Annotated in this window: 58 protein-coding genes and 2 tRNA genes; 34 read left to right on the top strand and 26 right to left on the bottom strand. The window is 61.4% G+C overall.

What is annotated here, in order from left to right; translation table 11 throughout:
- Position 1: 1 nt before the first annotated feature.
- On the bottom strand, positions 2 to 721 hold the full coding sequence (gene lipB / locus IB265_RS26075) for a lipoyl(octanoyl) transferase LipB (protein WP_112947128.1): 720 nt from the start codon (positions 719 to 721) through the stop codon (positions 2 to 4).
- A gap of 194 nt (positions 722 to 915) precedes the next feature.
- On the opposite strand from lipB, the gene IB265_RS26070 reads away from it, so the two are divergent.
- From IB265_RS26070 to IB265_RS26060, 3 genes are all read left to right on the top strand, one after another.
- Positions 916 to 1,000, top strand: a tRNA-Leu gene (locus tag IB265_RS26070).
- 391 nt (positions 1,001 to 1,391) lie between these two features.
- Positions 1,392 to 1,476 (top strand) — tRNA-Leu (locus IB265_RS26065).
- Positions 1,477 to 1,801: 325 nt separating this feature from the next.
- On the top strand, positions 1,802 to 2,986 hold the full coding sequence (locus IB265_RS26060) for a serine hydrolase (RefSeq protein ID WP_113736695.1): 1,185 nt from the start codon (positions 1,802 to 1,804) through the stop codon (positions 2,984 to 2,986).
- Between the two features lie 85 nt (positions 2,987 to 3,071).
- Here the strand turns inward: IB265_RS26060 and IB265_RS26055 are convergent, their stop codons facing one another.
- On the bottom strand, positions 3,072 to 3,341 hold the full coding sequence (locus tag IB265_RS26055) for a hypothetical protein (protein ID WP_057255602.1): 270 nt from the start codon (positions 3,339 to 3,341) through the stop codon (positions 3,072 to 3,074).
- Between the two features lie 51 nt (positions 3,342 to 3,392).
- Positions 3,393 to 3,902: a peptide deformylase gene (locus IB265_RS26050; protein WP_113736696.1), complete on the bottom strand. Its 510-nt coding sequence runs from the start codon at positions 3,900 to 3,902 to the stop codon at positions 3,393 to 3,395.
- Positions 3,903 to 4,291: 389 nt separating this feature from the next.
- On the opposite strand from IB265_RS26050, the gene mgtE reads away from it, so the two are divergent.
- Entirely contained in the window at positions 4,292 to 5,713 is a 1,422-nt protein-coding gene (mgtE, locus tag IB265_RS26045; RefSeq protein WP_057255604.1) for a magnesium transporter, read from the top strand.
- A 175-nt stretch (positions 5,714 to 5,888) separates the two neighbouring features.
- Entirely contained in the window at positions 5,889 to 6,275 is a 387-nt protein-coding gene (locus tag IB265_RS26040; RefSeq protein ID WP_057255605.1) for a MerR family DNA-binding transcriptional regulator, read from the top strand.
- 86 nt (positions 6,276 to 6,361) lie between these two features.
- Here IB265_RS26040 and IB265_RS26035 read toward each other — a convergent pair whose 3' ends face one another.
- The 3 genes from IB265_RS26035 to IB265_RS26025 form a co-directional block, all read right to left on the bottom strand.
- A complete protein-coding gene (locus IB265_RS26035) occupies positions 6,362 to 6,835 on the bottom strand; it encodes an isoprenylcysteine carboxylmethyltransferase family protein (RefSeq protein ID WP_057255606.1) in 474 nt (157 codons plus the stop codon).
- Between the two features lie 3 nt (positions 6,836 to 6,838).
- Entirely contained in the window at positions 6,839 to 7,849 is a 1,011-nt protein-coding gene (locus IB265_RS26030; RefSeq protein ID WP_113736697.1) for a DUF1624 domain-containing protein, read from the bottom strand.
- Positions 7,850 to 7,979: 130 nt separating this feature from the next.
- Positions 7,980 to 8,672 (bottom strand): DUF599 domain-containing protein, encoded by a 693-nt coding sequence (locus tag IB265_RS26025; RefSeq protein WP_058328549.1) that lies wholly within the window; start codon positions 8,670 to 8,672, stop codon positions 7,980 to 7,982.
- Positions 8,673 to 9,420: 748 nt separating this feature from the next.
- Between IB265_RS26025 and IB265_RS26020 the strand changes: the two genes are divergently transcribed.
- Together IB265_RS26020 and IB265_RS26015 are read left to right on the top strand one after the other, a co-directional pair.
- A complete protein-coding gene (locus tag IB265_RS26020) occupies positions 9,421 to 10,821 on the top strand; it encodes an L-serine ammonia-lyase (RefSeq protein WP_057255609.1) in 1,401 nt (466 codons plus the stop codon).
- 74 nt (positions 10,822 to 10,895) lie between these two features.
- A complete protein-coding gene (locus IB265_RS26015; RefSeq protein WP_057255610.1) occupies positions 10,896 to 11,333 on the top strand; it encodes a DUF1489 family protein in 438 nt (145 codons plus the stop codon).
- A gap of 126 nt (positions 11,334 to 11,459) precedes the next feature.
- Here the strand turns inward: IB265_RS26015 and IB265_RS26010 are convergent, their stop codons facing one another.
- The 6 genes from IB265_RS26010 to IB265_RS25985 form a co-directional block, all read right to left on the bottom strand.
- Complete coding sequence (locus IB265_RS26010) at positions 11,460 to 11,729, bottom strand: hypothetical protein (protein WP_057255611.1); 270 nt, start codon at positions 11,727 to 11,729, stop codon at positions 11,460 to 11,462.
- A 78-nt stretch (positions 11,730 to 11,807) separates the two neighbouring features.
- The gene (locus IB265_RS26005) at positions 11,808 to 13,340 is read right to left on the bottom strand and encodes an SPOR domain-containing protein (RefSeq protein ID WP_058320549.1); all 1,533 of its coding nucleotides are present in this window, start codon (positions 13,338 to 13,340) and stop codon (positions 11,808 to 11,810) included.
- 182 nt (positions 13,341 to 13,522) lie between these two features.
- A complete protein-coding gene (locus IB265_RS26000; protein WP_058320550.1) occupies positions 13,523 to 14,251 on the bottom strand; it encodes a hypothetical protein in 729 nt (242 codons plus the stop codon).
- A 331-nt stretch (positions 14,252 to 14,582) separates the two neighbouring features.
- A complete protein-coding gene (locus tag IB265_RS25995; protein WP_058328550.1) occupies positions 14,583 to 15,191 on the bottom strand; it encodes a transglutaminase-like cysteine peptidase in 609 nt (202 codons plus the stop codon).
- Positions 15,192 to 15,871: 680 nt separating this feature from the next.
- Positions 15,872 to 16,480 carry a PilZ domain-containing protein gene (locus tag IB265_RS25990; RefSeq protein WP_057255615.1) on the bottom strand — a complete coding sequence of 203 codons (609 nt, stop codon included), beginning with the start codon at positions 16,478 to 16,480 and terminating at the stop codon, positions 15,872 to 15,874.
- A 108-nt stretch (positions 16,481 to 16,588) separates the two neighbouring features.
- Positions 16,589 to 17,215 (bottom strand): PAS domain-containing protein, encoded by a 627-nt coding sequence (locus tag IB265_RS25985; RefSeq protein WP_063891421.1) that lies wholly within the window; start codon positions 17,213 to 17,215, stop codon positions 16,589 to 16,591.
- A gap of 361 nt (positions 17,216 to 17,576) precedes the next feature.
- Between IB265_RS25985 and IB265_RS25980 the strand changes: the two genes are divergently transcribed.
- Complete coding sequence (locus IB265_RS25980; protein ID WP_058328551.1) at positions 17,577 to 18,308, top strand: rhomboid family intramembrane serine protease; 732 nt, start codon at positions 17,577 to 17,579, stop codon at positions 18,306 to 18,308.
- A gap of 263 nt (positions 18,309 to 18,571) precedes the next feature.
- On the top strand, positions 18,572 to 19,000 hold the full coding sequence (locus IB265_RS25975) for a CBS domain-containing protein (RefSeq protein WP_057255618.1): 429 nt from the start codon (positions 18,572 to 18,574) through the stop codon (positions 18,998 to 19,000).
- A gap of 299 nt (positions 19,001 to 19,299) precedes the next feature.
- Here IB265_RS25975 and IB265_RS25970 read toward each other — a convergent pair whose 3' ends face one another.
- The 3 genes from IB265_RS25970 to folE form a co-directional block, all read right to left on the bottom strand.
- A complete protein-coding gene (locus IB265_RS25970) occupies positions 19,300 to 20,265 on the bottom strand; it encodes a patatin-like phospholipase family protein (protein ID WP_057255619.1) in 966 nt (321 codons plus the stop codon).
- 398 nt (positions 20,266 to 20,663) lie between these two features.
- On the bottom strand, positions 20,664 to 21,116 hold the full coding sequence (hisI, locus tag IB265_RS25965; RefSeq protein ID WP_058320553.1) for a phosphoribosyl-AMP cyclohydrolase: 453 nt from the start codon (positions 21,114 to 21,116) through the stop codon (positions 20,664 to 20,666).
- 24 nt (positions 21,117 to 21,140) lie between these two features.
- Positions 21,141 to 21,758, bottom strand: coding sequence for a GTP cyclohydrolase I FolE (gene folE / locus IB265_RS25960; protein WP_057255621.1), 618 nt, complete (start codon positions 21,756 to 21,758; stop codon positions 21,141 to 21,143).
- Between the two features lie 340 nt (positions 21,759 to 22,098).
- Between folE and IB265_RS25955 the strand changes: the two genes are divergently transcribed.
- From IB265_RS25955 to IB265_RS25930, 6 genes are all read left to right on the top strand, one after another.
- Positions 22,099 to 22,545, top strand: a complete 447-nt coding sequence (locus IB265_RS25955; protein ID WP_057255622.1) for an iron-sulfur cluster assembly scaffold protein — start codon at positions 22,099 to 22,101, stop codon at positions 22,543 to 22,545.
- Between the two features lies 1 nt (position 22,546).
- Complete coding sequence (gene yidD / locus IB265_RS25950; RefSeq protein ID WP_058320554.1) at positions 22,547 to 22,921, top strand: membrane protein insertion efficiency factor YidD; 375 nt, start codon at positions 22,547 to 22,549, stop codon at positions 22,919 to 22,921.
- Positions 22,918 to 23,346 (top strand): DUF2267 domain-containing protein, encoded by a 429-nt coding sequence (locus IB265_RS25945; RefSeq protein ID WP_058320555.1) that lies wholly within the window; start codon positions 22,918 to 22,920, stop codon positions 23,344 to 23,346. Before yidD ends, IB265_RS25945 begins: the two co-directional genes overlap by 4 nt.
- An 11-nt stretch (positions 23,347 to 23,357) precedes the next feature.
- Positions 23,358 to 23,897 carry a DUF1697 domain-containing protein gene (locus IB265_RS25940; protein WP_192495291.1) on the top strand — a complete coding sequence of 180 codons (540 nt, stop codon included), beginning with the start codon at positions 23,358 to 23,360 and terminating at the stop codon, positions 23,895 to 23,897.
- A gap of 223 nt (positions 23,898 to 24,120) precedes the next feature.
- Positions 24,121 to 26,103 (top strand): threonine--tRNA ligase, encoded by a 1,983-nt coding sequence (gene thrS / locus IB265_RS25935; RefSeq protein ID WP_192495290.1) that lies wholly within the window; start codon positions 24,121 to 24,123, stop codon positions 26,101 to 26,103.
- Positions 26,104 to 26,182: 79 nt separating this feature from the next.
- Complete coding sequence (locus IB265_RS25930) at positions 26,183 to 27,022, top strand: lysophospholipid acyltransferase family protein (protein ID WP_113736701.1); 840 nt, start codon at positions 26,183 to 26,185, stop codon at positions 27,020 to 27,022.
- Between the two features lie 34 nt (positions 27,023 to 27,056).
- On the opposite strand, the gene IB265_RS25925 is transcribed toward IB265_RS25930, so the two are convergent.
- Positions 27,057 to 28,067, bottom strand: a complete 1,011-nt coding sequence (locus IB265_RS25925; RefSeq protein ID WP_113736702.1) for a hypothetical protein — start codon at positions 28,065 to 28,067, stop codon at positions 27,057 to 27,059.
- A gap of 100 nt (positions 28,068 to 28,167) precedes the next feature.
- Here IB265_RS25925 and IB265_RS25920 point away from each other — a divergent pair, with 100 nt between their 5' ends.
- Both IB265_RS25920 and IB265_RS25915 read left to right on the top strand, forming a co-directional pair.
- Complete coding sequence (locus IB265_RS25920; protein WP_057255628.1) at positions 28,168 to 28,752, top strand: nitroreductase; 585 nt, start codon at positions 28,168 to 28,170, stop codon at positions 28,750 to 28,752.
- Positions 28,752 to 29,354: a flavin reductase family protein gene (locus IB265_RS25915; protein ID WP_113736703.1), complete on the top strand. Its 603-nt coding sequence runs from the start codon at positions 28,752 to 28,754 to the stop codon at positions 29,352 to 29,354. The genes IB265_RS25920 and IB265_RS25915 overlap by 1 nt, the downstream gene beginning before the upstream one ends.
- 27 nt (positions 29,355 to 29,381) lie before the next feature.
- On the opposite strand, the gene IB265_RS25910 is transcribed toward IB265_RS25915, so the two are convergent.
- Positions 29,382 to 30,008, bottom strand: coding sequence for an aldolase (locus tag IB265_RS25910; RefSeq protein ID WP_156414763.1), 627 nt, complete (start codon positions 30,006 to 30,008; stop codon positions 29,382 to 29,384).
- Positions 30,009 to 30,157: 149 nt separating this feature from the next.
- Between IB265_RS25910 and IB265_RS25905 the strand changes: the two genes are divergently transcribed.
- Complete coding sequence (locus IB265_RS25905) at positions 30,158 to 31,291, top strand: DUF2336 domain-containing protein (protein WP_113736704.1); 1,134 nt, start codon at positions 30,158 to 30,160, stop codon at positions 31,289 to 31,291.
- An 85-nt stretch (positions 31,292 to 31,376) separates the two neighbouring features.
- Complete coding sequence (locus IB265_RS37815) at positions 31,377 to 31,751, top strand: GDP-mannose 4,6-dehydratase (RefSeq protein ID WP_113736705.1); 375 nt, start codon at positions 31,377 to 31,379, stop codon at positions 31,749 to 31,751.
- Here IB265_RS37815 and IB265_RS25895 read toward each other — a convergent pair.
- On the bottom strand, positions 31,741 to 32,154 hold the full coding sequence (locus tag IB265_RS25895; RefSeq protein ID WP_057255632.1) for a hypothetical protein: 414 nt from the start codon (positions 32,152 to 32,154) through the stop codon (positions 31,741 to 31,743). The genes IB265_RS37815 and IB265_RS25895 overlap by 11 nt on opposite strands.
- Before the next feature lie 227 nt (positions 32,155 to 32,381).
- On the opposite strand from IB265_RS25895, the gene IB265_RS25890 reads away from it, so the two are divergent.
- A complete protein-coding gene (locus IB265_RS25890; RefSeq protein WP_057255633.1) occupies positions 32,382 to 32,852 on the top strand; it encodes a GNAT family N-acetyltransferase in 471 nt (156 codons plus the stop codon).
- A 129-nt stretch (positions 32,853 to 32,981) separates the two neighbouring features.
- Here the strand turns inward: IB265_RS25890 and parE are convergent, their stop codons facing one another.
- Positions 32,982 to 35,051, bottom strand: coding sequence for a DNA topoisomerase IV subunit B (parE, locus tag IB265_RS25885; RefSeq protein ID WP_057255634.1), 2,070 nt, complete (start codon positions 35,049 to 35,051; stop codon positions 32,982 to 32,984).
- Between the two features lie 242 nt (positions 35,052 to 35,293).
- Here parE and IB265_RS25880 point away from each other — a divergent pair, with 242 nt between their 5' ends.
- The 6 genes from IB265_RS25880 (at position 35,294) to IB265_RS25855 (ending at position 42,071) form a co-directional block, all read left to right on the top strand.
- Positions 35,294 to 36,178, top strand: a complete 885-nt coding sequence (locus IB265_RS25880) for an alpha/beta hydrolase (RefSeq protein ID WP_112947123.1) — start codon at positions 35,294 to 35,296, stop codon at positions 36,176 to 36,178.
- 127 nt (positions 36,179 to 36,305) lie between these two features.
- Positions 36,306 to 37,748: a UbiA family prenyltransferase gene (locus IB265_RS25875; RefSeq protein WP_113736735.1), complete on the top strand. Its 1,443-nt coding sequence runs from the start codon at positions 36,306 to 36,308 to the stop codon at positions 37,746 to 37,748.
- Complete coding sequence (locus tag IB265_RS25870) at positions 37,745 to 39,067, top strand: FAD-binding oxidoreductase (protein ID WP_162770908.1); 1,323 nt, start codon at positions 37,745 to 37,747, stop codon at positions 39,065 to 39,067. The genes IB265_RS25875 and IB265_RS25870 overlap by 4 nt, the downstream gene beginning before the upstream one ends.
- Before the next feature lie 93 nt (positions 39,068 to 39,160).
- On the top strand, positions 39,161 to 39,601 hold the full coding sequence (locus IB265_RS25865) for an EamA family transporter (protein ID WP_192495289.1): 441 nt from the start codon (positions 39,161 to 39,163) through the stop codon (positions 39,599 to 39,601).
- Positions 39,598 to 40,608 carry an NAD(P)-dependent oxidoreductase gene (locus IB265_RS25860; RefSeq protein ID WP_058320564.1) on the top strand — a complete coding sequence of 337 codons (1,011 nt, stop codon included), beginning with the start codon at positions 39,598 to 39,600 and terminating at the stop codon, positions 40,606 to 40,608. Before IB265_RS25865 ends, IB265_RS25860 begins: the two co-directional genes overlap by 4 nt.
- A gap of 11 nt (positions 40,609 to 40,619) precedes the next feature.
- Positions 40,620 to 42,071 (top strand): aspartate aminotransferase family protein, encoded by a 1,452-nt coding sequence (locus IB265_RS25855; RefSeq protein ID WP_058320565.1) that lies wholly within the window; start codon positions 40,620 to 40,622, stop codon positions 42,069 to 42,071.
- A gap of 35 nt (positions 42,072 to 42,106) precedes the next feature.
- Here the strand turns inward: IB265_RS25855 and IB265_RS25850 are convergent, their stop codons facing one another.
- Positions 42,107 to 42,706 (bottom strand): YceI family protein, encoded by a 600-nt coding sequence (locus tag IB265_RS25850; RefSeq protein ID WP_058320566.1) that lies wholly within the window; start codon positions 42,704 to 42,706, stop codon positions 42,107 to 42,109.
- The gene (locus IB265_RS25845) at positions 42,703 to 43,323 is read right to left on the bottom strand and encodes a cytochrome b (RefSeq protein ID WP_112947120.1); all 621 of its coding nucleotides are present in this window, start codon (positions 43,321 to 43,323) and stop codon (positions 42,703 to 42,705) included. The genes IB265_RS25850 and IB265_RS25845 overlap by 4 nt, the downstream gene beginning before the upstream one ends.
- 192 nt (positions 43,324 to 43,515) lie before the next feature.
- Between IB265_RS25845 and IB265_RS25840 the strand changes: the two genes are divergently transcribed.
- From IB265_RS25840 to IB265_RS25810, 7 genes are all read left to right on the top strand, one after another.
- Positions 43,516 to 44,013 carry a hypothetical protein gene (locus IB265_RS25840; RefSeq protein ID WP_113398879.1) on the top strand — a complete coding sequence of 166 codons (498 nt, stop codon included), beginning with the start codon at positions 43,516 to 43,518 and terminating at the stop codon, positions 44,011 to 44,013.
- Between the two features lie 192 nt (positions 44,014 to 44,205).
- Positions 44,206 to 44,487, top strand: a complete 282-nt coding sequence (locus IB265_RS36920) for a hypothetical protein (protein ID WP_246806037.1) — start codon at positions 44,206 to 44,208, stop codon at positions 44,485 to 44,487.
- The gene (locus IB265_RS36915) at positions 44,418 to 44,690 is read left to right on the top strand and encodes an N-acetyltransferase (RefSeq protein WP_255571416.1); all 273 of its coding nucleotides are present in this window, start codon (positions 44,418 to 44,420) and stop codon (positions 44,688 to 44,690) included. The genes IB265_RS36920 and IB265_RS36915 overlap by 70 nt, the downstream gene beginning before the upstream one ends.
- 59 nt (positions 44,691 to 44,749) lie before the next feature.
- Positions 44,750 to 46,084, top strand: a complete 1,335-nt coding sequence (locus tag IB265_RS37615) for a bifunctional class I SAM-dependent methyltransferase/GNAT family N-acetyltransferase (protein ID WP_210334583.1) — start codon at positions 44,750 to 44,752, stop codon at positions 46,082 to 46,084.
- A gap of 121 nt (positions 46,085 to 46,205) precedes the next feature.
- On the top strand, positions 46,206 to 46,976 hold the full coding sequence (tpiA, locus tag IB265_RS25820; RefSeq protein ID WP_113736709.1) for a triose-phosphate isomerase: 771 nt from the start codon (positions 46,206 to 46,208) through the stop codon (positions 46,974 to 46,976).
- A 130-nt stretch (positions 46,977 to 47,106) separates the two neighbouring features.
- Positions 47,107 to 47,601 (top strand): preprotein translocase subunit SecG, encoded by a 495-nt coding sequence (secG, locus tag IB265_RS25815; RefSeq protein ID WP_057255646.1) that lies wholly within the window; start codon positions 47,107 to 47,109, stop codon positions 47,599 to 47,601.
- 138 nt (positions 47,602 to 47,739) lie between these two features.
- Positions 47,740 to 49,377, top strand: coding sequence for a CTP synthase (locus IB265_RS25810; protein ID WP_082616291.1), 1,638 nt, complete (start codon positions 47,740 to 47,742; stop codon positions 49,375 to 49,377).
- Positions 49,378 to 49,475: 98 nt separating this feature from the next.
- Here the strand turns inward: IB265_RS25810 and IB265_RS25805 are convergent, their stop codons facing one another.
- The 5 genes from IB265_RS25805 to IB265_RS25785 form a co-directional block, all read right to left on the bottom strand.
- Complete coding sequence (locus IB265_RS25805) at positions 49,476 to 50,663, bottom strand: DUF418 domain-containing protein (protein WP_113736710.1); 1,188 nt, start codon at positions 50,661 to 50,663, stop codon at positions 49,476 to 49,478.
- Positions 50,664 to 50,899: 236 nt separating this feature from the next.
- The gene (locus IB265_RS25800; RefSeq protein ID WP_113736711.1) at positions 50,900 to 51,550 is read right to left on the bottom strand and encodes a CDP-alcohol phosphatidyltransferase family protein; all 651 of its coding nucleotides are present in this window, start codon (positions 51,548 to 51,550) and stop codon (positions 50,900 to 50,902) included.
- Complete coding sequence (locus IB265_RS25795) at positions 51,540 to 51,938, bottom strand: hypothetical protein (RefSeq protein WP_057255650.1); 399 nt, start codon at positions 51,936 to 51,938, stop codon at positions 51,540 to 51,542. Before IB265_RS25795 ends, IB265_RS25800 begins: the two co-directional genes overlap by 11 nt.
- Entirely contained in the window at positions 51,935 to 52,885 is a 951-nt protein-coding gene (locus IB265_RS25790; RefSeq protein WP_057255651.1) for a phosphatidate cytidylyltransferase, read from the bottom strand. Before IB265_RS25790 ends, IB265_RS25795 begins: the two co-directional genes overlap by 4 nt.
- Positions 52,882 to 53,529 carry a lysophospholipid acyltransferase family protein gene (locus IB265_RS25785; protein ID WP_192495288.1) on the bottom strand — a complete coding sequence of 216 codons (648 nt, stop codon included), beginning with the start codon at positions 53,527 to 53,529 and terminating at the stop codon, positions 52,882 to 52,884. The genes IB265_RS25790 and IB265_RS25785 overlap by 4 nt, the downstream gene beginning before the upstream one ends.
- Positions 53,530 to 54,072: 543 nt before the next feature.
- Between IB265_RS25785 and IB265_RS25780 the strand changes: the two genes are divergently transcribed.
- Complete coding sequence (locus IB265_RS25780; RefSeq protein WP_113736712.1) at positions 54,073 to 54,879, top strand: class I SAM-dependent methyltransferase; 807 nt, start codon at positions 54,073 to 54,075, stop codon at positions 54,877 to 54,879.
- The last annotated feature ends 530 nt before the right edge of the window (positions 54,880 to 55,409 follow it).

The following is a 55,409-nucleotide window of genomic DNA, read 5'->3' as shown; positions in this document are numbered from 1 at the left end:
ATCACGCCCCGTCGTTCTTCGTCGGCCCGAATACGGTCTCGAAGGCCTCGCGCAGCCGGATGTCGACATCCGGCATCATGACCGGTAGGCCGAGGTCGACCAGGCTTGTTACGCCGTAGCCGCGAATACCGCAGGGCACGATGCCGCCGAAATGGTCGAGATCCGGATCGACGTTCAGTGCGAAGCCGTGGAAGCTTACCCATTTGCGCAGGCGTATGCCGATCGCGGCAATCTTGTCTTCCGCCACCGAACCGTCGGGCAGGGCGGGCTTTTCCGGGCGGCGAACCCAGACGCCGACCCGGTCTTCGCGGCGCTCACCTCTCACATTCATCGAGTCGAGCGTGGAGATCACGACGCTTTCCAGCGCAGCGACGAAGGCGCGGACGTCCTGTTTTCGGCGCTTGAGATCGAGCATGACATAAACGACTCGCTGACCCGGCCCGTGATAGGTGTATTCACCGCCGCGACCCGTCGAGAACACCGGAAAGCGATCCGGCATCACCAGGTCAGCAACATCGGCGCTGGTGCCGGCTGTGTATAGCGGCGGATGTTCGACGAGCCAGACGAGTTCGTCCGCGGTGCCGGCGGCGATCGCGGCAGCCTCCTGCTCCATCAACTCGACTGCCTGTGGATAATCCACCAGATCAGAGGCAATCCGCCAGCGAACCGGGGGTGATTCCGGGGGGGCGAACATGGTCTGGCTCAGATTCTCACGCTGCATTCGGTCGGCATTCCTGTTTTTCAGAGCTTGTAAATGGGATGGCGTGTGACAAGAGTCCAGCGTTTCCAACGCTTCCCCAGCGGGCTGTTGAAATAGTTTCATTTCCCGTCAAATTTCTGTCGTCATCCCCTTGTGCCCCCCAGGGGCTTTTGCTACATGCAGCCCCGTCGACGCAGGTCGGCATCTACCACGATGCGGTCGTGGCGGAATTGGTAGACGCGCAGCGTTGAGGTCGCTGTGGGGCAACCCGTGGAAGTTCGAGTCTTCTCGACCGCACCAAAAAAACCCGGCTTTGGCCGGGTTTTTTGTTTTTTATCCTGCCCCTGGCGAACACGGCATGCTGCGCGGAATCGCATCGCCGACACATCCTTTCGCGGCACGTTTCCAATCTAGAGTAGGCGTTTGGCACGGTGGGAAGGAACTCGCTCTCCTTGCTGGCGATTGGCCGAAGACGAACGGGATCCCGCCCCCCAGCAATCGGTCTCGGCGCGGTGCCCGACAAAGTGCGCGCGCCTGGTGCGCGGAAAGGCGACCTGGCCGCTTCGCCCGCAATGCGAAGGCCGCTGAAGTTCTGTCGTGATCTCCCGAATTGTGCACAGCCATCTCTTGTGCACTGCGGGGGCTTTTGCTACATGCAGCCCCGCTGGCGCAGGTCGGCATCTACCACGATGCGGTCGTGGCGGAATTGGTAGACGCGCAGCGTTGAGGTCGCTGTGGGGCAACCCGTGGAAGTTCGAGTCTTCTCGACCGCACCAAAACCGGCTTCGGCCGGTTTTTTCGTTTTTATCTCCAACGCTTAGGTCTTGAGCCCACCGCGCGGCTCAGCCTCGGGCCGAAGCTGCAAGCCCGCAAACCTCAATACATCTTCCGACCGCACTTCGGCGTGCATAGCGCTTGCCGCCGCGGAAAAAGAGTGAACGAGCACCGCCACGTTGCAGGCGAAATGGCTTGGAATGTTATTTGGTGCTAACCTTGGCGCGGTATTCCAGAACGAGGGCCGGGCTGGAAGCAGTTTTCTGGGCGCGGCGGTGGCTGGGCGACCTGCACCGATGACGAAGCCTGTTTGCTTGGGAGGTTCCTTTGGGCGGCGATCTCAGGGCTGTTGCAGATGCAATCCTCAATACCGCCGTCAGCGCCGCGGATGGCGTGCCCGGCGTCGTCGCGATTGCCACAGATAGACGGGGCGACATCTACACGGGTGCAGCCGGAAAGCGAGCATTGGGTGGCGATTCGGACATGACCGCCGACAGCGTCTTCGGGCTCTTCTCGATGACGAAAGCGATCACCGGCACTGCCTGCCTGCAACTGGTCGAAGAGGGCAGGCTCGATCTCGATGCTCCAGCCAAGCGATACGCTCCCGAGATTGGCAAGCTGCAGGTGATCGATGGCTTTGATTCCTCCGGGAACCCGAAGCTCCGCCCGCCCAAGCGGGATATCACGACGCGCATGCTGCTTTTGCATACGGCTGGCTTTGGATACGACTTCTTCAATGAGACCTACGCCAAGTTGGCCCGGCAGCATGGGCAGCCGAGCGTGATCACGAGCTCCTATGCGTCCATCCGCACCCCATTGCTGTTCGACCCAGGCGACGACTGGGAATATGGAAGCAACCTGGACTGGGCCGGACAGGTGGTGGAGGGCATAGCCGGTAAGCGATTGGGCGAGGTGATGATCGAGCGAATCCTTCAGCCGCTCGGCATGGACGATACCGGTTTTGCATTGACCCCAGCGATGGCCTCACGCGTGGTCACGCTGCATCAGCGGGACGATGCAGGGCGATTGCAGCCGGTGCCCGATTTCCGGTTCCCCCAGGAACCCGAGGTCCAAATGGGTGGGCATGGCCTCTACTCGACAGCTACCGATTACTCAAAATTTATTCGCATGTGGCTCAACGACGGGGTGGCACCCGGCGGCCGCGTGCTGAAACCCGAAACCGTCGAAATGGCGGAAAAGAATGGCCTCGGAGAAAAGAAGATCAAAAAGCTTCCCGGGGTGATACCGAGCCTTTCGCACGACGTCGAATTTTTCCCCGGAATGCCGAAATCCTGGGGGCTTAGCTTCATGATCAATGATGAAGCCGCGCCGACAGGCCGACCGGCCGGCGCGCTGGCCTGGGCTGGGCTTGCAAACCTCTATTACTGGATAGACCGCCAAAATGGTCTCGGCGGCCTCTGGGCGACGCAGATATTGCCCTTCGTCGACCCGGCCTCGATCGGGGGCTACCTTGACTTCGAAACGGCGGTCTACTCCGCCTTTCCAAGGTAGTCGGCCGAAACATTTGATTGCACACGCCAAGCCTGGGTCGCTTGCACCGCGCGCCGCGCGCTTGCCCCGCCCTGCGTCCACGTCGTCAGCTGTTGCCTTGCGGTCCGCTCTGGTCCATGCGGCGGCGGATAAGCTTGAAGCTGTGATCGGGCTGAACCTCATAGGTTTCGTAGACCATCTGCCCTTCATACATGAAACGGTGCTGAACCATGGTGCCGGGAGCGGCCTGCGTCTTTCTTTTGCTGGCGTTTTCGCCGTAGGTCAGGCTCTCGGGCAGGGGCTCAAGACTCTGTTGGGCACTGTTGCAACCGGCGAGGGCCAGGAGGCCGATGACTGCAAGATATGTTGGCTTCATTGTTCGATCCTTGGTGAACTGGGAGGCATTTGATGCTGTCGGCGGGAAGTCCTAGACGCGCGTTTGTTCCCTTGTCAGCTTTTCGAATTTCTTGATCGCCCGATCGCGTTTCAGGCGCGAGAGGCGTTGGGTCCAGAAAATACCGTCGAGCTGGTCGATCTCGTGTTGCAGGCAAATGGCCATCAGCCCTTCGGCTTCCTCTTCGACCTCTTCGCCCGAAAGGCTTTGATAGCGAACACGGACGGTCTGCGGTCGCTCGATGTCCTCCGAAACCCCAGGCATCGATACACTGCCTTCAGCATGTTTCATGACTTCGGCGGAGTTCCAGACAATCTCTGGATTGATGTAAATCCTGACGCCGCTCTCCCGGTCGAGCTCGATCACCGTCACCCTTTGCAGGACACCGACATGCGGAGCGGTGATGCCGATACCCGGTGCCGCTCGCATCGTGTCGAGCAGGTCGTCCGCAAGGGCTTCGAGCGCCGCATCAAAGTGGGTAACGGTGTCCGCCTTCTGGCTCAGTAAGGGACTGGGAAAACGGACAATGGGACGGATCGCCATCAGATGTTCCTCGGCTGCAGCGTTTGCGGCGCCGTGCGTCCCGTTGAGGAGCGCAAGGGGCGCCGTAAACCTTGGGCTGCTGTTTCGTTCTCTGATATCGATTCCGGTTCCAGGGAACGAAGAGAAGTGCTAGCCGATCGCGCGATCGATGTCGACAGTGTCGAGATGCAGCCGGTTTCTCATGTATTTGCAACAGCTTGAATAAATCTGTTATCGCCGCGCACAGGGTGCTATCTGTGCTGTGGACCTCGGCGGGGCTTTGCGCTAGCAGGGCTGTAGGACCCAACTTCCGGAGCACGGCAGCGGAAGAGGCACCAACCGTCAGTGACGCATTCTTTCCGGTCCGTATGATGGAGCACCGGAAAGCAGCAATCGTTTCGAGGGCGCCCATGAGCAATATCGGCGACGACGACAGCGGTATCGAAGACGTCAAGACCTTTGACGGCTCGGACATCTATGCCGACGACGGTTCGGTCCGTTCCGATTTCCTCATGCATGTCGGGGCCGCGATCGCCGATCGCGATACGATCTATCTGCGCCAGCACGTCGCCGGCCTGCATTCGTCGGAACTCGGCGACCTGCTTGAAGCGATCCAGCCTGACCAGCGCCTGGCGCTGGTCTCACTGCTCGGCAAGGAATTCGACCTTTCGGCACTGACCGAGGTCGACGAGGCCATCCGTCTCGATATCGTCGAGCATCTGCCGAACGAGCAGATCGCCGAGGCCATCGGCGAAATGGACTCGGACGACGCCGTCTACATTCTCGAGGACCTCGACCAGGAAGATCAGGACGAGATCCTGGCGAAGCTTCCCTTTACGGAACGAGTTCGCCTTCGCCGCTCGCTCGACTATCCGGAGAGCACGGCCGGCCGGCGCATGCAGACCGAGTTCGTGGCGGTGCCGCCATTCTGGACCGTTGGCCAGACGATCGACTACATGCGCGAAGACGAGGACCTGCCCGAGAGCTTCACGCAGATCTTTGTCATCGACCCGACCTTCAAGCTGCTCGGTGCCATGGACCTCGACCGCATCCTCAGGACCAAGCGCTCGGTCAAGGTCGACGCGATCATGCATGACACGAGCCATGCGATTCCGGCCGAGATGGACCAGGAAGAGGCAGCGCAACTGTTTGAGCAATATGACCTTCTCTCCGCGGCGGTCGTCGATGACAATGGAAGGCTCGTCGGCGTGCTCACCATCGATGACGTCGTTGACGTCATTCAGGAAGAAGCGGAAGAAGACCTCTTGCGCTTGAGCGGTGTCGGCGATGAAGAGCTCTCGGACTCGGTTGCCGAGGCATCGCGCTCGCGCGTGCCGTGGCTGTTCATCAATTCGATGACGGCGTGCATGTCCGCCTCGGTCATCGGTCTGTTCGATGCGACCATTCAGCAGATCGTGGCGCTCGCCATTCTGATGCCGATTGTCGCCGGAATGGGCGGCAATGCCGGCTCGCAGACCATGACCGTTACCGTCCGCGCGCTTGCGACCCGCGGCCTCGACATTCACAACGCGCCGCGCATTATCCGGCGCGAAGCGGGCGTGGGGCTGTTGAACGGCATGATCTTCGGCACGCTGATCGGCCTGCTCGCCGGTCTCTGGTTTCAGGACCCGAACATCGGCGGTATCATCGCCACGGCCATGCTGATCAATATGATGGCCGCAGCACTTGGCGGCATCCTCGTCCCGCTCTGCCTGGACCGCTTCGGTGCCGATCCGGCCGTGTCTTCTGCCGTTTTCGTGACGGCCATCACCGACATAACCGGTTTCTTCAGTTTTCTCGGCATCGCCACGTGGTGGTTTCACGTTACGTGAGGTGAACGCCGTTGTTTGACTTTTACGTCAAGGTCAACGATAGTGTATACGCATTACAGCGCGCGCGTCTTCCATGACACGCTGAGATCGCTGTAACACTTTGACCTGCTGCATAATTTTGACCTTAAATCGATACCGATTTTAGGAACGATGCAGTAAATCATGGAATGGCAGCGTGAATAAATATTATAGCATCACCGAATTGACGCGGGAATTCGGCATTTCCACCCGAACGCTGCGGTTCTATGAGGACGAGGGCCTCATTCATCCTGAACGCCGTGGACGCACGCGCCTGTTCCGGCCTGCGGATCGGCGGCTGATCCAGGAAATTCTGCGTGGCCGGCGCATCGGCTTCACGATTGCCGAAATCCGCGAAATCATCCAGGTCTACAAGGATCCACCCGGCGAGATGGGCCAGCTTCGGCTCTTGATGAACCGTGTCGAGGAAAAGCGCGAGGAGCTTCGGCAGAAGCGCAAGGATATCGAAGACACGCTGGCAGAGCTCGACAATGTCGAGGAGGCTTGCCTGACGCGTCTCGCGGAGATCGGCGTCGGTACCTGAGCGGGCGGGCGTATTCTTAAAAGCGAAAGTTTCGAAGGGTGGCGTCCGCGCTGCCCTTTTTGGTTTTGGGCGTTACGGTCTTTTGGTCAGATCCAGCGGCTGGTGTGCCGACAATAACGCTCGAACTCGAAGCCGAAGCGCGACAGCAGATGCCGCTCTTCGTTGCGAATGGCAAAGACGGTCGTCAGCATCACCGCTGCGATCGCCGTGATGAAGAACCAAGGATTGAGCGTCGCCAGGCCGAAGCCGACCATCATCAGGGTGTAGCCGAGATAGATCGGGTTGCGTGTGAAGCGGAAGGGGCCGTAGGTGACGAGGCAGGTCGCCGACCGGTAGGGCATGACGGCCGTGTGCCGGTCGAGCAAGGTCTTGACTGCCCAGAGATCCAGCCAGATGGCGACGATGATCAGTGTGCCGCCGCTGATCCAGGGAAACCAGCTGTGTCCGTGTGCGACGGGGATGGGGGAATATCGCGCCAGAACAAGGGCCGCGAGCGTGGCGACGCCGTAGAGCAGGGCGGGCCACGGGAAATTCAGCGGCTTGGCACGATAGGCATTCATGTCCTAGTCCCCTGATTGCACGTCCATTGTGCACTGTCGCGCGATTCGCGCAATGCGTTCATCGGTGCTGACGTTGATCTCTCCCCTGTTCAGGCTGTCGAACAGGTTCTGTTGTACCAGAAGGTCGAGCGTACAGCCGCAGAAGGCCTCGCACGGCACGGCCGGGTTCCCCTGGTTGCAGGCCGCGACGCAATTGCTGCGGTAGGCTTGCTTGGGATCCGGCAATGTTGGCGGTGAAATCAGCGAGAAGAGATAGACCAGTCCGATGAGCACGGGCTGGTGAATGAGGTATATGGCCAGACTGTGACGGCCGCCGAAGACGAGCGGGCTCATCCACAGTTTGCCCTTGCCACCTGTGGACGGACGGCTTGCGAGGACCGCGACGAGCCGCGCATGGAAGAGCTTGGCTGCGGCAAGGCCGAAGAGGAAAGGCCCGAGCCACGGCAGCAGCGGCACATAGTCGTTGGAGCGCGGCAAGGTTTCCGACAGTCCGACCCACCAGAGCCAGGGTGCATCGAAGGCCGGCGAGCGCAAATAGAAGGGTGCCGCGATGGCTGCTGCCGCCGCAACAAGGGAAACGACGGCGGGAAGCCGCAGGAAGACAAGGCCGATCACGCTTGCCGCGGCGATCGCATGCAGGATGCCGAAGAAGATGAAGGTGTCCGGGAACGCGAAATAGGTCGCGGTCGTGATCAGCGCTGCCGCACCGGCGATTTTGGCAAAGCGCCGCATGAACGCGTCGAGGCGAAGCTTCGGCCATTGTCCGAGCACAAGGCTGTACCCGGCGAGAAACAGGAAGCTGCTGGCGATGAGCCGGGCAAAGATCTTCCAGCCGCCGGTGCCGGCGGTTCCCGCGGCGACGTAGCCGAAGAACTCGAGATCCCAGACGAAATGATAGGTAGCCATGGCGAGCAGTGCCACGCCGCGCGCGACGTCGATGAAGGCGAGCCGCCCCCGTGCGGCAGATTGAGCCGGTATCGGTGTCGTCGGTGAAGTCACATTGCTGTCGGACATGGGCATTCGCCATCCTGTGGGCGTGAAGAAGAGTGCCATGTTTGGCTTGTGCCAAACACGCGTCGTTGGCTGATGGTGGAAGTGGTCAGGCCTGGTCTGTTTCCGTTCAGCGCGATGGGCGCGCATGCTGTCAGGGCGTTGCGTCCGGCAGCAGCGCCGCGCGTGCCTCCGAGAAGAACTGCCTGCGGGTCAGCACAAAGATGACGAAGACGGTGAGCCCGACGAAGACATAGGGGCTGATGAACCAGCCGAGATATCCGATCGACAGGAAAATCGCCCGAAGCCCGGCGTTGAAGTGCTTGGCGGCCAGCACGTTCATGCGGATCGCCCGTTCGGCTGCCTTCTCCGCCGCCTGCAGGTCGCGTTGCATGTCGGCGGTCATTGGAATGCCGCCCATCAGGATCGAGCAATAGTTGAACAGCCGGTAGGACCAGCCGAACTTGAAGAAGGAATAGCCGAAGAGACAGGTGAGGCCACCGACCTTCAGCTCGAACGCGGTCCGACCGCCATGGAAGACATAGGGCATGTCCGCGAAGATCACTTGCACCTGTTCGGTTGCGCCGAGCAGAGCGAAGCAGCCACCGAGGGCGAAGATCGTCGTCGAGGCAAAGAAGGCGGTGCCGGCCTGCAGCCCCGCGATGATCTGCGTATCGATCATCTTCAGATCGCGGTTGAGCGAATTGCGGATCCAGCGGCCACGATGCTCGTTCATGAGGCGGGTGAGACTCACCCGCTTGAAGCCGCGCGTGCCGTCGGTCGCCCAGCTGAAACCCGCCCAAAGCAGGATAAACACGACAAGCGCTATGTAATCTTCGAAGGTCATACACGTGTTTTTGGCATGGCTTTTGGAAAATGCAAGGTGGCCGCGGCGGCGCGGGAATCGACGGCGCGTCAACTACTGTGATGAAATTGCGGCGGAATTTTTCTCCGCTCCCGCCGGCCAATTGCGCGGTTTTCACCAGCTTAGTGTACTGAGCGGCGAGGGCCTGACACCTTTCCGCCACATTTCCCCATTGCGCAGTAACACTTTCTTCAATATGCAAGGCCCCAGACGCGGGCACCCAATGTGCTGCTCGCGGCCGTTGAGAGTGTTTTCGGAGACATCATGGACAATACAATTCAGAAATCTTGCTGGGGCGTAACTGCACGCGCCGTGGCTGGTTTCGCTGGCGTTCTTGTTCTTGCTTATCTTTTCGGCGGCCTTTGATATCTGGTATCTAGAAAAGACCACTGATTGACGGCGCGGCTTCCCAAAAGCCGCGCCGTTTTTGATTCCAGGCAGCCAATCTCGACACCCCGGAGCCTTTGCGGGATGACAATGTCGCACGGATGGGATCGAATGTCGGTTGACCGCCTGACCGTCTGCTATGGGATCGCTTAGGCTTCGTTCCTATATTTGTTGCGGATTTCCTTAAATCGGTGCCGATCTGAGGATAAAATCGCGCAGTAAATATGAGGATAGCGCGCCGGTTCGCACAGACCGTGAAGCGTGATATCGAGGCAATCGTGAATGCGGTGCTCGGGCAATCATGCCGGTGCGCCGCGAGTCAGTCTCCGGGGCAGGCAAACTTATGTTTCTTTCCGTCTTCGACGTGTTCAAGATCGGTATCGGGCCTTCGAGCTCGCATACGATGGGGCCGATGTCGGCCGCCAACCGCTTTCTCGAACTCATTCTTTCCGACGACTGGCCGCGCCCGTCCCATGCTGCCGTTGCGGCGATCAAGGTCAGCCTGCACGGTTCGCTGGCCCATACCGGTATCGGCCACGGCACGGGCAGGGCGGTTGTCCTTGGTCTCGTCGGCGAACGCCCCGACCTGGTCGATCCTGATCGCATGGACGGCTTGATCGACGAGGTCGAGCGCAGCGGCCGCATTTCGCCGCCGGGACATCCGTCCTATGAATTCCAGCCGAAGACGGACCTGGTCTTCGACAAGAAGGTGCCGCTGCCCGGCCATGCCAACGGCATGTCCTTCTCCGCGTTCGACCGCGACGGCCGGCTGCTGCTGAAGCGGATCTATTATTCGATCGGCGGCGGCTTCGTCGTGACCGATACGGAACTCGAGGCGATGCGTGCCTCGAAGAACAAGGCGGCCGGCGTCAAGGTGCCATTCCCGTTCTCGTCGGCCCAGGAGATGCTGGACATGGCGGCCCGCTCCGGGATGACGATCGCCCAGATGAAACGGGCGAACGAAGAAGCGACCATGTCGCCGGATGAGCTGAATGCCGGGCTCGACCGCATCTGGGGCGCGATGAGCAACTGTATCGACCGTGGGCTGAGCCAGGAGGGCATCATGCCCGGTGGCTTGAAGGTCCGCCGCCGCGCACGCTCGATCCACGACAAGCTGCAGGAAGAATGGCGCTCCAACAAGACCAACCCGCTGCTCGCCAACGACTGGCTGAGCGTCTACGCGATGGCGGTCAATGAAGAGAATGCCGCCGGCGGCCGCGTCGTCACGTCGCCGACCAACGGTGCAGCAGGCGTCGTCCCCGCCACTATCCGCTACTACATGCATTTCCATGACGACGCGGATCAGGAGGGCATCCGCGACTATCTGCTGACGGCTGCCGCAATCGGTGGCATCATCAAGCACAACGCCTCGATCTCCGGTGCCGAGGTCGGCTGTCAGGGTGAGGTCGGCTCAGCGTCTGCCATGGCCGCTGCCGGACTTGCTGCCGTCATGGGCGGTACGCCCGAGCAGATCGAAAACGCCGCCGAGATCGCACTCGAGCACCACCTCGGCATGACCTGTGATCCGGTCGCCGGCCTGGTTCAGGTGCCGTGCATCGAGCGCAACGCGCTCGGTGCGGTCAAGGCGGTGACGGCAGCCTCGCTGGCGCTCAAGGGCGACGGTAAACATTTTGTGCCGCTCGATGCCTGCATCGAGACGATGCGCCAAACCGGCGTCGACATGAACGAGAAGTACAAGGAAACATCGACCGGCGGTCTCGCGGTCAACGTCGTCGAATGTTGAGCCGCCACGGTGATTGTGGATGAACAGCGTCCGGCCGCTTGACCGCAACGGCCGGACGGGTGTTCAAAACAGCTATGTCTCTGCATCTCATAAAGCTCTGCGTCGGAGCGGAATCGATCGAGGACCTGCGCGAATGGGTTTCGCGCAAGGCTATGGCCGCCATGGCCGCTGGCCTTGAGCCCCATTCCTTCCACACGACCCGCATGGTGCCGAAACGGGTGGAGGAACTGCTGAGCGGCGGTTCGCTCTACTGGGTGATCAAGGGGACCGTGCAGGCGCGACAGTCCTTGATCGGTATCGAAACCTTCACGGATGGCGAGGGTATCGGCCGCTGCAATCTGCTGCTTGGCCCGGAAGTGGTCGAGACGGAGTTGCAGCCGCGGCGTGCCTTCCAGGGCTGGCGCTATCTCACCGACAAGGATGCGCCGCGCGACCTGGCGTCGCTTTCCGGTGGCGGTGCCGAGATGCCGCTCGAGCTGCGCCGCGAATTGGCGGAACTCGGACTGCTCTAGTCTTCAATATGGATGACCTGACGGCCCATCATAGGGCAGGCTGCGATGCTGACACGCGCATGGTTGCGGCGGTGTCGCAACAAGAAAAAAGGCGGCACAGGCCGCCTTTTGGAATTTCATGAACGTTCAGGTGATCCGCATTCTCAGGGGATGGCGCCGGTTCGGCCCCGTCACGTGAAGATGAATGCCGGCCCGCGGCTGCGTCGATCGCCAGGCGCGCGCTCCGTGCGTCAGGAGCATCCCGACCAGATCACGCGTCTTCGCCTTCGATCGGTTCAGCCCGAGATCGGCAATGCGCATGGCCGCCTCGTGCAGGGGATGCAGGTTGATGCGCGACGGCTTGGCGCGCCGTCCCGGCAGCGGGGTGACACCCGGAACGTTTTCGTTCATCGCCATGATTAACCTCGTTACGCTGTACAAATCCGAGGAAGACGGCCGGAAAACAAACACATCCGGCCGCCAAATCTTTTGACCTTACTGCTGGCTCGCCCAGCAGGAGATGCCTTTCTTCTTCAGGGCCTTGCAGGCATTGACCGCTGCATTCTGGTCGTCGAAGCCGCCGAAACGGGCGCGATAGACCTGGCCGAAAGCGACAGTGAAGGGTTTTGCATCGCGAAGTGCCTTGCCGCCCTTGTCCTTGGCGTTGCCGAGAAGGGTCATGGCCTGATCCTTGTCCGGCGTTGCGCCGATCTGGATGACCCAGCCCTGCGGCTGCGCCGGCATCGGTTCGGCTTTTGCGGCTTCGGCCGGTTCGGCCTTCGCAACCGCGTCGGCCTTCTTCGGAACGGAATTGGTGATCTGGGTGTCAACCATGCCGGCGGCGACAGGCTGACGGAGTTTCAGGCTCTGTGCGTCGAGCGTGTTGGGAACGATCTTCGGGGAAAGAACGGGGTTGTCCGACGCGCGCTTGTTGCCGGCATAGGCCATCTGTACGCTGCTCGCGCTTTCGCCGTTATAGCGGATGCCAGGAACCGGGCCGGTGTTGGGCAGGTCGTGACCGCTGGCCGCGGCCGCGACGACAGGCGTATCCGCAACGGGAGCCGCCTCTGCAACCTGGGTCTCTTCAGCCGGAACGGGAGTAGGCTTGGTCTCGGCAATCAGATTGCCGTCGCCACGCCGCGATGCCGACGGCATGTACTTGGCGACGAGCCGGCGCATCTGCGCATCACGGCTGGCGCCGGAGCTGCCGCCCATGACGACGGCGACGATGCTGCGACCCTCGAGCTGAGCCGAGGTCACGAGATTGAAGCCCGACGCGCGGGTGTAACCGGTCTTGATGCCATCCACGCCGCGGACATTGCCGAGCAGGCGGTTGTGATTGCCGATCGTCTGCTTGCCGAAACGGAAGCTGCGGGTGGAGAAGTAATCGTAATACTGCGGAAAATGCTGGCGAAGCGCGAGGCCAAGACGGGCCTGGTCGCGCGCGGTCGTGCGCTGTTCCGGGTCCGGCAGGCCGTTGGCATTGCGATAGGTCGTGCGCGTCATGCCGAGCGCCCGGGCCTTGTTCGTCATCATGCGGGCAAAACGCTGCTCCGAACCGCCGAGATATTCACCGAGCGCCGTCGACGCATCGTTGGCCGAGCGGGTGACGAGCGAAAGGATCGCCTGTTCGACGGTGATCGACTGTCCGGCACGCACACCAAGCTTCGATGGCGGCTCGGCGGAAGCGTTTTTCGAAAAGGGGATGGAGGTCGACTTCGTGATCCGACCGGCTTCGAGCGCTTCGAAGGTCAGATAGAGCGTCATCATCTTGGTGAGAGACGCGGGATAGCGCAGTTCGTCGGCATCCTCGCCGTAAAGAATCTTGCCGGTCTTGGCATCGACGACGATGCCCGAATATTTCGGATTGGCATAGTTCGAGGCGGCGAAGGCCGGTGCGGCAAAGGCGGCCGATGCAATGGCGCCCGCAAGGACGACCCGTCCTACCATCTTTGAAAGAGCACCGAACGGGCGCTTCGCGAGATCAAAAAAACCGGATTGGGACACTACGCTACTCTTTATTCTCATGTCATGGGGTTGTCCGGACGCCGCCTCCGGGAACGACCGTTCTCGAGACAGTATCGGCATAGCGTTACCAATCGGTTTATGATGAATGATTGGTTTCCGGAATCGAACGCATTTGTACAAGGGCGATGCCGGTGTAGCGCAATGGTGCGGCAGGCTGCCTGCACCACACCAGTTAGACGAAATCAGGGCACGAGACGGTTTTTGACGAAGGCGGTGATCGCTTGGTCGATTTCGCGCCACTGCGGCAGCAGTTTGTTGGAGAATCTGTAGAGCACGGCGAGGTCCTTTCCGGCGTGAATGTCGCGCTGGCAATCGGCGCTGGTCGAGATGGATTGTGGGCCGAGGCAGCGCACCACGTAGGGCGCCTGGGTGCTCGTCTCAGCGGTAAAGAACACTTCGCCCGCATAGCTGGATGTCGGCTTGACTGCGTGCTCCGTCAGCCCGGCCGGGCCAGCCGTGGGCGCGCCGTCGAAGACCTGCGAATAGATCGGCTCCAGCCGCCCGGACATGTCGCGCGACATCGTGCTTTGGGAAATCTGCAGGAAAAGGAGGCTTTCGGGTGCGTCGACATTGTTGAAGAGTGCCCGGCTCCGGGCGCTGTAACCTTCGAGCCCCGGCCAGGTCAGGTAGAGATCGACGCGCTCGACGATCGAGGTGGCGCGTTGTGCCTCGAAGCGGATCATGTTGGCCGGCAGGCGCAAGTGATCCTGGCCGATGAAGATGTCGAAAAGCTCGTTGCTCGCGGTGTGGCCGGCAAGGGCGAGGTTTTCGCCGAACCAGCGCCCTGCAAATGAGATGGCAGCGGTCAGCGCCGCAAGCACCGCGACCGCTGCCATCACCCGGTAGACGAAGCCGGGCGACAGCAGCGGTCGGAGCTCCGGTTCGTGAATGTCGTTTGAAGAGCTGCTCATCGTTGGGCTGTCCCGTCGCGATGGCCGAACCCCGGCGGTCCGTTGTTCGGCTCACGCATTCCCGCGCATCGTAGGATGGACGACGTCGCTTGCCCGACGCTGGTCGAGGATGGTTAATTTTCTGTGAATTCCCCCTCGAGCTGCGAAACATCAAAAACTTAAAGAAAGATCGCGACACGGTTTAGCGCCGGGAATGCCGGTCATAAAAACGGCCGGTTCCGAGGGACGCGGAACCGGCCGAGGCTCGGTCTGGACGGGGATGTTTATGACCGGTGCCCTGGAATGGTGGAGGCTGATGCGAAAGGCGCGCCGCCTCCGATGTCTTCTGTGCTTACTGCGTCCGTACGCTGCCGACGGCGACGGTGCGGCCGTCCTGGAGCTTGACCCAGCGACCGGAGTGTTCGGTCGATTGGCGCTTGAGGTAGGTGTATTCGGTGTCCGACCACAGCAGCACCTTGTTGCGCATGTTGTCGAGAATGAAGTCGCCACGGTCAGTGCGCACGGTGAGAACGGCATGGCCATCACCGTTCGGTTGCAGAACGACGGTGATCAGGAGGTCCGACGGAGAGAAACCGTTCTCGATCAGTTTGCGGCGCTTCAAGAGGACATAGTCTTCACAGTCGCCAACCGTGTCCGGATAGGACCACTTCTCCTCGACGCCATGAATTTCCATGTCGGTCATCGGGGTGACCGCCTGATTGACGTCGTAGTTGACCTCGAGAATCTTCTGCCAGCCTTCGCGCGTCAGCATCATCGGGCCGCGGTCCTTACCGTTGGAGGTGCACTCCGACGGATAGATCTTGCAGAACTCGTAGTGACCGATCGGCGGGTTGGTTGCACCGGTGACGACCATGTTGGCCGGAAGCGCCAGCGCCGTTTCGATCAGACCGCCGGTGAAAAGGACCGCAACCGCGATCATCTTGGTGATTGTCTTGAGCATGATTGTCTCCCCGTTGTGGTTCGACAATGGCACAGACGTTTTTATCGCTCGCGAACTTGCGAACTAAAAACAAGTACAAATGAAAGTCGTATAAGAATAAAACAAGAATAGAATTTGATTTTTATTTAAATCGAATTTGAGTCAAATTTTATCGATTTCTCGACGGAGCGATCTTCCATTCATGTTTCCTTGACGATGTAAGCGATTGTAATCAATAGACCTATGCCGATCCGCAGAGCGACAGGAGCAGTGGCTGCCGGAAAATCGCGGTCGCGATGCGTCGCGCCAGGGGCGGATGACGTCGATCTTGTCGTCGCTTTTCGACTTCAAATAAGCGTCGCGCCTTGAATTTGTTCGAAAAAATATTTGCGGTCAGAAGTCGCGGTCGGATCGAGATGTTCCGAAATGAAGCAGTCGTCGTCAGCGAGGCGATGCCGGTCGCCCAGTCCGCGCGGACAGCGTCGTCGCGGCCCGTGGGGCAGGTCTACTGTGAAAGCCAAGGTTGGTTTCGTGCCGCAGGATCGGGCCAGCGATTGGCTGGTCTGTCGTTGCGCATATCGGGGCGGCCCGCAATCACGCGTAAGAAGTGGCGCGGAGCCTCAGGGGGCTGGTGCGCGATCGGGGTGACAAGGCAACGATCTTGATCGGGGTAGGCCAGTGAGGGTCGCGCGGACACGCCCTTAGAGGAATTCCGTCAATGCTTCGCGCGACTGTACGCCAGAGAACTCGATGGCGCAGCCTTCCTGGAAATGGCGAACGATCTTGCCCTTCATGTTGCCGAGCAGGACCGGGGTGCCGATCGGCGGGCGGTTCTCGATATCGACGGCCGCGCCGGAGAGCGAGAGGTCGATGATGCGGCAAGGGAATTTTTCGCCGGTGTCCAGCGTCAGCTCGGTTGACGTCTTGCGCGGCGCAAGGCGGTCGTGGCGCCGATCCTCGGGCAGACCGAGTTCGTGTTTGTTGGCGATCCAGGTGAGCTGCGCAGCCAACTTCTCGCGCTTGCGTTCGGTGGCGTTGAGCTGAATCACGAAGGCATCGTCGGCGATGCGCGACACGGTGCCTTCAAGGCGGCCGACATGGTCGATATAGGCGATGATGCGCTCACCCGCCCGCGGCCGTGCCGGGGAGGAAAGCAGCACGTCACCCGGCGACATGTCGACGGCGGTGCAATCATATTCGTCGCGATTGGCCAGCATCAGCCGTCCAGCAAGGTTCACGGAAACGCGCTGGAACGCACCTTCGTGATGCGGCTTCGGAGCGGTATTCTGAGCGTGCTGGAATGAGAACATGGTGACTCTGCATGACGTATTTTGGCAGGCAGAGTTTAGAACGTTCGGGTTAATAGAATGTTCGTCCTGCGGTTGGTCCGCGTGGCCAACCCGGGACAGCAGCGGCGATCATTCGCGTCGTCCGCCCTCCAGAATGCGAAGATGTCCGACACGACGGGACTCTCCCAAAAACCCTTCGCCAGCGCGGGATTCTGCACGCGGGGAGACGTGTTCCACCGCCGGCTCTTCGCGAAACACGGCTGTGCGGTCGGGGTCGAGGATTTTCATGCCGGTGACGTCGAGGCCTTCCACCGATGTCGCATGCAACCAGTACGGGCGGGAAAGTGGCGAGAGCGCGCCAAGGATTCGGTCGCTTGCACCCTCGGTTGAGGCGAGCGGCAACAGCAGCATTTCGACCTCGACCTCGCGTGCATCGGCTGTGCGCCCTTTGGCGGACAGCATCACAGGCACCCGGTGCGTCATCACCTGGCCGGCGATGCGCTGCGTCTTGGCAGCCTGCGAGTTCAGCCACAGCATGCCGAATTGTCGCCCGCGCAGTTCAAGGCCGAAGAGTGCGCAGACATGGGTTCCCCCAAGACGAAACGAGATGCCGTTGCGATCGCGCTCGAGAATAAACAGGTTGGGCAACAGTGCGCGGATGTCCCCCGGCTCGAGTTCGTCCCGACAGGGAAGGTCGCGCTTGCCGCGAATGGTGTTCCAGTATCGGAAAAGCTCCATGGTCGTCTTGCTGCGCATCTTGCGTTCATTCCATTTCTGCGGCCCGCTTGTGCCGGTCTGGCACATGTTTGGCCGATCATTGCGGTCTTGAGATCAATGGAGCGAAAAGCATGCCAGCTCGAAATTAAGGTTAACGAATGGTTTCGATTGCGCTGGAGCACTGCGACTGGCACTGAAAGACATGACTTCACGAAGCGTTGGCTTCGGCACTTGAACTGGAGCTCGGATCTGAGCTTGGCGACCGTTCAGTTTTTACTGGACGGTCTTTTTTTGTTTGCTTATGGCTGGTCGCCCCAGTCCGGTCCGAATCCCGCGATGTCATGCCATCGCCTCGATCGAATGCGATCGAACGGGCCAATCGATGGAGAAAGCAGCAACCATGGAACGAGATCAGACGGCAACGCCACCGGAGACGGACCGGGACAGCGCCGCCAGTCCGTCACGTGAGCCTGCCTTCAATCTGCCGGCCGGACTTACCGGCATTCTGCTGTTTCTGATCGCCATTCATGCCTTGCGCACCTATGTTCTGCCGCCTGCGATCGATCAGGAGATCATCTTCAACTTCGCCTTTCTGCCGGCGCGCTACGATCATCCCCTGGCCGAGCAGGGGCTCGCCTGGCTCTGGAGCCCCATTACCTATTCGTTCCTGCATGGCAGCTGGGAGCACCTGATCTTCAATATCTTCTGGATGGTCGCTTTCGGTGCGCCGGTCGTGCGCCGCATCGGCATGGGACGGCTTGCGGTATTCTGGTGCCTTTCGGCTGCGGCCGCAGTTGCGCTGCACACGGCATTTCACTGGGGCGAGATGATCGTGGTCGTCGGTGCCTCGGGCGTCGTTTCCGGTTTCATGGGCGCGGCGGCGCGCTTCGTCTTTTCGCCAAGCGGGCGGATCAGCCGGCAATTTGCCCATCTCAACCGGCGGCTGCCCGTCAGTGAGGCGCTGGCAAATCGCTCTGTCGTGATGTTCGCCGGGATCTGGTTCCTCACCAACTTTCTGATCGGGCTCGGCATGTTCACGCCTGGGGGGGCGGGTAGCATCGCCTGGGAAGCGCATATCGGCGGCTTCCTCTTCGGCTTCCTTCTCTTCGGCCTTTTCGACCCCCGCGACTGACGACGTCGAAAGATCGGCGGACGGCGCTTGTGAGCGCTTGATTTCCCCGGAGCGCTGGCGCACCATTTGTTACGGTCGCCGATTGTCGAAAGGCTAGGCGGCCCGTGAATGCCGGGTATAGAAAGCCCGTCCGCGTCTGAGGAGCACGCGGGCAGGCGATCATAAGCGGCCAGGGTACAGGTTCCATCGCCCGACCGTACCGCACGAGAGACGGCTGGACCTTGCCCTGCCGACCCGGAGTTGTCGCAACGGGAGATGTGCGCATGTCAGTAAAAGCAATACTCGATGAAAAGGGTCGCAACGTCGTAACGGTCGGCCCGCAGATGACAGTCCAACAGGCTGCCATTCTCTTGCGTGACAATCATATCGGTGCGGTCATCATCGTCGATGCGGATGATCAGATCGCAGGCATCCTCACCGAGCGCGACATCGTCGCAGCGATCGCCAAGCAGGGAGCGACCTGTCTCGAAAGGTCGGTCGCGGCCGTCATGTGGCAAAATGTCTACTGCTGCACCGAGGAAATGTCCGTTCAGGCCCTGATGGAAATGATGAGCAAGCTCAGGGCCCGCCACCTGCCGGTCGAAAAAAATGGCCAGCTCGCCGGCATTGTTTCGATCGGCGACGTGATCAAACACCACATCCGTGCGATCGAGCACGAGACCGAGCAGATCAAGGCCTATATCGCCGGCTAAATGGGAAGGCAGCCTGCGCCGCCCCCTTATCCACCTCAGGTACTTTGCCCTGTTCGTGCCTACTGCATGTCTCCTTAAATCGACCTCGATTTAAGGACAAAGACATGCAGAAAATCAAAGTGCTGCAGCGACCTTTGCGTGTCTGATAAGGCGCGCGGCGCTGTAGCGATCGGGCGGCAAGGTCTTATGGCGCGATGCGGCCTGCTTGCGGTTCGCGACGCATTCCCCGTAATGGGACAACGACCCCGCGCACAATCGCTGCGCGGATAACCCGCAACAGATCGACGGAAGATCGCTCGTCAGCGCACGAGGGCGTCCTGCATCCGGCGGATCTCCACGAGCTTGGCCTTCGCTTCGTGGTAGCCTCGGTCGATCGCCTCACCTGCACGGTGAAACTCCGATAGGCCGATATCGTTGAGCTTGGGGTGCAAAGCCAGGTCCGGAGGGTCGCCGGCAAGACGAGCACGGGAAATACGATCCTGGATGATGTTGAAGGCCTGAACCATCACGCCGGTCATGCCGAGGCGGGAGTGAAGGGTCGCTTCCTTTTCCTGCGCCGGGGCATCCGGCGTCCCCATGCCGGCGCTGTGTTTGACGACGGCTGAGCGGCCATAGAGCTCGTAGTTGAGGTTCACGGCGACGACGAGCTGCTGCTCGTGAGCGCGGCAGACAGAGACCGGGACGGGGTTGACGAGCGCGCCGTCGATGAGCGTGCGTCCGTTCGCCTTGATCGGCTCGAAGATGCCGGGCAAGGCGTAGGAAGCGCGGATCGCGGTGATGAGCGATCCTTTTTCGAGCCAAACCTCATGCCCACTATGCACTTCGGTCGCAACGGCAATGAATGGCCTGTCGAGGCTTTCGATGCTAAGTCCCTGCAGATGCTCCTGCATGCGCTTGGTCAGCCTCAGTCCGCCAAAGAGACCGCCGCCGCCAATAGCGAAATCGAGCAGTCCCGCAATCCGCCGGACGGTGAGGGAGCGTGCGAAGGTCTCGAGTTCGTCGAGCTTGCCGGCAAGATAGCAACCGCCGACGAGCGCGCCGATCGAGGTGCCCGCAATCATGCCAACTTCGATGCCTTCTTCGTCGAGCGCTCGCAGCACGCCGATATGGGCCCAGCCGCGCGCGGCGCCGCCCCCAAGGGCAATTGCGATCTTCGGTCTCTGCGGAGGTGTCGCAGGTTCTGGTGGTGTTGTTGAAATCGATGTGCCGTCCGGGCCGGACAGATCTGCAATCTGGTTGCTACGCGTAAAAGTCCAATTCAACATCCGGCACCTCCAACACCGCCGAATACTCCGCAGCGCGACACGTCGATGAAGATGCGCGAAGGTCGCTGTGGTAATTCACGACTGACTTAACTTTCAGGGATCGGATTCGATCCTGAAGGAACGCAATTTCTTGCACGCGTCCTGGGGAGGCTCCGCCAAGCCGGCGCAGGTGCCGGCCTCGTCCTGTCCATTGCTGAAAGACTGGCACCGTTCTTAGGTATATCACCGATCCCGTCGCCGATTGCGGCAGGATCGATAAACATTGGATACAGTTTGCAATACAGCCGGGAACGTTGCCGTTCCTTCGTAGCGCCGCATCCTTGCCAAAGGATTAGGCGCTCGCTTGGTTTCCAAAAGATAAATATAGCATGTGCCCGCACCAAAAAGATGCGCGATGCTTAATTTTTATCATAGATTTCTGCGGGGTCGAAGTGCCTATGGTCGTCGGTGATTTCGACCATGGCCTTGCCGTTTTCGGCGCCGACCGTGCGGTAGAAGCAGGACCGGCGGCCGGTATGGCAGGTGGCGTCGTGACCGGCGACGGACACTTTCAACCAGATCGCATCCTGGTCGCAATCGGTGCGGATCTCCTTGACCGTCTGCAGGTTGCCGGAGCTTTCGCCCTTCTTCCAGAGGCTCTTGCGCGAACGGCTGTAATAGTGCGCGACACCCGTCTCGATCGTCAAAGCCAGGGCCTCGGCGTTCATGTGGGCGACCATCAAAAGCTCACCGTCCCGCGCATCCGTGACGACAGCCGTGATCAGCCCCTTTTCATCGAAGCGCGGGGTGAAGGCCGGACCGGTTTCCAGTTCAGCCTTGTTGGAGGAGGGAGCGTCGAAGGTGAGCGTCATGGAAAGGCTCCGTCTGTCGGAGCCTTACTTAAAGCCCCTGAGCATCGTCATGAACCGGGCCTGTTCAGCCGGTTCCGTCTGGAACGTACCCGTAAATGTGGTGGTGAGCGTTGTCGAGCCTTGCTTCTGCACGCCACGCATCGCCATGCACATATGTTCGGCTTCGATCATCACCGCGACGCCGCGCGGGGCAAGCGTTTCGTCGATCGCCTTGGCGATCTGCGCCGTCATCGATTCCTGCGTCTGCAGCCGGCGGCCATAGATATCGACCACCCGGGCGATCTTGGAAAGGCCGAGCACGCGGCCATTCGGCAGATAGGCGACATGCGCTTTGCCGATGATCGGCACCATGTGATGCTCGCAATGCGAATAGAACGGGATGTCCTTGACGAGCACCATGTCGTCGTAACCGGCGACTTCCTCGAAGGTCCGTCCGAGTACGTCTTCGGCAGCGAGATCATAGCCGCTGAAAAGCTCGCGGTAGGACTTGGCGACGCGCGCCGGCGTGTCCAGCAGCCCTTCGCGTTCCGGATCTTCACCGGCCCAGCGCAGGAGAACGCGCACGGCTTCCTCGGCCTCCTTCTGGGTCGGGCGGCCGCTCGCATCGTCGAGCACGGGAAAATTCTTCACTATGGCGTCCATAATGGCCTCTTTTAGCAATACGGGATTGCTTGACGTTTTATCTTTCGGACAACTCGCCACTGGCCATTCGCCTAACCCTGCAGGCTTGGGTTCCGTTGGCGGGCTCCGGGGCTTTCCGGTCCTGGCTTAGCAGTGCACTGGACCTTCCGGCACGGTTTCCCAAACAACAGGCGACATTGTTCCTCTTGCGGAACTGTCGCCCCAACACGACATAGCATATAGTATGGTGCCACAGAGATGAAAGAGGCGGAGCGTGTCGCGTCGTGCTTTTTTCCTGCCTACCGGAGAAAATCATGCGTCGATCACTCAAAACCGCGAAAAATCAGCCGGATCGCGTCAAATGATGGATGACATCTACAACAGCCGAATTCTCGAATTTGCCGGCAATATTCCGCGCATCGGAACGATTGCCGACGCCGACGCGGACGCGACCGCGCACTCGAAGCTCTGTGGTTCGAAAGTGCATATCTGGCTGAAGATGGACGGCGACGTGGTCACCGATTTTGCCCATGACGTGAAGGCCTGCGCGCTTGGCCAAGCCTCGTCCTCGATCATGGCGCGCCATGTCGTCGGCGCCGGCGCGGAAGAAATCCGACAGGCGCGCGCGGACATGCTGGCCATGTTGAAGGCGGACGGCGAGGGCCCATCCGGGCGCTTCGAGGATATGCGCTTCCTGCGTCCGGTGAAGGATTACAAGGCGCGTCACGCGTCGACGATGCTGACCTTTGATGCCGTCGTCGATGCCATCGAGCAGATCGAGGCCAAGCGACTGCTCGCGGCCGTCTGACATGTGCGGCGAACCGAATTGTCGGCATACGCCGGACAACGGTGCGAAGCCTGCAGTGCGTGGCCGAAACTGGGATGGTCCGTTTCGCAAGACGCCGGGGCGGCTGATCGGGATGGCGCTGATCCGTATCTATCAGCTCACGCTTTCGAGCTTCATCGGCAATTCGTGCCGGCACCTGCCGACCTGTTCGGAATACGGCTATGAGGCAATCGCCCGCCATGGCATCTGGGCCGGAGGGTGGATGACGCTGTTTCGCGTGGCGCGCTGCGGTCCGGGCGGAACGCACGGCTTCGATCCGGTTCCGGAACGGCTTGAACCTCGCCTGACCTGGTACACGCCGTGGCGCTACTGGCGGCCGCGGCCGAAGGCTGGATGACCACCATGACCATGCCGATGGAATACCGTCAGGCCTCCGCGGATTTCGAGCGTTTCATCGTCGACGCGCGCGACCTTGCCGGGCTGCAGACGACGAACCAGGCCTACACGATGGTGCAGGCCGTGCTGCAGACGTTTCGGCGGCGGCTGGAGCTGGAGGATGCCATCCTGTTCGCGGATGTCTTGCCGCCGGTGCTGCGCGCGATTTTCGTGGCCGAATGGGACCTCGAAGAACCGAGGGTCCCGTTTTCGGGCCGCATCGCCATGACCCGCGAGGTGCAGTCGCTGCGGCCGGATCACAATATTTCCCCCGACAGCGCCATTGCCGACGTGGCTGGCGCCTTGCGTCGCAACCTCGATGAGGTGAAGCTCGACCGGGTTCTTGCCCGGCTTCCGGCAGGCGCTGCCGATTTCTGGCGAGCCTGAAGGGAGGGTGGATGAACAGCTACGTTGCCTTGCTTTACAGCATTGTTCTTGGTGCCGGGCGACGTGTCGTGATGGCCGATCTCAGAGAGATGGCCGAAGGCCTCGGCTATCGCTCGCCGCGAACCCTGGTTGCGACCGGCAATCTCGTGTTCGAGACCGGACAAACGTCCATCGGCGACTTAGAATCGCCGCTTGAGAAGGCCTTCTCCGAGACATTCGGTCGGCATGTCGACATCATTGTCCGTTCCGGTGCCGGTTGGCTGAAGCTCGCGGCATCCAATCCATTTCACGACGAAGGCGAAGAGGATGCCACGCGCGTGCATGTCCGCGTGATGCGCGACCCGCTCACCGAACCCGCGCTCGAAGGACTTCAGCGTTACTGCGTCGCTGGGGAACGTCTGGCAATCGTTGACGGCGATCTCTGGGTGCATTTTCCCGGCAAGGCAAGCGAATCGAAACTGCTGGGTGCAATGACGACCAAGCGTTTGGGCATCGGGACGTTTCGCAACTGGAACACCGTGAAGGGGCTCGCCGAGATGCTGCGCGGCTAGGCTCTGTCGCAGCCTTCGCCTTTACTCACTTTCGAAAACCCTTTATCAGGCTACGGCGTGTTTTCCTGGGTCGTCTCGGCCTAGGGCAAAACATGCGGCAATCCAAAGCACTACAGCGACCTTTGCGCGTCTGACGGATGCGACGCTGTATCGTCAATTCACCGGTCGTTTCCGGTCAACCATACCACCCGCATTCGTTGGCGGGACTGGATAGGAGATCATCATGTCGAATCCTGTTTCCCTTACATTTCCAGATGGCTCGGTGCGCGAATATCCTTTCGGCACGACCGGCCGTGACGTGGCAGAATCGATTTCGAAGTCGCTCGCCAAGAAGGCGGTCGCGATTGCGCTCGACGACGAGCTGCGCGACCTGTCCGATCCGGTGACCAATGGCCGGCTCGAGATCGTCGTGCGCGACGACAAGCGTTCGCTTGAGCTTATCCGTCACGATGCCGCACACGTGATGGCCGAGGCCGTGCAGGAACTGTGGCCGGGAACGCAGGTGACTATCGGTCCGGTCATCGACAATGGCTTCTACTACGACTTCGCCCGCAACGAGCCCTTCACGCCGGATGATCTGCCGCTCATCGAAAAGCGGATGAAGGAGATCATCGCCCGCAACAAGCCTTTCACCAAGGAAGTCTGGTCGCGCGAAAAGGCGCGTCAGGTCTTTGCCGACAAGGGCGAGGCCTACAAGGTCGAGCTCGTCGATGCGATCCCCGAGGGACAGGATCTCAAGATCTATTACCAGGGCGATTGGTTCGACCTTTGCCGCGGTCCGCACATGGCCTCGACCGGCCAGATCGGCACCGCCTTCAAGCTGATGAAGGTGGCCGGCGCCTATTGGCGCGGTGACAGCAACAACGCGATGCTGACCCGCATCTACGGCACGGCCTGGCACACACAGGAAGAGCTGGACCAGTATCTCCACGTGCTCGCCGAGGCCGAGAAGCGCGATCACCGCCGCCTTGGCCGCGAAATGGACCTGTTCCATTTCCAGGAAGAGGGTCCGGGCGTCGTCTTCTGGCACGGCAAGGGCTGGCGCATGTTCCAGACGCTGACGGCCTATATGCGCCGTCGGCTTGCGAACACCTACCAGGAAGTCAATGCGCCGCAGGTGCTCGACAAGTCGCTGTGGGAAACCTCGGGTCACTGGGGTTGGTACCGCGACAACATGTTCAAGGTGACGGTTGCCGGCGATGAAACCGACGACGACCGCGTCTTCGCGCTGAAGCCGATGAACTGCCCGGGCCATATCCAGATCTTCAAGCATGGCCTGAAGTCCTACCGCGAGCTTCCGGTTCGCCTAGCCGAATTCGGCAACGTTCACCGCTACGAGCCCTCCGGTGCTCTGCACGGCCTGATGCGCGTGCGCGGCTTTACCCAGGACGATGCCCACGTCTTCTGCACCGACGAGCAGATGGCGGCTGAATGCCTGCGCATCAACGACCTCATCCTCTCGGTCTACGAGGACTTCGGCTTCAAGGAAGTGGTGGTCAAACTCTCCACCCGTCCGGACAAGCGCGTCGGCTCCGACGAGCTGTGGGATCGCGCCGAAAGCGTGATGATGGACGTGCTGAAGACGATCGAGGCGCAGTCGGAAGGCCGCATCAAGACCGGGATCCTGCCGGGCGAGGGCGCTTTCTACGGTCCGAAGTTCGAATACACGCTGAAGGATGCCATCGGCCGCGAATGGCAGTGCGGCACGACCCAGGTCGACTTCAACCTGCCGGAGCGTTTCGGTGCCTTCTATATCGACAAGGAATCGGAAAAGCGCCAGCCGGTGATGATCCACCGCGCCATCTGCGGCTCGATGGAACGGTTCCTTGGTATCCTCATCGAGAACTTTGCCGGCCACATGCCGCTTTGGGTTTCGCCGCTGCAGGTGGTGGTCGCGACGATCACGTCTGAAGCCGACGACTATGGTCGCGAGGTTGCCGAGCTCCTGCGTGACGCCGGCCTCACCGTCGAGACCGACTTCCGCAACGAGAAGATCAACTACAAGGTCCGCGAACATTCGGTGACCAAGGTTCCGGTCATCATCGTTTGCGGCAAGCGCGAAGCCGAGGAGCGTTCGGTCAACATCCGCCGTCTTGGCTCCCAGGCCCAGACCGCAATGTCGCTCGATGAGGCAATCGCGTCGCTCGCCTTGGAGGCGATGGCCCCGGACCTCAAGCGCAAGTTGGAAAAGAAAGCCCGGGGTTGATACCCCGGGCACTTGCTTTGTCAGCAAACTGTCATATTAGCGGAATATCCGGATAAGATTATATCCATCGGAGATTTCCGTGCAGTTCAAAGAGCTGTCCTACGCCAATGAAAACGACCGGCGCCTGAAGCGCTGGTTCATTCGCTCCATAGAAGGCCTGTCGGGCCGCAACCGCTACGCAAAGCTTTACACGCGCTGGCGGTCCGACATTGTCGGCAAGAGCGATCGGGTCTTCGGTGAAATGCTGCAACTGATCGACGTGAAGCTGCGAACCCAGGTTGAGTGGCCGCCGCGGCACTTGCCCGACACGCCGATCGTCATCATCGCCAATCATCCCTTCGGCATTGGCGATGGCATCGCGGTGCTGGCGCTCGCCGAACAGCTCGGCCGACCTTTTCGCGTCCTCATCAACAACGAACTACTGAAGGTGCCTGAGATGGCGCCCTATTCCTTGCCGGTGTCGTTCGAGGAGACGAAGGAGGCGCTCGCGGTCAACATGGCGACACGCCATGAGGCGCTGCGCCTGTTGAAGGAAGGCGTGACGATCGTGATCTTTCCCGCCGGCGGTGTCGCGACCGCGCCGAAGGGTTTCGGCCGCGCCGAGGACCTGCCCTGGAAGATCTTTCCGGCGAAGCTGATCCAGGCCGCACGGGCGAGCGTCATCCCGATCTACTTCGAGGGACAGAACGGTCCCTTTTTCCACCTGGCGAGCAAGATTTCACAGACGCTGAGATTGTCGCTGCTGATCCGCGAGTTTCGCCGCCTGTCGGGCACGACGATCGCCGCGCGCATCGGCCGTGTGCTGACGCCGGAGGACCTCGGTGCCTGTGGCGACCGCAAGGATTTGCTGGCCCGCATCTATGAAGCGGTCTTCTCCATGGCGCCGCCGCGCCGGCGGTTCATGAGACGGGTAGGCTGACGTAGCGTCAGCTGGTTGATGTTGGAAGAAGATCCTAGTCGGCCGCGTCGGAGATTGCGCCCGGGTTGGTACTCGCGTCGTTGCCGCCGCTACTGAGCAACACTTCCACATCCGTGTTGACGCCGGCCTTCACGGCGAAGTCGCGTTCGTAGATCTTGTCCTTGTAGCGTGCGACGGCGGAGTAGCTGCCTTCGAGCAGAACCAGCGTCGGGAAGGCGCCGTTTTCTTCGTCCACCGTGTCGCCCGCGGACGTCAGGATCGTCCATGCGGTGTTGGCAATCGCTTCGCCGCCGGGCTCAGAGACCAACTTGAGCGTCAGCTTGGCGGCGCGATGCTGGATGGTCGCTTCCGTCAGCTTGCCGGCTTCGACCTGGATGTCGGCGGCCGTCGAGGCGTTGGTGGCACCGTAACTCGAGGTCACATGATAGGTTCCGGCGCCGAGCCGGATCACCGTGTTCGGCTTCACATCCGACATGATGAGCGCCCGTTCGCCGTCGCTCTTGGTATCGGCGGAATAGACGGAGAAGCTGAGTTCGGCCGGTGGTATGCGCACATCGCTGCCGGAAACGGCGTTCAGCTTGATGCCGCCCGCATCCAGGACCAGAACCTGCTTTTCGAGCGTGCCTTCCTGGGGCACGCGGATCTTGCGCGTCGCGGAGGCACGTCCGAAGGAAACGTTGACGAAATAATCGCCCGGCACGACGTTGAACGCCGTCGATCCACCTTCCGAGGTTGCAAGAAGCGGCAGCTTGCCGTCGCTTCCGGGGATCGGGCTGAACACGCGCCAGGTCAGGCCGGCCTCGACCGGGGCGCCTTTCTCAGTGAGCAGCGCCTCGAGCTTGACATCCTTCAAGGTACCGTCGGCGATCGGATCCGTCGTCATCGGGCTGAAGCCCGTGAGCTTCGGCATCTTGCGCGGGCCGGCGATCGAAGGAAAACTCTCGAAGGCCTGGGTCGCATCCTCGGCAAGCACGCTTCCTGCAGCAGCGCCGGCGACAAGGATCGCGAGCCCGGTTCTGAGGAAAATACGAGAGCATGCACGCATGAGAGCAGTTGACTTCCTGACTGAGTGACTCCACTTGGGACGCCGATATGGCATTTTCGTGGCTGCCGATGCTGCGGCAAATTAGTGGAATTCATCCGACATGAAAACCGAAATTAAGCTTGTTGATTATCTCGCGTCCCGTCGCTCGATCCCCGCATTCCAGATGGGCGAACCCGGCCCCAGCAAGGCCGAGGTCGAGGAGATGTTGAAGCTCGCCTCCCGCGTCCCGGACCACGGCAAGCTCGCACCCTGGCGCTTTATCGTCTACCGCGGTGAGGAGCGGGCGCGCATCAGCGCCGAGCTGAAGGCGATGGCGCTCGCAGTGAAGCCCGATCTCTCGGAAGAAATGATCAAGGTCGAGGAAACGCGGCTGACGCGGGCGCCGGTCGTGGTCGCCGTGGTCAGCACGGCTGCGCCGCACTTCAAGATTCCGGAATGGGAGCAACAGATGTCTGCCGGTGCCGTGTGCCTCAACCTGCTGATGGCCGCAAACGCACTTGGCTACGCCTCCAACTGGCTGACCGAATGGTTTGCCTTCGACGAGCGCGCCTATCCCTTGCTGGGCGTCAAGCCGGGTGAGAAGCCAGCCGGCTTCATTCATATCGGCACTGCGATGGTGCCGCCGACGGAGCGGCCGAGGCCCGAGCTTGAAGAGATCGTCACCTGGGTTGGCGAGGGCGCCTGATGTTCTACGATACGGCCTCGAATCGTCACGGCTTGCCGCATGACCCCTTCAAGGCCATCGTCTCGCCGCGGCCGATCGGTTGGATCGGCACGCGTGGGCGCGACGGTTCGCATAACCTCGCGCCCTATTCTTTCTTCAATGCCATCAGTGATCGGCCGAAGCTCGTGATGTTCTCATCGAGCGGCTACAAGGATTCGGTCCGCAACATCGAAGCAACCGGTGAGTTCACGGCGAGCTTCGCCAGCCGCAGTCTTGCCGAGGCTGTGAACAAGACGTCAATTCCCGCGCCGCACGGTGAGAGTGAATTCGAGATCGCCGGGCTCACGCCAGTCGACGGCACTCTGGTGAAGGCGCCGTTCGTCGGTGAGGCCTTTGCTGCGCTCGAGTGCCGGATGACGGAGATGTTTCAACCGAAGGGCCTGGATGGCGAAGTGTCCGACAACTATGTCGTCATCGGCCAGGTCGTCGGCATTCATATCCGCAAGGAAGCAATCCGCGATGGCCGCTTCGACATGGCGACGGTCAGGCCGCTCGCCCGTCTCGGCTACATGGACTATTGCGACGGCGGCGACGTCTTCCAGATGACACGCCCGACCCTCTGAGATCAGCGACTTTGCGCGCCTGATAGGTCACGTGTTGCTTACGATCGTTGCCTGTTCGATCGAGTTGCAAACGACCGAGGCAAAGCCGTTGTCCCGGCTCAGTGAATGCGCCCACCGTGTCGCGGCTTCGTCGGGGGTGGCAGCAGGTAGCACCTCATAGGCGGGCACACCAGCTTCGCACGCCCTCAGGACCACATATGCTCGTCCGGCAAGGATCGGCGCTGCGACGCGTTGATGGGGAGCGCTGGTCGGCTCCAGACAGCCAAGGGACTTGGCCAACGCTGCACCGTTGAAGATCAGCGCTTCCAGGCGGGACGACGAACCTGTCAGCGGATTGGGCGATAACAGGCCTCCCGGCGAGCCGCCGTATTCCGCATAGATCCGAATACGGTTGGGCGCGGTACCGTTGGCGGCTTCCGCAACCCGCAACATCACGTCGAGCCGTTGTATGTCGGCGCGCCCGCGGCATCCGGAAAGCACGATACCGTCGACACCGCTGTCGAGCAGCCGGTTCAATGCCTCTTCGTCCAGCCGCTCCAGCGGTTCGACGCGCGCAAGAAGGGCGAAGCTGCGGCCTGCCAAACGCGCCATGCTGCGCACTATTTCTGTGTCGCAACCGATATCCATGATGACACCGGCGAGCGCATTGAGCACAGCGACTTCCATCGCCGGAGCCGTACCCTTAACGATCAGCAACGGCTTCATGGTTTGGGAGCGGTTAACAGACATGGTGAACCAATCTTAAACCTTTGCCGGCTAGGGTTTGAACATCGGTGGCATTGGCGTGGTCTAGTGGGGCGTAGGTGATCATACAAGCATTTCTTCGCTGGGTGGAAACGGCGAGAACGGGTGAACGCACCCGCGCCGCCAGTGCGCTCGGTCGCGCCTATGTCGACGCGCAGATGAATGGCCTCGATCGCCGCGCCGCTGAGATGGCGATGACCTTCCTGCTCGACGATCCGTCGCCGAAGGTTCGGCGTGCACTCGCTGATGCGCTTTGTGGCTGCTCGTCCGTTCCGCGCGGCATCATTCTCGGCCTTGCCGAAGACCAGCCGGAAATTGCCTATGTCGTCATATCCCGCTCGCCTGTCCTGACCGATGAGGATCTGGTCGACCTTGCTGCCAGGGGAACGCTCGAAACGCGCGCTCTGATCGCGGCGCGCAGTTTCGTCTCCCGTGCCGTATCGGCCGCAATCGCTGAAATCGGCGGTGAGGAAGAAATTCTGATCCTCCTGGAAAACGCCGGCGCCAACCTGTCGCGCCGATCGTTGAAACGCATTGCCGAGCGTCTTGGCCGCTTCGCGGCCGTGCGCGACCTGTTGCTTGCCCGGCCGGACCTGCCAAGCGATGCCCGCCACGCGCTGGTGGAAGAGGTGGGAGCGGCGCTGGCAGCCTTCGGCCTGGTGCAGATGGCGATCGGCGAAGCCCGGGTCCAGCGGATCATGCGGGAAGCTTGCGATATTGCTGCCGTCGGCATGGCCGGGACGCTGGCTGTGGACGAGTTGCCTGGCCTCGTGGTGCATCTGCGTGAGACCGGCCGCCTGACCCCAGCCTTCCTGCTGCACGCGCTGGTGACCGGCCGTGCGGAGTTTTTCTCGGCCGCGATCGTCGATCTCTCCGGCGTTTGCGAGAAGCGCGTGCGCTCCATCCTGTCCGGCGGCCGCGTTCATTCGATCCGTGCTCTGTTCGAGAGCGCCGGCCTCGGCCACGATGTCAGCGAAACCTTTGCTGCGGCTGTGCTTTTCTGGCGCCAGGACACTTCAGCTGGAAACGACAGCACGGCTTCCGTCTCCACGGCGCTGCTCGCGCGGCTGCGGAATGAGAGCCCGTCCTCGGTCAATACTGCGATGATCGATCTGCTCGAACGCCTGGCATTTGCCGAGGAACGGCAGTCGGCTCGCAATTATGCGGAACTTGCGGCGCGGCAGGCCGCCTGACTTCTATTGCGGCGGATTGTATCCGCGACGTAATACTGCTGGCGGCCCGATGATTGCGGGTTCGCGGTCAATGAGGAACTGACGCATGAACGCGAGGGCCGACGCAACCGTTGCTGTTACCGGCATAGGCGGCTTTGTCGGGCGTCACGTCGCGCTCCTCTTGTTGCGGCGGGGCTATGACGTACGCGGCACCGTTCGGGACCTAGCGCGCGCAGAGGAGATCGAACGATCAATCCGCGCCGCCGGCGGCACGGAGGCGGCCAAACTGAGTTTTGCTGAAGCGGACCTGCTGGGCAAAAAGGCTGGGCCGATGCCTTCGCTGGCGTTTCCTATGTCATGCACACGGCATCGCCGTTTCCGGCGCGTCTGCCTGCCGACGAACCAAAGAAGAGGCGGTCATGGCCAGCGCCGAAAGCCTGATCGGCACTGGTCTGGTGTGAGCGTGCCCGCTAGTTGGTGAAGCGGCGAGCGACCCAGGAATAGCCATCTTCGATGTAGTGCACCGGCTTTGTAACGATGGTCTTGAGTTTCTCCCGGTCCGGCATGGCACCCGACAGGAAAGCCAGCGTCCGTTTCGGCAGGTTTTGTTCCGGCTCCGGTTCCGTCACCTGCGAGGGCGGCATCTGGCTCTGTTGCGAGCCGGCCGGTGGTGGGGTGAGGTCGGCAAGGGCTGGGCCGGAGGTTTCGCAAACCGCGACGACGACCGGATAGTTGGCGTTCGAGAACTTCGGCAGTTGCGCCTGCGAGTCCGTGTCGCATTGGGCGATCGACGGCCATGTGCCGTTGACCGTCGAGATGTATTGGCATTGGCTGACATCGTGGTCGCAGCCGAGAATGGTCATGACAATCAGCGCCGCTTGCATGGAGTTCCTGTCGGTCCCTGGAGGTTGTGATGCGATCAACCTATGCCTGTGCGATTCTCCCCGAAATAGGGCGGCGTTGCCGGTGACAGGGAACAAATTGTTTCAGCCCGTTAGCCGGATTGATAGGGTGGCACCGGGCGCGCCTGCGTCATTTGCCGTATTGGCTGGCGGTACGGGTGGCACTAACGTCCGGCCGCAAACAGTTAAAATCGACAAGGACGAAACAATTGCCTGCCGTAACCATAGCCCTGGAGTCGCCACGCCAAGCGCAGGTCGTGCGTCTGCTGAAACTCTCCGACGCCTATGCCGCTTCGCTCTATCCCGCCGAAAGCAACCACATGGTCGACCTTTCGAGCCTGGAGCAGCCGGGGGTTTCCTTCTTTGTGGCGCGGCGTGACGACAACATCGTCGGTTGCTGCGCCCTGGTAGAGGCCGGCGACGGTACGGCTGAGATCAAGCGTATGTTCGTCGATCCGGAGGCGAGGGGGCTGAGGCTCGGCAAGCTGCTGTTGCAGGCACTGGAAGCGCGCGCAGGTGAACTCGGCTACACGGCAATTCGCCTCGAAACCGGCATCTATCAGCCCGAGGCGATCGGACTTTACAAGGCGGCCGGCTATATCGAGCGTCCGCCCTTTGGTGACTATCAGCCGGATCCGCTCAGCCTGTTCATGGAAAAGCCTGTTCGCCAGGCGGCATGATCTCGCCACGCCGAGTGGTGCCGTGAGCTGAAAATCAAAACGGCGGCGCGAGGGCCGCCGTTCTCAAACTTGATTTCTCAGGGAGTGCGGCGCGCAAAAACGCCATGCGCCTTCGCATCCATCGCCCAATCAGATGTCCAGGTTTTCGGCGAACACGGCGCGCTCCTGGATGAAGCGGAAGCGGGCGTCAGCCTTCGTCCCCATCAGATTGTCCACCGCCTCGCGCGTGCCTTCGAAATCGATCTCGTCGATCTCGACCTTGAGCAACGTGCGAAACTTCGGGTCCATCGTCGTTTCCTTGAGCTGCGCCGGCAGCATCTCGCCGAGACCTTTGAACCTGCCGATCTCGACCTTGCCACGACCGGCGAATTCAGTCCGCATCAGTTCTTCGCGGTGCGCATCGTCGCGGGCGTAGAGCGTCTTCGAGCCTTGGCTGATGCGATAGAGCGGCGGTACGGCGAGATAGAGGTGACCGCCGCGAATGAGCTCTGGCATCTCCTGATAGAAGAAGGTGATGAGCAGCGAGGCGATATGCGCGCCGTCGACGTCGGCGTCGGTCATGACGACGATGCGTTCGTAGCGCAAATCCTCTTCGCGGTACTTGCTACGCGTGCCGCAGCCGAGTGCCTGAATGAGGTCGGTGATCTGCTGGTTGGCGCTGAGCTTTTCGCGGCCTGCGCTCGCGACGTTGAGGATCTTGCCGCGAAGCGGCAGGATCGCCTGGTTGGCGCGGTTGCGCGCCTGCTTTGCCGATCCGCCAGCCGAGTCCCCTTCGACGATGAAGAGTTCAGCGCCTTCGGCCGTGTTCTGCGAGCAGTCCGCAAGCTTGCCCGGCAAGCGCAGCTTGCGCACTGCCGTCTTGCGGTTGACTTCCTTTTCCTTGCGCCGGCGGACGCGCTCTTCGGCGCGCTCGACCACCCAGTCGAGCAGCTTGGCGGCTTCTCCGGGATTGTCGGCAAGGTAGTGATCGAAGGGGTCGCGGAGCGCGTTTTCGACGATGCGCTGTGCCTCGACCGTCGCGAGCTTGTCCTTCGTCTGGCCAACGAATTCCGGTTCGCGGATGAAGACCGACAGCATGCCCGCCGCCGAGATCATCACGTCGTCGGTGGTGACGATCGACGCGCGCTTGTTCTGCGTTAGCTCGGCGTAATTTTTCAGGCCCTTGGTCAGCGCGATGCGGAAGCCCGCTTCGTGCGTGCCGCCCTCGGGCGTCGGGATGGTGTTGCAGTAGGAATGGACCTGCTGGTCGCCACCATACCAGGTGACGGCCCATTCGAGCGAGCCGTGGCCGTTGGCCTTCTCCGACTTGCCGGCGAAGATCTCGCGGGTGACGGTGAATTCCTTGCCGAGTGTGGCGGCAAGATAATCCTTCAGGCCGCCCGGGAAGTGGAAGACGGCCTTGTCCGGGATCTCCGAGCCTTCCTGCAGCAGCGACGGATCGCAGGACCAGCGGATTTCGACGCCGCCGAAGAGATAGGCCTTCGAGCGCGCCATGCGGAAAAGCCGTCCGGGCTCGAAATGCGCGTGCGGACCGAAAATATCCGGGTCCGGATGGAAACGAACGCGCGTGCCACGGCGATTGTGAACGTCGCCGAGTTCCTCGAGCCCGCCCTGCGGAATGCCGCGGGAGAAGCGCTGCCGGTAGAGCTTGCGGTTGCGGGCGACCTCGACCTCGAGCGCGTCGGAAAGCGCATTGACGACGGAAACGCCCACACCGTGAAGACCGCCCGACGTCTCGTAGGCCTTGCCGTCGAACTTGCCGCCGGCATGGAGCACGGTCATGACGACTTCAAGGCTCGACTTGCCGGGGAATTTCGGATGGTTCTCGACCGGGATACCACGGCCGTTGTCCGTGACCGTCAGGAAACCGTCGGCGTCGAGATGGACTTCGATGAAATTCGCATGACCGGCGACCGCTTCGTCCATCGAGTTGTCGATGACTTCGGCGAAGAGGTGGTGCAGCGCCTTCTCGTCGGTGCCGCCGATATACATGCCCGGACGACGACGGACTGGCTCCAGGCCTTCGAGCACCTCGATCGCCGAAGCATCGTAGTCGCTGCCATCGCTGCCGCGCGGGGCAGGGCGCGGTTCGTCACTGCCTGAAGCGGGCGCAGTCGGCGGCTTGCGCGGCGGAGCTCCAGCTTCAGCAGGCTTCGGCTGCAGGGGCGCGGAGGAGAAGAGGTCGCTGTTGTCGTCCATGGGGCCGTTCGGATCGTTCCTGTCACTTGGGGAGAGGCCATAGCAAGACCTCGACTTTGCCGCCATCCCCCGGCGGTCGAATCACCTGAATTCTGCCAGACTCCCGCCGAAAGAGCGAACAAAAGGAGAATGCTGGGCATCGCTTGCAGGTGAAATGCCGCCTTTGCGGCCCTGTTACGGAGCAAGTGTTGCTTTGGCGTCCGTGCGATGGCAAGGCTTCCGGCCAAAGAGGGAGCCCGTCATTGGCCGTGTCCACAACTGTTTTTCCGTTTCGCCGGCTTTTTCTGGCTGCGGCCTTCGCCGCAGGCGCTTCCGCGGCTCAAGCGCAGACGTTGAAACCCTTCAAGGATGAGCTTTTCTCCTATGCCAAGGTGCTGCAACAAAATGATGGCGGCGACGACCTGACGGTGGAATATCAGGAACTGCGCGACATCAACGAACGGGACGAAATTCCGGAACGCCGGGTGAAGCGCGCCTATGTTTCGCTGGGCGTGAAAAGCGAGCAGGTCAACGAGACGCTCGACATTGGCGGTCGCTCGCTTGACGTGACCCGCGTCGGTCCGGACCGCGGCGCTGCCTTTACGGTGATCTTCATCCACGGCCGCGGCGGTGATCGCCGGCTCGGCACCAACGATTTTTCCTTCGGCGGCAACTTCAACCGGCTGAAAAACCTCGCCGTCGCCAATGGCGGAGTCTACTACGCGCCGAGCGTCCGCTCCTTCGACACGGCAGGTGCTGCTGATATTGCCGGCCTGGTCAAACAGGTTTCCGAGCGTTCCGGCGGTCGCCCCGTGGTGCTGGCCTGCGCCTCGATGGGAAGCTTCATCTGCTGGGGCGTTTCGCGCGATGCCTCCGCGGTCGCGGCTCTCGGCGGCATGATGGTCATGGGGGGCGTAAGTGACCCCGATTTCACCAAGAGCGCCGCCTACAAGGCGAAGCTGCCCATGTTCTTCAGCCATGGCAGCCGCGACAGCGTTTATCCGGCCGAGAGCCAGAAAGCGCTCTATCGCACGCTGAAGGGCCAAGGCTACCCGACACGCTTCGTCCTCTTCGAAACCGGCTCGCACGGCACCCCGGTGCGCATGACCGACTGGCGGGATGCGTTGAACTGGATCGGTCGCCGCTGACCTTTGTCCGCGCCGCTGACTTTTGTTAACCAGCCCGACAGTTTCCGGGCGAGATTGTGGCCCGTGTTTCCACTCTGGAAAGTTGAAGACGTCATCATGCCCGGCAATTATTGCTGGGATGGAAATCATGGACGCGCGCACCGAGACACGGCACATTCCGCTGTGTGTGGATCTGGACGGTACTTTGTTGGCCGCCGATACGCTGTGGGAAGGTGCGGCGATCATTCTCTTGCGCAATCCCCTGATGCTCTTTCCCATGCTGTTCTGGTTGGCGAAGGGCAAGGCGCGGCTGAAGCATGAGGTAGCCTTGCGTTCCGGCCGCAAGGCTCAGGACTGGCCCTACCGGCAGGCCGTCATCGATCGGCTCGCCGAGGAGAGAAAGGCGGGCCGCGAACTGGTGCTCGTCACCGGTGCTGCGCCGTCGGTCGCCAGAGACGTTGCCGATCATGTCGGACTTTTTTCCTCGGTCATGCATTCGACCGATGCGCTCAATCTGACGAGCAGCCGCAAGCGCCAGGCGTTGGTCGATCGTTTCGGCGACGGTGCCTTCGACTATATGGGCAACAGCCGTGACGATATCGCCGTTTTCGAGGTAGCGCGGCGTGCGATCGTGGTCGCCCCGGATGCTGCGGCGGAGAAGTGGCGCCGCAATCATGACGCGGAACGGCTGGAGACCGGCAAGGTGAGCGCGCTTGCGCCGTTGAAGTCCATCCGCGTGCATCAATGGGCGAAAAACGTACTCATCGGCGTGCCGATGATCCTCAATCATGAGGTGCTGCATTTCGACGCGATCATGAGCGTCATCGTCGCCTTCTTCGCCTTCAGCTTCCTCGCCTCGGCGGTCTATGTCATCAACGATCTTTCGGACCTCGCCAATGATCGCCGCCATGCAAAGAAGCGTCACAGGCCGCTCGCCAGCGGCCAGATGTCGGTGCCGACAGCGCTCATTCTTGCCGGCTGCCTCGTCCTGGCATCGCTGTCGCTGACGCTGTTGCTGCCATGGAAATTTGCCGGTGTGCTGGCGTTCTATGCCTGCGCGACGACTGCCTATACCTTCGTGCTGAAGCGCAAGCTGTTGGTCGACGTCTTCACGCTCGCCGGCCTCTACACCACGCGCATTGTTGCCGGTGCCGCGGCCACGGGCACGGAACTCTCCTTCTGGCTGGTCTCCTTCGCCATCTTCTTCTTCCTCAGCCTGGCGCTGGTGAAGCGCTTTGTCGAGTTGCACGAATTCGACGACAAGGATGGCGGCAACGTTCCGGGGCGCGGCTATCTCGCTGTCGATTTCGAGATGGTGGGGCAGGCTGGCGTTGCTTCCGCTTTCACCTCGGCTCTGGTCCTTGCGCTCTACGTGCACAGCAAGGAACTCCAGGAAATGTACACCACGCCGTGGGCGCTGTGGCCGCTTTGCCCGCTGGTGCTCTATATGTTGTTGCGCATCTGGATGCTCGCGCGTCGCGGCATGCTGCATGAGGACCCTGTTGTCTTCATCATGCGTGACTGGCGCAGCCAATTGACCATGCTGGTCGGCGCGCTGTTGATACTGTTTGGAGCCATCGGGCCGCAATGAGTTTGCAAGACCATGAAAGCTGGGGCCGCCTCGACAATCGCGCGCGGCCGGCCATTTCGCCTGACGACTATGAGGATCGCCTCGGCAGCCTGGAGGCGGAAGGCTACTTGCCCTTCGGCAATGGCCGCAGCTACGGCGACAGTTGCCACAATGACCGAGGCACGCTGATCGAAAGCCGCCGGCATGGCCGGATCATCGCCTTCGATCCCGGCACCGGCATGATGACCTGCGAGGCCGGCGTGACGTTGCGCGAGGTGCTCGAACGCGCGATCGAACATCGCTTCTTCCTGCCGGTCACCCCCGGCACGGCTTTCGTGACCGTCGGCGGCGCACTTGCCAACGACGTGCACGGCAAGAACCACCATGCGCGCGGCACCTTCGGCAATCACGTGACAGGTTTCACGCTTCTGCGCTCGAACGGGGATCGATTGACCTGTTCGCCCGGAGAGAACGCTGAACTCTACGCTGCGACCATCGGCGGCATGGGCCTGACGGGGTTGATCCTGACCGTGGATCTGCGGCTGATGAAGGTGCCGTCGCCGCACGTGCAACAGCATGCGATCCGCTTCGATAATCTCGACCAATACTTCGCCCTCGTCGATCGGGTCGACGAGGAGCACGAATATTCCGTTGCCTGGATCGACCAACTCGCTATAGGAGCCCGCGCGGGCAGGGGCGTACTGCTGGCCGGCGACCATGCCGACGGCTCCTGTGAACTGCCCGATATCCCGAAGGGATTGAAGCTTTCGGTGCCCTTCGCGCCGCCCTTCAATCTTCTGAACCGGACAACGCTCAAGGCCTTCAACGAATATTACTTCCGCAAGGAAAAGCCTGGCGAAACCGTGACGACGGTTCCCTGGACCTCCTATTTCTATCCGCTGGATGCCATCGGCGCCTGGAACAGGCTTTACGGCCCACGCGGTCTCTATCAGCACCAGAGCGTCTACCCGGCAGAGCGGGCACCGGCGATCACCGCGCAACTCATGGAAACGGCCCGCAGGGCCGGCCATGCGTCGTTCCTGACGGTTCTCAAGCGTTTTGGCGATATCGGCTCGCGCGGCGTTCTGTCCTTCCCGCGACCCGGTTTTACTTTGACATTGGACTTCGCCAATCAAGGTGAACGGACAGTAAAGCTGCTGGATGCGCTCGATCGCATCGTGGTGGAGGCAGGCGGTGCGGTCAATCCGTACAAGGATGCTCGCATGAGCCCGCAAGTCTTTGAAATGTCTTTCCCTTCCTGGAGGAGGCTCGAGGCGTTGCGCGATCCAGCGCTCGTTTCCAACTTCTGGAAGCGCACGGCTCTGGCTTTGCCAGAATGAGAATGCAGATAATTTTATTCAAATAAACTTTCAAACTTCACGGAAAATCCGTCTCTTGCCCGTAAGTACATTTTCGGGACTGGGAGTAAAACAATGAAATATATTCCATTCATTCTCTTTACGGTGCTTACCAACGCTGCCGCTCAGCTCATGCTGAAACAGGGCATGCTGACGCTCGGGCCGATTTCTATGACCGCTGAAACGGCGATCGTCCGGCTGTTCCAGATCGTCTTCAACCCCTGGGTCTTTGCCGGCCTCGCGACCTTCGTCATTTCGATGGCGTCGCATCTCTATGTGCTGTCGAAGGTCGAGCTTTCCTTTGCTTATCCGTTCCTGAGCCTCGCCTACGTCGCAGTCGCGGTCTTCGCCTATTTCGTTTTCCGCGAGGACCTCAATGCCTGGCGCATCGCCGGCATCGCGCTGATCTGCGCAGGAACCCTTCTTATCGCCCAGTCGGGCATCTCATCCCACGCCGATGACAAGCCGGCGGATGCAGCCGGGGTGAGCGCTGCAGAATTCGGGAGCAAGTCATGAAACACATCATCTTTGGTGGCGACGGCTTTGTTGGCCGTCACCTGGCGGAACGTCTCGTCAAGGACGGCGAGGACGTGGTGATCGCCGATATCGTCAAGTCCGACCTGCCGCATTACGGCCGCGCCCGCTTCGTCCATTGCGACGTCACTGACCTGAAGGCTGTACAGAAGGTCGGCATCGGTCCCGATGACATGGTCTACAATATGGCGGCCAAGATGCTGTCGCCGCTGCAGATCCGCTCGAAGCGCTGGGAATTCTTCTGGCCCGTCAACTATTACGGCGCCGAAAACATCATGAAGGCCATGGACGCCGCCGGCGCATCGCGCCTGGTGCAGTTCACCACCGACATGATCTACGGCCACACGGTGCAATCGCCGCAGACCGAAACCCATCCGGCAAAGCCGCTCGGCGAATACGGCAAGTCGAAATGGGCGACCGAGCAGCTTGCGGTGCAATGGCGCAAGCAGGGCATGAACATTTCGATCTTCCGCCCGCGCCTGATCATCGGGCCCGGTCGTCTCGGCATTCTCGAGAAGCTGTTCAAGCTGATCGACATGAACCTGCCGGTGCCGATGATCGGCTCGGGCAAGGTGCCCTATCAGTTCATCTCGGTCTTCGATTGCGCCGAAGCTGCACGCCTTGCCTGGAAGGGTGGCGTGCCGAATGAAGCTTACAATCTCGGCTCCGACAATCCGCCCTCGGTGCGCGACCTGCTCGGCAATCTCATCGAGCACGCCGGTTCCAAATCGTTCCTGCTGCCGACCCCCGCCTTCGCGGTCAAGCAGACGCTGGCCTTCTTCGATCTCATCAACAAGCCGATCATGGATCCGGAGCAGTATCTGATCGCAGACGAGATGTGCGTGCGTGAGACCGGCAAGCTGAAGCGCGAGCTCGGATGGCGTGCGGAATACAATGATGGCGACATGCTGGTCGCCGCCTATGACGAATATCGGGCAAAGAAAATGGGTGCCGCGGCCACCGCCGCCGTCGCCGTGCCGGCCGAATGAGGGGAGACACCATGTTGGACATACCGAACCGTATCGCCGTTGCCGCCCCTTCGCTCGATGGTGGTGTGACAAAGCCCGAACTGATCACCGTGGAACAGGCAAAGGCCATGTCGATCGGCGACATCACCACGGCTTTCAAGGAGCATCTGAATCCCGGACAGCTTCACTTTATGAAGCTTCTTGGCTTCCACAAGGTGAAGATCGAAAGCGCCGAGGGCATGTTCTACACCGACCAGAACGGCCGCAAGATCCTCGATTTCTTCGGTGGCTTCGGCTCGCTGGCCTTCGGCCATAACCATCCGCGCATCCTTGAAGCGCGGCAGAAGTTCCAGGACGAGAAGCGTCACGAGATCGCCATCGCCTTCATGTCGCAATATGCGGCGGCGCTGGCCAAGAACATCGCCGCCTGCTCGCCGGGTGACCTCGACATGGTCTTCCTCGGCTCGTCCGGCTCGGAAGCGATGGAGGCTGCCGTCAAGCTCGCCGAGCGCGCCGCCGGTCCGAAGCGGCCTAAGGTCGTCTATGCCGAGAATTCCTTCCACGGCAAGACCAAGGGTGTGCTCGCCATCACCGACGGCCAGCTCTATCGCGCCGACTTCAAGCTCACCGACAATACGGTCCGCGTGCCATTCGCCGATATCGACGCGGTGGAAAACGCCTTCAAGTCCGATCCTGAAATCGGTGTCATCGTGCTCGAAACCATCCAGGGAGGCGGCGGCATCATCCAGGCGCCGGCCGAGTATTGGCAGAAGCTTCGCGCGCTCTGCGACAAGTACGGCGTGCTCTGGGTCGCCGACGAGGTGCAGTGCGGTTATGGTCGCTCCGGCCGCTTCTATGCGTTCGAGCATTATGGTGTCGTGCCTGACGTGACAGCGCTCGCCAAGTCGCTCGGCGCCGGCAAGGCAGCCGTCGGCGCGATGATCGCGCGTCGCGAAGTCTATATGAAGGCCTACGGCACGCCGAAGACCGCAATGATCCATGCCATGGCGACCTTTGGCGGCATGGGAGAGGCCTGCGTGACGGCAATCGAAGGCATCAATGTGCTCTATGACGAGCACCTGATCGACCGCGCCGCCGACAGCGGCAACTATCTCATCGATCGCCTGCAGGCGCTGAAGGAAAAATACCCGAAGATCATCAAGGACGTTCGTGGCCAGGGGCTGATGGTCGGCCTGGAGTTCCAGGACTTCAGCCAGACGCTGCCGATGGTGCTGCGCCCCGTCGTCTCCATGCTTGACGACAAACTCAAGGGTTCGCTGTCCGGCTTCATCGGCGCGCTGCTCCTACGCGACTACGATGTGCTGGTGGCCTTCACCGAATACAATCGCAACGTCATCCGGCTCGAGCCGCCGCTGATCTGCGAGCGCGCTCATGTCGACCAGTTCATCGCAGCGCTCGACGACCTGCTCGGCCGCGGTATCGTGCGCATCGTCAAGGATTTCGTCGGCAGCCAGATCGGCTGAGCCAAGGACTTGCGTTCAGAAAGGGGCAGGGGCGTTCACCGCCTCTGCCCTTTGATATTCATGTCGAACTCGACGACGTTGGAATAGATCGGCGTGCCGACATCCATGCCATAGGGCGAACGGTGGATGTTGCCGCGGATGTTGAAGGCGATCGAGCCGCGGTTCCAGTCAAGCAGCGTCACCGAGAAGCGTTCCTTTCGCGAGGTGCCGCGGGCGGTCAACGTTCCCTCGACCGCCGCGGTAGCGGGGCCGGTCTGCTTCACATTCGTCGAACGGAAGGTGACGGTGCTGTAGTTCGCGGTGTCGAAAACGGCGCTGGACTTCAGGAAATCCTCGGTCCGCTTCTCTCCCGTTTTCACACTTTCCGGGTAGAGCGTGAACTCGACGGTCGAGTGGTCGACATCATTTCGGTCGATGCGGAAGCTGCCGGAAAATTTGCCGAAGTCGCCGACGATTCCTCCGCCGCCTGCTTGTGCTACCGTGAAATGGATACGGGAAGCGGACGTGATGCCGTAGTTTCCGGCCGCATCGGCAAGGTCTGGCGCGGCGCCGACAGCGAGCGATGGGCTGACGGACATGGCCGCCAGCAAGGCGAGTGCAATTGCCCTGGGTGATGGTTGCAAGCGCAGTGTCATGGTTTCTTCCTTCCAGCGATGACCGGATTCGCGCCCGCCGTTTGGGAGCGTTTATGGCGGCGCGATCCGGTTGGCAGCATGCGGACGAGGACGTCGTCCCGCCGCGCAAAGTGGTGGTAGAGGGCGGCCAATACGTGAAGCGTCACAAAGGCGAGGAGCAGATAGGCGAGCGTCATATGGACGAGCGTCCAGAGGTTCTCAGCCGGTGCCGATTTCGCCATCGGCAGATGCGGTATGACGACCCAGTTGAAGTAAAAGCTTGGGATGTTCAGCGTCGAGGTGGATGCGACGGCCCAACCGGCAAGCGGGACAGCGAGCGCAAGCCCCATGAGCACGATATGAGTGACGCTGCCTGCGCGCTGCTCAAGGGGGCTGAGGCCTTCCGGCGGCTTCGGATGAAGCTCGACCACGTGCCAGAGGGCGCGCACCACCGCCAGGCCAAGCGCGGTGAAACCCAGCGACTTGTGCCACTGGTACAGCGAAAACTGCAGCACTGGGTCGATCGGAACCCGGCGCATGATGAAGCCGAGGGCGAGCAAGGCAAGGATGATCGCCGCAATCGTCCAGTGAAGGATGATGGTGACCCAGCCGAACCCGGCCTTGTCGTTGCGCAACATGTTCGTCTCCGTGGTCGCCAGCCCGGCCGCTACAACTCGGTTACGGCGGTGAGACCCATGAGCTCATGCTTTTATTCGCCGATAATACCGTAAAATTGCACTGCGATCTTGTTGACGTCGGCAAGCTGTGGTCCACTTGCGGTGGAAGGGGACACGGAGGGGTTGTTCCCGGAAGCAGTTGGGCTGGCGTAGATGACGAAGAAAAAAACGACACCGAAGAAAAAAACGACACCAATGAGTCCGCATGAGCGGGAGGCTTATGAACTGGCTCGCACGGGCATCCGCCTTGGAACCGAAGGCAAATATGGCGAGGCGATCGATGCCTGGCGTCTGGCATCCGACATAGCCGATGCCTACCTCGCTTTCACGGACATGTATTACTGGATCAAGAGTGGTTACGGCGCGGCACTTTGCGATGCCGGGCAGTACCGCGAGAGCATCGCCGTCTCGCTGCTGTCCCGCGAGTGGACCTTGGAGCGGCGCCAGCCGCTTTCGTCGCTTTCGATCGCACGCTCCTACCTCGCTCTTGGCGAAGGCGAGGCGGCTGCCCCCTACCTGCGCGAGGTTCACGGCTTGATCGGCGATGCGATCCTCGAGCAGTTCGACGAAGACGTGGAGGCGGACGTTCACGCGGCGATTGCCGGCCTCGAGAACGGCGGTACACATCCGTCAGCAGGCCGACCAAAGTGACGTTGGGTTTCTAGGCTAGACCAGGACCATCTGCGAACCGGAGTCTAGCGCCGTTCGCTATCGCGAACGGTCAAGCGTTTTCTCGCCATGATTTCATCATACGTGCCGTTTGCCCCTTTAGCGGGTGATCCGAAGTCGACCGTTCTGGTTCCGGCTCTTTTTTAACATTTTGATTTTTCTTAGGAGTTTCCAATGGGTGAGACCGTATTGCCGTCTGATGCCGAAATTACCCTGCGGCGCATTTCAGCCCTGACCGTCTGCGACGTCTGCGAGCTCAGCGAAACGCTAAGCGACGAACAGCGCAACATGGTGGCGGACAACGGCACCTCGATTGCCGAGGCGCATTTTTCCGAGAATGCCTGTTCCGCGCTGTTTATGCCGAAGAGACGCTGGTCGGCTTCATCATGCTGCATGAAGGATCCGACTGGGACGACGGTATCGATTGCCCCGGCGTCTATCTCTGGCGCTTCATGATTGCCCGCCCGTTCCAGGGCAGGGGCTTTGGCAAGCAGGCGATCGCCCTTGTCGTTCGTGATTTGAAGGCGCGCGGTCTTCGCGAACTCTACACGAGTTACGGACAGGGTCCCGGCAGTCCCGAAGGATTTTATCGAGAGCTCGGCTTTGAGCCGACGGGCGAGCACTATGACGACGAGCTCGAGGCCGTGCTGAAATTCTAAAAACAGCGCAGCATGGGGCCCTGGCTCCGTGTCTGCCGCACGATTTTCATGAGTAGACTATGAGTAACGATCTACACGAGGCCAATCGCCTCTCCTGGAATGCGGCGACAGTCGCGCACAACAGCCATAAGGGCGACCAGGCGGCCTTTTTCCGTGCCGGGGGCTCCACGCTCTATCCGGAGGAAATCGAACTGCTCGGTGATATCGCCGGGCTGGACCTCCTCCATCTCCAATGCAACTCCGGCCAGGACAGCCTGAGCCTTGCGCGCCTCGGCGCGAATGTGACCGGCGTCGACATCTCGGATGAGGCGATCGCCTTCGCCACGCGGCTTTCCGAAGAATGCAGGATCGCGGCCAGATTCGAACGGTCCGACCTGTTCGAATGGTTCGAGCGTGCCCGCGCAGACGAACGGCGGTTCGATCGCGTCTTTGCGTCCTACGGCACCATCTGCTGGCTGTCGGACCTCGGGGTCTGGGCGCGCGGTATCGCCGATGTACTCAAGCCCGGCGGGCGCTTCGCCTTCATCGAGTTCCATCCCTTCGCGATGGTCTTCGACCCAAGCTGGGAGCCGCACTATGACTACGCGCCGAAGGAACCGGTCGCCGAAGCGGGCGTCGGCGACTATGTTGCGGATTCCGGTGCCGGTCTTGCGGCCGGAGGCTACCAGGAGGGTGTGGTGGGCTTTAGCAATCCCCACCCATCTTTCGAGTTCAACTGGGGCATCGCGGATGTGATCCAGACGCTCATCGATGCCGGGCTCCGGATCGAGCGTCTGACGGAATATCCCTATTCCAACGGCTGGATCGGTTTCGAAGGCATGCGCGACCTTGGTGGCCGGCGTATGGCGCCGCCTGCAACCATGCCAAGCCTGCCGCTTATGTATGCGATTGCGGCATTGCAGCCGCAAGGGAAGCAGGGAGCGGGGGGCAGGGGCCGGGCGGTCGCTGGCGCCAAGCCCATCACCATCCGGCCCTGGCGCCCCGAGGAGGGCGAACGGCTGTTGGCAATCTGGCTCGCGGCGTCGCGCTTCGGTCATCCGTTTCTCGGCGAGACGCGCCTTGTCGAGCAGCAACAGGTGGTGCGCGACACCTATCTGCCGATGGCCGACAACTGGGTCGCCGAAATCGACGGGGAGGTCGTGGGCTTCATCGGGCTGATCGGGAATTTCATCGGCGGGCTGTTCGTGGATCCGCACATTCGCGGCGCCGGTATCGGTCGCGCGCTTGTCGAGGATGCTACCGCCCGGCTCGGGCGACTGGATGTAAGCGTCTATGCCGACAACCAGGCGGCGGTCGCGTTTTATCTCCGCCTCGGTTTCGTCGAAACCACACGCAAGGCAACCGACGACGAAGGGCTGCCGTTTGCCGTGGTCGAGATGACGCGCGCCGCATGAGGTGCATTTACGGCGGGGCAGGCAACCGGCCCCGCCGTCGGGAATAATCGCCGTCAGCGCTTTTATTTGCCGGCCGCATTTGCTAGGCCGCTTCGGGAGAAAAGCATCCGGAGGAAACTGCATGACGCCCGATATCCGCCCGCTCGTCGCCGGCAACTGGAAGATGAACGGAACCCGCGCCTCGCTCGATCAGATCAAGGCGATGGCCGAAGGGGTCAAGGGCGAACTCTCCGCCAATGTCGAAACGCTGATCTGCCCGCCTGCGACCCTGCTCTACGTGGCGACGGCGCTTTGCGACGATAGTCCGTTGCTGATCGGCGCGCAGGATTGCCATCAGAAGCAATCGGGCGCCCACACCGGCGACGTTTCCGCCGAAATGATCGCCGATTGTTTCGGCACCCACGTCATTGTCGGTCACTCCGAGCGCCGCACCGATCATGCCGAAAGCGATGCGCTGGTGCGCGCGAAGACGGAAGCGGCGCATGCCGCCGAACTCGTGGCGATCGTCTGCATCGGCGAGACCGGTGACGAGCGCAAATCGGGCAAGACGCTCGACGTCCTGAAGCGACAGCTGGCCGAAAGCCTGCCGGACGCGGCGACCGCCGAAAACACCGTCATCGCGTACGAACCCGTCTGGGCGATCGGCACGGGCCTGACGCCAACGGCTGCCGATGTCGAGGAAGCGCACGCCTTCATGCGCAAGGAACTCGTTTCGCGCTTTGCCGACGCGGGAGCCAAGATGCGTATCCTCTATGGTGGCTCGGTCAAGCCTTCCAATGCGAAGGAGTTGATGGGCGTCGCCAATGTCGACGGCGCACTGATCGGCGGCGCGAGCTTGAAAGCCGAAGACTTCCTCGCCATCTACCGGGCTTATGAAGAATTGACGGCCTGATCGCCCGGGTTGCCGGGCAGGGGCTTGGAATGGCGTACGGCTTGGTATAAAGAGGCGAAAAATTGCGCCCGGCCAGGCCGAGTTTGCGCATGGTTTGATTCGTGTGCCCCAAGGGCAGGACTGGAAGCTGATGCAGACCGTACTACTCGTCATCTATCTCATGGTGGTCGTCGCCCTGATCGGCGTCGTTCTCATTCAGCGTTCCGAAGGCGGTGGTCTCGGCATCGGCGGCGGCTCGGGCTTCATGTCCGCCCGCGGCACGGCCAACGCGCTGACCCGCACGACGGCGATCCTCGCCGCGCTCTTCTTCGTTCTGGCGCTCGCGATGGGCATCCTCGCTCGCTATCAGCCGCAGGCGACCGACATCCTCGACCGTATCCCGGGCACCAGCTCGAACGGCGGCGGCGTTCTCGATTCGCTCGGTGGCGGCAACACCCAGGCTCCGGCCGGTGGCGCCACGCAGCAGCAGCCGGGAACGGCCCCGGCAACCGGTAACGGCGCTGCGACTGGCAACGGTGTCCCTTCGACGGCGCCGGCAACATCGGGCGAAGCTCCGGCAGGCGGCACAACGACTGAGACGCCCGCCAACAACAATTCGGGATCGCAAGTTCCCAGCGGCCAATAAGGCCGCAATTCAGAAGAACCCGCCGGCGGATGTTTCATCCGCCGGTTTTGTTTTGTGTGAAGTCTGCCTCCATCCCAAGACGAAAAGTTCTGGAACATGAATTTTTCGGTGGCGGAATCATTTGTTAAAAGGTATCCGGTGACTCCCATGGCGCGATATGTATTCATCACAGGCGGCGTGGTTTCCTCCCTCGGAAAAGGCATCGCTGCAGCGGCTCTCGGAGCACTGCTGCAGGCGCGTGGCTACCGGGTGAGACTGCGCAAGCTCGACCCCTACCTCAACGTTGATCCGGGCACCATGAGCCCGACCCAGCACGGTGAGGTTTTCGTAACCGATGATGGCGCGGAGACCGATCTCGATCTCGGCCACTATGAACGCTTCACAGGGCGTTCGGCGACGAAGACCGACAACATCACCACCGGCCGGATCTACAAGAACATCATCGACAAGGAACGGCGCGGCGACTATCTCGGCGCAACCGTTCAGGTGATCCCGCACGTTACCAACGAGATCAAGAACTTCGTTACCGAAGGCAACGACGACTATGATTTCGTGCTCTGCGAAATCGGCGGCACGGTCGGCGACATCGAAGCGATGCCGTTCATGGAGGCGATCCGCCAGCTCGGCAACGATCTGCCGCGTGGCACCGCCGTCTACGTCCATCTGACGCTGATGCCGTATATTCCGGCGGCCGGCGAGCTGAAGACCAAGCCGACGCAGCATTCGGTCAAGGAACTGCAGGCGCTCGGCATTCATCCCGATATCCTGCTCGTTCGTGCCGACCGTGAAATTCCGGAAGCCGAGCGTCGCAAGCTCTCGCTGTTCTGCAACGTCCGCCAGTCGGCCGTTATCCAGGCGCTCGACGTTGCCTCGATCTACGACGTTCCGATCGCCTACCACAAGGAAGGCCTCGACAACGAAGTGCTGGCCGCCTTCGGCATCGAGCCGGCGCCGAAGCCGCGCATGGAAGCCTGGGAGCGCGTTGCCGATCGTATCCGCACGCCGGAAGGCGAAGTCACGATCGCGATCGTCGGCAAGTACACCGGCCTCAAGGACGCCTACAAGTCGCTGATCGAAGCGCTGTATCACGGTGGTATCGCCAACCGGGTGAAGGTCAAGCTTGAGTGGATCGAATCGGAAGTCTTCGAGAAGGAAGACCCGGCACCCTATCTCGAGAAGGTACACGGCATCCTCGTTCCCGGCGGCTTCGGTGAACGCGGCTCCGAGGGCAAGATCAATGCGGCGCGTTTTGCCCGCGAGCGCAAGGTGCCCTATTTCGGCATCTGCTTCGGCATGCAGATGGCGGTCGTGGAAGCGGCACGCAATCTCGCAGGCATCGAGAAGGCCTCCTCGACCGAATTCGGTCCGACGAAGGAGCCGGTCGTCGGCCTGATGACCGAGTGGGTGAAGGGCAACGAGCTCGAGAAGCGTTCGGCCTCCGGCAATCTCGGCGGCACCATGCGCCTCGGCGCCTACCGCGCGTCGCTCAAGGGCAGCACCAAGATCGCCGAGATCTATGGTTCGACCGATATTTCCGAGCGCCACCGCCACCGCTACGAAGTCAATGTCGACTACAAGGATCGCCTTGAGGCTTGCGGCCTTGTCTTCTCCGGCATGTCGCCGGACGGCGTGCTGCCGGAAACGGTCGAATATCCGGATCATCCGTGGTTCATCGGCGTTCAGTACCATCCGGAACTGAAGTCGCGCCCGCTTGATCCGCATCCGCTGTTTGCGAGCTTCGTCGAAGCGGCGCTGGAGCAGTCCCGTCTCGTCTAAGCCGGGCTTGCATCGATCAGGAAAGGCCGGTCTCGCGACCGGCCTTTTTCATGCGCGCTGGTGTGCGGAACTGCTCCCGCGGTCAGTCGGAGGTGTTGTCAGCGCGCCCCGACCGGTTTGCGCCATTGCGGCGCCCGCCAGATGGTGATGAAGCGCAAGACCCATTCGAGCGGGCCGTAGGCGAAACGGGCCATCCACCAGCGGCTGATGAAAAGCTGCGCCGTGTAGATACCAAGGGCGATCAGCACGGTTGTCAGTGGTGTGGCCTGGCCGATGAGGCCAAGGCCGTAGCCATGGAAGATCAGAGCGGCGATCAATGATTGCGCGAGGTAGTTGGAGAGCGCCATGCAGCCGGCAGGCGCCAGTAAGTTGCGCAACCGCTGCCCGGCCTTCGTTCCGAGGAACAGCATCACGCCGCCGACATAGGCACCCGTCAGGAACGGCCCGGTAATCAGCCCGATCGAGAGCCCGATGATGGCGGCAGGCGAATCGATCATCTCGACGCTGGCATAGGCATAGACGATGGCGCCGGGCAGGCCGATCCACAGGCCGGCGCGCAGCAGGCGTTGGAACAACGCCTTGTTTTCTTCCGGCCGCGCCAGCGTCTTGTGACGCCCGGCGATGAGCCCGAGTACGAACATCGCGAGTGCCGAGGGCGCCTGCAGCAAACCCAGGATCACCCAGACGGACGAAAGCTCCGTCAAGTGTTGGCTGATGATTGCCTGCCAGTCGCCTCGGAAGGCAAGTTCGGTTGCCTTGGCGGCGGCAAGGATGCCAGGCCGATCAAGCGGCGTTGGTTCCAGGGTGGCAACAATCCCGAGTGCGCCCCATGCGACGGCGACGAGAATCACCAGCCATTTCGCCAGGCGGAAGAGGGCACCGTCGCTGCGGTTTCGCAGCATCAGGAGGACAATGCCGAGCACGGCATAGGTGGTGAGAATATCGCCATGGAAGAGCAGAACCGCATGGGCGACACCGATCAGCCAGAGGCCGGCCTGCCGACGCAAGAGCCGCGGCACGAAGGCCTCGCCGGATTTTTCCGCCGAGCGCATCTGCAGGGTGAAGCTGTAGCCGAATAGAAATGAGAACAGCAGGTAGAACTTCATCTCGAAGAACAGCGCGATCACAAGATGCACGGTGCGATCGGCAATGCCGGTGAAGGCGGGGTCCGCGAGTTCCAGTCCGTAGAAGGCGGAGGCGAAGGCCATGGTGTTGACGAGAAGGATTCCGAGCAGTGCAAAGCCGCGAAGTGCGTCGACATCGTCGATGCGGTCGGGGTTGGTCATTCGTGTTCTCCGTAGCGGAAGGCGTGGAGGATCGCGCCGTAGCCGATTGAAACAGAAGTCTTTTGCGACAAATGAACCTCTCGATCGCCAGTGGGTGCAGGCAACGCCGCTCCGCCCCGTCGAGTGTTCAAGTTTAATAAATCGACTAATCAATCTAGTAATTGATGCAACGAAACGTCAAGGGGCGCCTGCGGGTTATCGCGCGGGCGTCGTTCAGTTGTAGCGGTAAGGAACGATCAGCCTTTCGGGGTGGCGTTGTGCCGGAGCCAGGCGATCTGGCGGCGGGCACGCACGAGGGCGGTTAAGGCCGCGCCGATCGAGATCAACAGCAGCGCCGCCCAGAGGATTTCACCGTCGCCGAGCCAAAGACCTTCAAAGGCCGAGAGGACCGCAGCCAGCGTGATTGTCGCCATGCGGTGCTGTTTGGCCATGGGGCCGGAGAAGTCGCTCGGGGCGCCATTGGCGCGGCCGAGTTCGCGTACATAGGCGGTCAGCACGGCGAAGGCGGCTGCGGCAAAACCGAGGGCGGGGGCGCCAATCCCGTATCCGGCGCCGACGAAGATGAAGACATCCGCGACCCGATCCGGAAACTCATTCCAGAACGGACCGTCGGCTTCGCCCTTGCCGCCCTCGACGGCGACCATGCCGTCGAAGAGATTGCAGAGCAGGCGCAACTGGCAGAAGAGGGCGGCAGCGAAGAACAGCGTAACCCTCACGCCATCCTGGGTTTCGCCCGTCAGCCAGAAGGCCAGCCCGGCAAAGGCGGCGGCCAGCATGCTTGCCTGCGAGATCCGGTTGGGTGTGACATTCATCGATGCCAGGCGGCGGGCGATCGCCTGGGCCCAGCGGGTGTTGCGGCTTGCGAGCGGCCTGCGGTCACCGGTCATGCCCGGGCTCTCCTCGGTTGATGGAATAGTTGTAGATGGCGGCGTAGGTGGTCGACACCGCGAGCGGCAACGCGATCGTCCTCAGGACCTCCGGCGTGCCGCTCATCGTGTGGATTGCCACGAGCGCCGCCGACGAGCCGAGACAGGCGAGGAGCGGCGGCAGGAACAATCGCTTGGTTCCACGGAACCGCCGGGAAAGCGCGTCGACCGCTGTCTTGAGGTAAAGGGTCAGAAGCGCCGAGAGCGTACCCTGGATGACGGCGGCAAGAAGCGGCTTGGGCATCGGGTGATGGCGGTTGGCGAAAAGCGCCCAGCCGCCCATGGCGAAAAAAGCGAATGCCACGTGCACGACGCCGCTGCCCGCCAGTCCCTTCAGCTTCGCGGTCATGTCAGCGACCACCAATAGCGCGTCAGATGGAAGAAGATCGGCGCCGAGAAGACGACGGAATCCAGCCGGTCGATCAACCCGCCATGGCCCTCGATCAGATGGCCCCAGTCCTTGACGCCGCGGTCCCGCTTGATCGCCGACATGACGAGCCCTCCGAAGAAGCCCATCAGGGTGATGATGAAGGACATCAACGCCGCCTGGGCGGGCGTGAACGGTGTGATCCACCAGAGCGAGGCGCCGATCAGGGTGGCGCTTGCGACCCCGCCGACAAAACCCTCGACCGTCTTCGAGGGCGAAAGCGTTGGGGCGATCTTGGTCCTGCCGAATAGCTTGCCCCAGACATATTGCAGCACGTCGCTCGATTGGACGACGATGACCAGGAAGGCGATCAAGAGAACGTTGCGTCCCTCATAGCCCGGGATCTGCAGGGTCAGCAGCGCCGGCACATGCGAGGCGCAGAAGACACAGATCATCAGCGCCCATTGCACCTCCGAGATCCTGAGCAGGAAGTCGCGCGTGTCGCCGTGCAGAACCGCGATGATCGGCATCAGCAGAAAGGCATAGACCGGCACGAAGATCGAATAGATGCCGTATTGCTCGGCCCAGAGCAGGAAATAATTGATCGGCAGCACGACGAAGAAGGCCGCGGCGATCGCCCAGTGGTCACCGCGGCGGGTGTTGATGAGCGTGATGAATTCACGCAGCGCCGCGAAAGAACAAAATGCAAAGAGCAGCAGCACGCCGACCCGACCGGCAACGAAGGCGATGGCAATCAACACCACCATCGCCCACCAGGCCCTGATGCGGGCGTTGAGGTTCTCGATCGCGCCGTTCGATCCGTCCGGTGAAAGCTTCTGCTTGAGCACGTAGCCGATGCTCGATGCCAGGACGAGAATGCCGCCGACGCCGAGAAGCAGTTTGAGCATATCCAGGCTCGCCGCGCTCATGCATTGTCTTCCGTCGAAGAGGGGGCGAGCGAGAGCAGGGCGGCCTCGGCACGAGCGATGAACTCGTCCTTGGTCTCCTGTGCCTTGAGGCGCATCGGTTCGCCGAAACTTACGGTACAGATCAGCGGGATCGGCACGAACTCCCCCTTTGGCATCACGCGGTTGAGATTGTTGATCCAGACGGGCACGAGCGCCACGTCCGGCCGCTTGCAGGCGAGGTGGTAGAGCCCGCTCTTGAACGGCAGGAGCCGCGCCTCGGTCTGGTTGCGTGTTCCCTCGGGAAAGAGAATAAGCGACGAGCCGTCGTTAAGGACGGCCGTCATCTGCTCGACCGGGTCCTGGGTGCGGGCCGCCGCGTCGCGCTCGATCAATACGGCGTCGAAGACGTCGCGACCGATGAAGGCCGAGAGCTTCGATTTCAGCCAGTATTCCGCCCCGGCAACCGGCCGCGCGCGTTCCCGAAGCCACGGCGGCAACACCGCCCAGACCAGCACGAAATCGCCATGGCTGGAATGATTGGCGAAATAGATGCTCTGCTTTGGCGGCAGGCCGGTCTCATGCCAGATGGCGCGCGCCGCAGTCAGCGCGCGCGCAAACATCATGATGGCGATGGAAGCCAGCTTGGCCATCAAATCGCGGATCATGTGGGCTCACGTCCAGATGATAAACAGGCCGTCGTGCCGACGCGCTTTGCAGAGCGTACCGGTCGGCCCCGGATGTGTTCCATGCCTTGCAACAATAAGATCAAGCGCTGCCCCTCAGCCTGCGCCCGGCGTAACCCCAGGCTGCAATCGACCAACTTTACGCGATTGCGCCCGCTTCTCAAGCGGTTGAAATCACACGCAGGGTGATAACGGACCAGAAGCTCTGGATATTCGCTCCGGCTGAGAGGCGATCGAACGCAAACCGATGCGACGCCACGCCACAGCCATCGACTGCAAAGTCGTCGTCGCCGACATTGACCGCCTGCAACCCAGCCGCTAGCTTGCAGGCACAACAAGAGGAGCGTCGTCCAATGCGCCAGTAATGCCCGGTGAAAACCGAATTCGCCTCAACTTCGCTTGCGAAGGGGATGGACGATGGCATTGCTCGACCCGCATTGACGGACAGACGCCGAGGCATTCCTCGCCTACGATCTCTTCTCCATCGTGAGCGGTCACATTTGGACAAGTTTCCAGGGACCGAACATGCAAGATAGACCCAGTCTCGATATCATTGATCACAACCGCCAGGCCTGGGACAGGCAGGCAAGTCAGCACTGCGAGTGGTCGCGGCCGGTGACGCCGGAAATGATCGCCGCGGCTCGTGCCGGGCAATGGCAGGCGCGGCTGACGCTCGGTGACCTACCGAAGGGGTGGCTGCCGGACATTCGCGGCCAGAAGATCCTGTGCCTGGCTTCGGCCGGCGGTCAGCAGGCGCCCATTCTGGCGGCCGCCGGTGCCGAGGTCACCGTCTTCGATATCTCCGAGGGGCAACTCGCGCAGGACCGGCTCGTTGCCGAACGCGAGGGGCTGTCGCTGACGGCCGTGCAGGGAGACGTGCGCGACCTATCGGTGTTCGCTGATGATACCTTCGATTTCGTCTTTCATCCGATCTCCAATCTCTACATTCCGGACATTCAGCCGGTTTGGCGGGAATGCCACCGGGTGCTCAAGACGGGAGGTCGGCTGCTTGCCAGCTTTTTCAATCCGGTGGTTTTCGTTGGTGACCGGGATCCGAGCTATGCGGAAAACGGCCTCATTCGCCCGGCCTACGCGCTGCCCTTTGCCGAGGCTGAGCATCTCGCTGCCGGTGTGGTAAAATCCAAGATCGAACGCGGCGAGGCGCTGGTGTTCGGGCATGGCCTGGCCGAACAGATCGATGGTCAATTACGGGCCGGATTCGTGCTGGCGGGCTTCCACGAAGACTGGCAACCTGTGCCACGCTTCCTGATCGACAGGTTCGTGCCGACCTTCATCGCCACCTGCGCCATCAAGAGCGATCTGCATCTTTGATGGGATTGGCCCGAGCGTGTTGTTCAGGCCGAAAACATAGGCGGAACGAGAATAACCGCGGCGGCCGACACGACGCTGCGGTTGCGGATACCGGCCTCCTTTGCCGCCCTGTTACGTCGCGTTACTGTTACGTACTCGCCAAATCACCGGTTTCATTCTTTTCTGTTCGTCAGCGAAACTGGAAAGGGTCAATAGATATGCGCTTCATCGCTTCGTTGTTCGTACCGTTGGCGGTCGTGCTGGGGCTTGCGGGCTGTGCCACTACTTCCTCGACCAATACGACCTACGCGCAGCCCCAAATCTTCGCCCCCGGTCTCGGGGCGGGAAATACGGCCAACTCCACGGCGGCTCCGGGCTACTACTGAGGCCCTGGCAGCCCGGCACCATCAGGCAAGCATGACTCTGCGGCGGGCGCGGCCCGGCGCGGAGGGTTCCTGTTTGCGGCCTTTGTTTGGGCTCAAGCGGCCAATCGGCTCTGTGGCCGCCAGCCCGCTTGCATTCGCCGGCCAAAAGTTGCAAACAGCGGCGAA

It is taken from the genome of Ensifer sp. ENS10, assembly GCF_014852025.1.
Taxonomy (GTDB): Bacteria; Pseudomonadota; Alphaproteobacteria; order Rhizobiales; family Rhizobiaceae; genus Ensifer.
The sequence above is the reverse complement of the archived record's forward strand: the minus strand, read 5'-3'. Positions and strand labels throughout refer to the sequence as shown.

Bases quoted from the DNA above. Each gene is read 5' to 3' on its own strand.
- lipB (WP_112947128.1), bottom strand. From the start codon at position 721: ATGCAGCGTGAGAATCTGAGCCAGACCATGTTCGCCCCCCCGGAATCA.
- IB265_RS26055 (WP_057255602.1), bottom strand. From the start codon at position 3,341: ATGAAGCCAACATATCTTGCAGTCATCGGCCTCCTGGCCCTCGCCGGT.
- IB265_RS26050 (WP_113736696.1), bottom strand. From the start codon at position 3,902: ATGGCGATCCGTCCCATTGTCCGTTTTCCCAGTCCCTTACTGAGCCAG.
- mgtE (WP_057255604.1), top strand. From the start codon at position 4,292: ATGAGCAATATCGGCGACGACGACAGCGGTATCGAAGACGTCAAGACC.
- IB265_RS26035 (WP_057255606.1), bottom strand. From the start codon at position 6,835: ATGAATGCCTATCGTGCCAAGCCGCTGAATTTCCCGTGGCCCGCCCTG.
- IB265_RS26030 (WP_113736697.1), bottom strand. From the start codon at position 7,849: ATGTCCGACAGCAATGTGACTTCACCGACGACACCGATACCGGCTCAA.
- IB265_RS26025 (WP_058328549.1), bottom strand. From the start codon at position 8,672: ATGACCTTCGAAGATTACATAGCGCTTGTCGTGTTTATCCTGCTTTGG.
- IB265_RS26020 (WP_057255609.1), top strand. From the start codon at position 9,421: ATGTTTCTTTCCGTCTTCGACGTGTTCAAGATCGGTATCGGGCCTTCG.
- IB265_RS26015 (WP_057255610.1), top strand. From the start codon at position 10,896: ATGTCTCTGCATCTCATAAAGCTCTGCGTCGGAGCGGAATCGATCGAG.
- IB265_RS26010 (WP_057255611.1), bottom strand. From the start codon at position 11,729: ATGGCGATGAACGAAAACGTTCCGGGTGTCACCCCGCTGCCGGGACGG.
- IB265_RS26005 (WP_058320549.1), bottom strand. From the start codon at position 13,340: ATGAGAATAAAGAGTAGCGTAGTGTCCCAATCCGGTTTTTTTGATCTC.
- IB265_RS26000 (WP_058320550.1), bottom strand. From the start codon at position 14,251: ATGAGCAGCTCTTCAAACGACATTCACGAACCGGAGCTCCGACCGCTG.
- IB265_RS25995 (WP_058328550.1), bottom strand. From the start codon at position 15,191: ATGCTCAAGACAATCACCAAGATGATCGCGGTTGCGGTCCTTTTCACC.
- IB265_RS25990 (WP_057255615.1), bottom strand. From the start codon at position 16,480: ATGTTCTCATTCCAGCACGCTCAGAATACCGCTCCGAAGCCGCATCAC.
- IB265_RS25985 (WP_063891421.1), bottom strand. From the start codon at position 17,215: ATGCGCAGCAAGACGACCATGGAGCTTTTCCGATACTGGAACACCATT.
- IB265_RS25980 (WP_058328551.1), top strand. From the start codon at position 17,577: ATGGAACGAGATCAGACGGCAACGCCACCGGAGACGGACCGGGACAGC.
- IB265_RS25975 (WP_057255618.1), top strand. From the start codon at position 18,572: ATGTCAGTAAAAGCAATACTCGATGAAAAGGGTCGCAACGTCGTAACG.
- IB265_RS25970 (WP_057255619.1), bottom strand. From the start codon at position 20,265: ATGTTGAATTGGACTTTTACGCGTAGCAACCAGATTGCAGATCTGTCC.
- hisI (WP_058320553.1), bottom strand. From the start codon at position 21,116: ATGACGCTCACCTTCGACGCTCCCTCCTCCAACAAGGCTGAACTGGAA.
- folE (WP_057255621.1), bottom strand. From the start codon at position 21,758: ATGGACGCCATAGTGAAGAATTTTCCCGTGCTCGACGATGCGAGCGGC.
- IB265_RS25955 (WP_057255622.1), top strand. From the start codon at position 22,099: ATGATGGATGACATCTACAACAGCCGAATTCTCGAATTTGCCGGCAAT.
- yidD (WP_058320554.1), top strand. From the start codon at position 22,547: ATGTGCGGCGAACCGAATTGTCGGCATACGCCGGACAACGGTGCGAAG.
- IB265_RS25945 (WP_058320555.1), top strand. From the start codon at position 22,918: ATGACCACCATGACCATGCCGATGGAATACCGTCAGGCCTCCGCGGAT.
- IB265_RS25940 (WP_192495291.1), top strand. From the start codon at position 23,358: ATGAACAGCTACGTTGCCTTGCTTTACAGCATTGTTCTTGGTGCCGGG.
- thrS (WP_192495290.1), top strand. From the start codon at position 24,121: ATGTCGAATCCTGTTTCCCTTACATTTCCAGATGGCTCGGTGCGCGAA.
- IB265_RS25925 (WP_113736702.1), bottom strand. From the start codon at position 28,067: ATGCGTGCATGCTCTCGTATTTTCCTCAGAACCGGGCTCGCGATCCTT.
- IB265_RS25920 (WP_057255628.1), top strand. From the start codon at position 28,168: ATGAAAACCGAAATTAAGCTTGTTGATTATCTCGCGTCCCGTCGCTCG.
- IB265_RS25915 (WP_113736703.1), top strand. From the start codon at position 28,752: ATGTTCTACGATACGGCCTCGAATCGTCACGGCTTGCCGCATGACCCC.
- IB265_RS37815 (WP_113736705.1), top strand. From the start codon at position 31,377: ATGAACGCGAGGGCCGACGCAACCGTTGCTGTTACCGGCATAGGCGGC.
- IB265_RS25895 (WP_057255632.1), bottom strand. From the start codon at position 32,154: ATGCAAGCGGCGCTGATTGTCATGACCATTCTCGGCTGCGACCACGAT.
- parE (WP_057255634.1), bottom strand. From the start codon at position 35,051: ATGGACGACAACAGCGACCTCTTCTCCTCCGCGCCCCTGCAGCCGAAG.
- IB265_RS25875 (WP_113736735.1), top strand. From the start codon at position 36,306: ATGGACGCGCGCACCGAGACACGGCACATTCCGCTGTGTGTGGATCTG.
- IB265_RS25870 (WP_162770908.1), top strand. From the start codon at position 37,745: ATGAGTTTGCAAGACCATGAAAGCTGGGGCCGCCTCGACAATCGCGCG.
- IB265_RS25865 (WP_192495289.1), top strand. From the start codon at position 39,161: ATGAAATATATTCCATTCATTCTCTTTACGGTGCTTACCAACGCTGCC.
- IB265_RS25860 (WP_058320564.1), top strand. From the start codon at position 39,598: ATGAAACACATCATCTTTGGTGGCGACGGCTTTGTTGGCCGTCACCTG.
- IB265_RS25855 (WP_058320565.1), top strand. From the start codon at position 40,620: ATGTTGGACATACCGAACCGTATCGCCGTTGCCGCCCCTTCGCTCGAT.
- IB265_RS25850 (WP_058320566.1), bottom strand. From the start codon at position 42,706: ATGACACTGCGCTTGCAACCATCACCCAGGGCAATTGCACTCGCCTTG.
- IB265_RS25845 (WP_112947120.1), bottom strand. From the start codon at position 43,323: ATGTTGCGCAACGACAAGGCCGGGTTCGGCTGGGTCACCATCATCCTT.
- IB265_RS25840 (WP_113398879.1), top strand. From the start codon at position 43,516: ATGACGAAGAAAAAAACGACACCGAAGAAAAAAACGACACCAATGAGT.
- IB265_RS36920 (WP_246806037.1), top strand. From the start codon at position 44,206: ATGGGTGAGACCGTATTGCCGTCTGATGCCGAAATTACCCTGCGGCGC.
- IB265_RS36915 (WP_255571416.1), top strand. From the start codon at position 44,418: ATGCTGCATGAAGGATCCGACTGGGACGACGGTATCGATTGCCCCGGC.
- IB265_RS37615 (WP_210334583.1), top strand. From the start codon at position 44,750: ATGAGTAACGATCTACACGAGGCCAATCGCCTCTCCTGGAATGCGGCG.
- tpiA (WP_113736709.1), top strand. From the start codon at position 46,206: ATGACGCCCGATATCCGCCCGCTCGTCGCCGGCAACTGGAAGATGAAC.
- secG (WP_057255646.1), top strand. From the start codon at position 47,107: ATGCAGACCGTACTACTCGTCATCTATCTCATGGTGGTCGTCGCCCTG.
- IB265_RS25805 (WP_113736710.1), bottom strand. From the start codon at position 50,663: ATGACCAACCCCGACCGCATCGACGATGTCGACGCACTTCGCGGCTTT.
- IB265_RS25800 (WP_113736711.1), bottom strand. From the start codon at position 51,550: ATGACCGGTGACCGCAGGCCGCTCGCAAGCCGCAACACCCGCTGGGCC.
- IB265_RS25795 (WP_057255650.1), bottom strand. From the start codon at position 51,938: ATGACCGCGAAGCTGAAGGGACTGGCGGGCAGCGGCGTCGTGCACGTG.
- IB265_RS25790 (WP_057255651.1), bottom strand. From the start codon at position 52,885: ATGAGCGCGGCGAGCCTGGATATGCTCAAACTGCTTCTCGGCGTCGGC.
- IB265_RS25785 (WP_192495288.1), bottom strand. From the start codon at position 53,529: ATGATCCGCGATTTGATGGCCAAGCTGGCTTCCATCGCCATCATGATG.
- IB265_RS25780 (WP_113736712.1), top strand. From the start codon at position 54,073: ATGCAAGATAGACCCAGTCTCGATATCATTGATCACAACCGCCAGGCC.